This is a genomic window from Microbispora bryophytorum, from assembly GCF_006874465.1.
GTDB classification, from domain to species: Bacteria; Actinomycetota; Actinomycetes; order Streptosporangiales; family Streptosporangiaceae; genus Microbispora; species Microbispora bryophytorum.
Window position 1 is genome coordinate 1 of record NZ_VIRL01000032.1, and the last position, 54,801, is coordinate 54,801.

General features: G+C 72.2%; 53 protein-coding genes and 2 pseudogenes. 27 read left to right on the forward strand and 28 right to left on the reverse strand.

All coding sequences use genetic code 11. The annotated features are described in order from the left end of the window. The 6 genes and pseudogenes from FLX07_RS37275 to FLX07_RS34145 all read right to left on the reverse strand — a co-directional run. Positions 1 to 358 (reverse strand): annotated as a pseudogene (locus FLX07_RS37275) (hypothetical protein); the annotation flags it as partial. Between the two features lie 773 nt (positions 359 to 1,131). Next, entirely contained in the window at positions 1,132 to 2,157 is a 1,026-nt protein-coding gene (locus FLX07_RS34125) for a LacI family DNA-binding transcriptional regulator (RefSeq protein WP_142575817.1), read from the reverse strand. Between the two features lie 266 nt (positions 2,158 to 2,423). Next, positions 2,424 to 4,190: an RICIN domain-containing protein gene (locus tag FLX07_RS34130; RefSeq protein ID WP_208762537.1), complete on the reverse strand. Its 1,767-nt coding sequence runs from the start codon at positions 4,188 to 4,190 to the stop codon at positions 2,424 to 2,426. Between the two features lie 419 nt (positions 4,191 to 4,609). Then, the gene (locus FLX07_RS34135) at positions 4,610 to 5,269 is read right to left on the reverse strand and encodes a response regulator (protein WP_142575818.1); all 660 of its coding nucleotides are present in this window, start codon (positions 5,267 to 5,269) and stop codon (positions 4,610 to 4,612) included. Further along, complete coding sequence (locus FLX07_RS34140) at positions 5,266 to 6,420, reverse strand: sensor histidine kinase (RefSeq protein ID WP_142575819.1); 1,155 nt, start codon at positions 6,418 to 6,420, stop codon at positions 5,266 to 5,268. Before FLX07_RS34140 ends, FLX07_RS34135 begins: the two co-directional genes overlap by 4 nt. Then, complete coding sequence (locus FLX07_RS34145) at positions 6,417 to 7,250, reverse strand: CPBP family intramembrane glutamic endopeptidase (RefSeq protein WP_142575820.1); 834 nt, start codon at positions 7,248 to 7,250, stop codon at positions 6,417 to 6,419. Before FLX07_RS34145 ends, FLX07_RS34140 begins: the two co-directional genes overlap by 4 nt. A 394-nt stretch (positions 7,251 to 7,644) precedes the next feature. Here FLX07_RS34145 and FLX07_RS34150 point away from each other — a divergent pair, with 394 nt between their 5' ends. Beyond that, complete coding sequence (locus tag FLX07_RS34150) at positions 7,645 to 11,130, forward strand: AfsR/SARP family transcriptional regulator (RefSeq protein ID WP_142575821.1); 3,486 nt, start codon at positions 7,645 to 7,647, stop codon at positions 11,128 to 11,130. Here FLX07_RS34150 and FLX07_RS34155 read toward each other — a convergent pair. After that, positions 11,079 to 11,531, reverse strand: coding sequence for a S26 family signal peptidase (locus FLX07_RS34155; RefSeq protein ID WP_142575822.1), 453 nt, complete (start codon positions 11,529 to 11,531; stop codon positions 11,079 to 11,081). The genes FLX07_RS34150 and FLX07_RS34155 overlap by 52 nt on opposite strands. A 218-nt stretch (positions 11,532 to 11,749) precedes the next feature. Between FLX07_RS34155 and FLX07_RS36765 the strand changes: the two genes are divergently transcribed. From FLX07_RS36765 to FLX07_RS34190, 8 genes are all read left to right on the forward strand, one after another. Beyond that, positions 11,750 to 11,959: a hypothetical protein gene (locus tag FLX07_RS36765; protein WP_167748496.1), complete on the forward strand. Its 210-nt coding sequence runs from the start codon at positions 11,750 to 11,752 to the stop codon at positions 11,957 to 11,959. Between the two features lie 30 nt (positions 11,960 to 11,989). After that, positions 11,990 to 12,505: a MauE/DoxX family redox-associated membrane protein gene (locus FLX07_RS36770; RefSeq protein WP_167748497.1), complete on the forward strand. Its 516-nt coding sequence runs from the start codon at positions 11,990 to 11,992 to the stop codon at positions 12,503 to 12,505. Between the two features lie 19 nt (positions 12,506 to 12,524). Next, positions 12,525 to 13,067, forward strand: coding sequence for a TlpA family protein disulfide reductase (locus tag FLX07_RS34165; protein ID WP_142575824.1), 543 nt, complete (start codon positions 12,525 to 12,527; stop codon positions 13,065 to 13,067). A 5-nt stretch (positions 13,068 to 13,072) separates the two neighbouring features. Then, a complete protein-coding gene (locus FLX07_RS34170) occupies positions 13,073 to 14,983 on the forward strand; it encodes an ABC transporter ATP-binding protein (protein WP_229689926.1) in 1,911 nt (636 codons plus the stop codon). 205 nt (positions 14,984 to 15,188) lie between these two features. Next, entirely contained in the window at positions 15,189 to 15,782 is a 594-nt protein-coding gene (locus FLX07_RS34175; protein ID WP_142575876.1) for a TetR/AcrR family transcriptional regulator, read from the forward strand. Beyond that, on the forward strand, positions 15,779 to 16,618 hold the full coding sequence (locus FLX07_RS34180) for an alpha/beta fold hydrolase (protein WP_142575825.1): 840 nt from the start codon (positions 15,779 to 15,781) through the stop codon (positions 16,616 to 16,618). Before FLX07_RS34175 ends, FLX07_RS34180 begins: the two co-directional genes overlap by 4 nt. Positions 16,619 to 16,731: 113 nt before the next feature. Continuing rightward, positions 16,732 to 17,070 carry a YciI family protein gene (locus tag FLX07_RS34185; protein WP_167748498.1) on the forward strand — a complete coding sequence of 113 codons (339 nt, stop codon included), beginning with the start codon at positions 16,732 to 16,734 and terminating at the stop codon, positions 17,068 to 17,070. Continuing rightward, on the forward strand, positions 17,067 to 18,296 hold the full coding sequence (locus FLX07_RS34190) for an RNA polymerase sigma factor (RefSeq protein ID WP_142575826.1): 1,230 nt from the start codon (positions 17,067 to 17,069) through the stop codon (positions 18,294 to 18,296). Before FLX07_RS34185 ends, FLX07_RS34190 begins: the two co-directional genes overlap by 4 nt. Positions 18,297 to 18,436: 140 nt before the next feature. On the opposite strand, the gene FLX07_RS34195 is transcribed toward FLX07_RS34190, so the two are convergent. Together FLX07_RS34195 and FLX07_RS34200 are read right to left on the reverse strand one after the other, a co-directional pair. After that, entirely contained in the window at positions 18,437 to 19,408 is a 972-nt protein-coding gene (locus FLX07_RS34195; protein ID WP_142575827.1) for a hypothetical protein, read from the reverse strand. A 42-nt stretch (positions 19,409 to 19,450) separates the two neighbouring features. Beyond that, a complete protein-coding gene (locus tag FLX07_RS34200) occupies positions 19,451 to 20,443 on the reverse strand; it encodes a hypothetical protein (RefSeq protein ID WP_142575828.1) in 993 nt (330 codons plus the stop codon). Between the two features lie 132 nt (positions 20,444 to 20,575). On the opposite strand from FLX07_RS34200, the gene FLX07_RS38620 reads away from it, so the two are divergent. Further along, entirely contained in the window at positions 20,576 to 21,745 is a 1,170-nt protein-coding gene (locus FLX07_RS38620) for a histidine kinase (protein WP_142575829.1), read from the forward strand. Continuing rightward, positions 21,733 to 22,395 (forward strand): response regulator transcription factor, encoded by a 663-nt coding sequence (locus FLX07_RS34210; protein WP_142575830.1) that lies wholly within the window; start codon positions 21,733 to 21,735, stop codon positions 22,393 to 22,395. The genes FLX07_RS38620 and FLX07_RS34210 overlap by 13 nt, the downstream gene beginning before the upstream one ends. Before the next feature lie 60 nt (positions 22,396 to 22,455). On the opposite strand, the gene FLX07_RS34215 is transcribed toward FLX07_RS34210, so the two are convergent. The 3 genes and pseudogenes from FLX07_RS34215 to FLX07_RS34225 all read right to left on the reverse strand — a co-directional run. Continuing rightward, positions 22,456 to 22,755 (reverse strand): TolB-like translocation protein, encoded by a 300-nt coding sequence (locus tag FLX07_RS34215; RefSeq protein WP_142575831.1) that lies wholly within the window; start codon positions 22,753 to 22,755, stop codon positions 22,456 to 22,458. Between the two features lie 107 nt (positions 22,756 to 22,862). Beyond that, positions 22,863 to 23,132: a hypothetical protein gene (locus FLX07_RS34220; protein ID WP_208762538.1), complete on the reverse strand. Its 270-nt coding sequence runs from the start codon at positions 23,130 to 23,132 to the stop codon at positions 22,863 to 22,865. Between the two features lie 4 nt (positions 23,133 to 23,136). Continuing rightward, positions 23,137 to 23,766 (reverse strand): annotated as a pseudogene (locus tag FLX07_RS34225) (alkaline phosphatase family protein); the annotation flags it as partial. 563 nt (positions 23,767 to 24,329) lie between these two features. Here FLX07_RS34225 and FLX07_RS34230 point away from each other — a divergent pair. Next, the gene (locus FLX07_RS34230) at positions 24,330 to 24,950 is read left to right on the forward strand and encodes a hypothetical protein (RefSeq protein WP_142575832.1); all 621 of its coding nucleotides are present in this window, start codon (positions 24,330 to 24,332) and stop codon (positions 24,948 to 24,950) included. Between the two features lie 81 nt (positions 24,951 to 25,031). Here the strand turns inward: FLX07_RS34230 and FLX07_RS34235 are convergent, their stop codons facing one another. The 6 genes from FLX07_RS34235 to FLX07_RS34260 form a co-directional block, all read right to left on the reverse strand. Continuing rightward, a complete protein-coding gene (locus FLX07_RS34235) occupies positions 25,032 to 25,706 on the reverse strand; it encodes a DNA alkylation repair protein (protein ID WP_223854040.1) in 675 nt (224 codons plus the stop codon). Between the two features lie 277 nt (positions 25,707 to 25,983). Then, positions 25,984 to 26,316 carry a YnfA family protein gene (locus FLX07_RS34240; protein WP_142575833.1) on the reverse strand — a complete coding sequence of 111 codons (333 nt, stop codon included), beginning with the start codon at positions 26,314 to 26,316 and terminating at the stop codon, positions 25,984 to 25,986. Between the two features lie 92 nt (positions 26,317 to 26,408). Continuing rightward, positions 26,409 to 26,864 (reverse strand): MerR family transcriptional regulator, encoded by a 456-nt coding sequence (locus tag FLX07_RS34245; protein WP_142575834.1) that lies wholly within the window; start codon positions 26,862 to 26,864, stop codon positions 26,409 to 26,411. Next, a complete protein-coding gene (locus tag FLX07_RS34250; protein ID WP_208762539.1) occupies positions 26,861 to 27,322 on the reverse strand; it encodes a hypothetical protein in 462 nt (153 codons plus the stop codon). Before FLX07_RS34250 ends, FLX07_RS34245 begins: the two co-directional genes overlap by 4 nt. 104 nt (positions 27,323 to 27,426) lie before the next feature. Then, positions 27,427 to 28,128 carry a cation efflux transmembrane domain-containing protein gene (locus FLX07_RS34255; protein ID WP_142575835.1) on the reverse strand — a complete coding sequence of 234 codons (702 nt, stop codon included), beginning with the start codon at positions 28,126 to 28,128 and terminating at the stop codon, positions 27,427 to 27,429. Next, positions 28,128 to 28,463 carry an ArsR/SmtB family transcription factor gene (locus FLX07_RS34260; protein WP_142575836.1) on the reverse strand — a complete coding sequence of 112 codons (336 nt, stop codon included), beginning with the start codon at positions 28,461 to 28,463 and terminating at the stop codon, positions 28,128 to 28,130. Before FLX07_RS34260 ends, FLX07_RS34255 begins: the two co-directional genes overlap by 1 nt. A 331-nt stretch (positions 28,464 to 28,794) precedes the next feature. Between FLX07_RS34260 and FLX07_RS34265 the strand changes: the two genes are divergently transcribed. The 6 genes from FLX07_RS34265 to FLX07_RS34290 all read left to right on the forward strand — a co-directional run bounded on the left by FLX07_RS34265 (position 28,795) and on the right by FLX07_RS34290 (position 33,387). Further along, complete coding sequence (locus FLX07_RS34265; RefSeq protein ID WP_142575837.1) at positions 28,795 to 29,106, forward strand: heavy-metal-associated domain-containing protein; 312 nt, start codon at positions 28,795 to 28,797, stop codon at positions 29,104 to 29,106. 138 nt (positions 29,107 to 29,244) lie between these two features. After that, positions 29,245 to 29,607 (forward strand): MFS transporter, encoded by a 363-nt coding sequence (locus tag FLX07_RS34270; RefSeq protein ID WP_223854039.1) that lies wholly within the window; start codon positions 29,245 to 29,247, stop codon positions 29,605 to 29,607. Between the two features lie 55 nt (positions 29,608 to 29,662). After that, complete coding sequence (locus FLX07_RS34275; RefSeq protein WP_142575838.1) at positions 29,663 to 29,944, forward strand: metal-sensitive transcriptional regulator; 282 nt, start codon at positions 29,663 to 29,665, stop codon at positions 29,942 to 29,944. A 25-nt stretch (positions 29,945 to 29,969) separates the two neighbouring features. Beyond that, on the forward strand, positions 29,970 to 30,182 hold the full coding sequence (locus tag FLX07_RS34280; RefSeq protein ID WP_142575839.1) for a heavy-metal-associated domain-containing protein: 213 nt from the start codon (positions 29,970 to 29,972) through the stop codon (positions 30,180 to 30,182). Beyond that, positions 30,179 to 31,120 (forward strand): hypothetical protein, encoded by a 942-nt coding sequence (locus FLX07_RS34285; RefSeq protein ID WP_142575840.1) that lies wholly within the window; start codon positions 30,179 to 30,181, stop codon positions 31,118 to 31,120. Before FLX07_RS34280 ends, FLX07_RS34285 begins: the two co-directional genes overlap by 4 nt. 29 nt (positions 31,121 to 31,149) lie before the next feature. Continuing rightward, positions 31,150 to 33,387 (forward strand): heavy metal translocating P-type ATPase, encoded by a 2,238-nt coding sequence (locus FLX07_RS34290; protein ID WP_142575841.1) that lies wholly within the window; start codon positions 31,150 to 31,152, stop codon positions 33,385 to 33,387. A gap of 133 nt (positions 33,388 to 33,520) precedes the next feature. On the opposite strand, the gene FLX07_RS34295 is transcribed toward FLX07_RS34290, so the two are convergent. The 5 genes from FLX07_RS34295 to FLX07_RS34315 all read right to left on the reverse strand — a co-directional run bounded on the left by FLX07_RS34295 (position 33,521) and on the right by FLX07_RS34315 (position 38,072). Continuing rightward, the gene (locus FLX07_RS34295) at positions 33,521 to 34,321 is read right to left on the reverse strand and encodes a crotonase/enoyl-CoA hydratase family protein (protein WP_142575842.1); all 801 of its coding nucleotides are present in this window, start codon (positions 34,319 to 34,321) and stop codon (positions 33,521 to 33,523) included. Positions 34,322 to 34,503: 182 nt separating this feature from the next. After that, positions 34,504 to 34,965, reverse strand: a complete 462-nt coding sequence (locus tag FLX07_RS34300) for a cupin domain-containing protein (RefSeq protein WP_142575843.1) — start codon at positions 34,963 to 34,965, stop codon at positions 34,504 to 34,506. Positions 34,966 to 35,065: 100 nt separating this feature from the next. Then, positions 35,066 to 35,680, reverse strand: coding sequence for a trimeric intracellular cation channel family protein (locus FLX07_RS34305; protein WP_142575844.1), 615 nt, complete (start codon positions 35,678 to 35,680; stop codon positions 35,066 to 35,068). A 291-nt stretch (positions 35,681 to 35,971) separates the two neighbouring features. After that, a complete protein-coding gene (gene gap / locus FLX07_RS34310) occupies positions 35,972 to 36,970 on the reverse strand; it encodes a type I glyceraldehyde-3-phosphate dehydrogenase (protein WP_142575845.1) in 999 nt (332 codons plus the stop codon). A gap of 154 nt (positions 36,971 to 37,124) precedes the next feature. Beyond that, positions 37,125 to 38,072, reverse strand: a complete 948-nt coding sequence (locus tag FLX07_RS34315; RefSeq protein ID WP_142575846.1) for a GlxA family transcriptional regulator — start codon at positions 38,070 to 38,072, stop codon at positions 37,125 to 37,127. A gap of 336 nt (positions 38,073 to 38,408) precedes the next feature. On the opposite strand from FLX07_RS34315, the gene FLX07_RS34320 reads away from it, so the two are divergent. From FLX07_RS34320 to FLX07_RS34345, 6 genes are all read left to right on the forward strand, one after another. Continuing rightward, the gene (locus FLX07_RS34320) at positions 38,409 to 39,599 is read left to right on the forward strand and encodes an LLM class flavin-dependent oxidoreductase (protein WP_142575847.1); all 1,191 of its coding nucleotides are present in this window, start codon (positions 38,409 to 38,411) and stop codon (positions 39,597 to 39,599) included. Positions 39,600 to 39,637: 38 nt separating this feature from the next. Next, positions 39,638 to 40,936, forward strand: a complete 1,299-nt coding sequence (locus FLX07_RS34325) for an MsnO8 family LLM class oxidoreductase (RefSeq protein ID WP_409347506.1) — start codon at positions 39,638 to 39,640, stop codon at positions 40,934 to 40,936. 128 nt (positions 40,937 to 41,064) lie between these two features. Next, positions 41,065 to 42,675, forward strand: coding sequence for an ABC transporter substrate-binding protein (locus tag FLX07_RS34330; protein ID WP_142575849.1), 1,611 nt, complete (start codon positions 41,065 to 41,067; stop codon positions 42,673 to 42,675). Next, complete coding sequence (locus tag FLX07_RS34335; RefSeq protein WP_142575850.1) at positions 42,672 to 43,712, forward strand: ABC transporter permease; 1,041 nt, start codon at positions 42,672 to 42,674, stop codon at positions 43,710 to 43,712. Before FLX07_RS34330 ends, FLX07_RS34335 begins: the two co-directional genes overlap by 4 nt. Next, a complete protein-coding gene (locus FLX07_RS34340) occupies positions 43,712 to 44,551 on the forward strand; it encodes an ABC transporter permease (RefSeq protein ID WP_142575852.1) in 840 nt (279 codons plus the stop codon). Before FLX07_RS34335 ends, FLX07_RS34340 begins: the two co-directional genes overlap by 1 nt. Then, entirely contained in the window at positions 44,548 to 46,224 is a 1,677-nt protein-coding gene (locus tag FLX07_RS34345) for a dipeptide ABC transporter ATP-binding protein (RefSeq protein ID WP_142575854.1), read from the forward strand. Before FLX07_RS34340 ends, FLX07_RS34345 begins: the two co-directional genes overlap by 4 nt. Positions 46,225 to 46,362: 138 nt before the next feature. Here the strand turns inward: FLX07_RS34345 and FLX07_RS34350 are convergent, their stop codons facing one another. The 4 genes from FLX07_RS34350 to FLX07_RS34365 all read right to left on the reverse strand — a co-directional run bounded on the left by FLX07_RS34350 (position 46,363) and on the right by FLX07_RS34365 (position 50,575). Continuing rightward, on the reverse strand, positions 46,363 to 46,950 hold the full coding sequence (locus FLX07_RS34350) for a TetR/AcrR family transcriptional regulator (protein WP_142575855.1): 588 nt from the start codon (positions 46,948 to 46,950) through the stop codon (positions 46,363 to 46,365). 271 nt (positions 46,951 to 47,221) lie between these two features. After that, positions 47,222 to 48,436, reverse strand: a complete 1,215-nt coding sequence (locus tag FLX07_RS34355) for an LLM class flavin-dependent oxidoreductase (protein ID WP_142575858.1) — start codon at positions 48,434 to 48,436, stop codon at positions 47,222 to 47,224. After that, complete coding sequence (locus FLX07_RS34360; protein WP_142575860.1) at positions 48,433 to 49,785, reverse strand: NtaA/DmoA family FMN-dependent monooxygenase; 1,353 nt, start codon at positions 49,783 to 49,785, stop codon at positions 48,433 to 48,435. The genes FLX07_RS34355 and FLX07_RS34360 overlap by 4 nt, the downstream gene beginning before the upstream one ends. Before the next feature lie 91 nt (positions 49,786 to 49,876). Beyond that, on the reverse strand, positions 49,877 to 50,575 hold the full coding sequence (locus tag FLX07_RS34365; RefSeq protein WP_142575862.1) for a GNAT family N-acetyltransferase: 699 nt from the start codon (positions 50,573 to 50,575) through the stop codon (positions 49,877 to 49,879). A gap of 324 nt (positions 50,576 to 50,899) precedes the next feature. Between FLX07_RS34365 and FLX07_RS34370 the strand changes: the two genes are divergently transcribed. The 3 genes from FLX07_RS34370 to FLX07_RS34380 are packed head-to-tail and all read left to right on the forward strand — an operon-like array spanning position 50,900 to position 53,613. Beyond that, a complete protein-coding gene (locus FLX07_RS34370; protein ID WP_142575864.1) occupies positions 50,900 to 51,868 on the forward strand; it encodes an amino acid ABC transporter permease in 969 nt (322 codons plus the stop codon). Further along, positions 51,865 to 52,629 (forward strand): amino acid ABC transporter ATP-binding protein, encoded by a 765-nt coding sequence (locus tag FLX07_RS34375; protein ID WP_142575866.1) that lies wholly within the window; start codon positions 51,865 to 51,867, stop codon positions 52,627 to 52,629. Before FLX07_RS34370 ends, FLX07_RS34375 begins: the two co-directional genes overlap by 4 nt. Before the next feature lie 18 nt (positions 52,630 to 52,647). After that, positions 52,648 to 53,613, forward strand: a complete 966-nt coding sequence (locus FLX07_RS34380) for an ABC transporter substrate-binding protein (protein WP_142575868.1) — start codon at positions 52,648 to 52,650, stop codon at positions 53,611 to 53,613. A 17-nt stretch (positions 53,614 to 53,630) separates the two neighbouring features. On the opposite strand, the gene FLX07_RS34385 is transcribed toward FLX07_RS34380, so the two are convergent. Continuing rightward, entirely contained in the window at positions 53,631 to 54,623 is a 993-nt protein-coding gene (locus FLX07_RS34385) for an Acg family FMN-binding oxidoreductase (RefSeq protein WP_142575870.1), read from the reverse strand. Positions 54,624 to 54,801: the final 178 nt, after the last annotated feature.

Here is a 54,801-nt window from a genome sequence, read left to right on the forward strand (position 1 = left end):
ATCCGACGAAGTCGGTCGTGTAGCGGCCCGCGGCCAGGCGCTGCCACAGCCCGATCCGGTAGCCGCCGGGCACCTGCGTGCCCTCGGTGATCGAGTCGCCCAGCGGCATCACCCGCACCCCGCCGTTCGACTCCGCGAAGGCGACGCCCGTGCCCACCAGCGTGCCCGTCACCGCCACCAGCACGGCCAGCAGCGCCGCGGTCGACCAACGTCTCCACGTGCGCAGGCTCAGCCCTCCGTGCGCCGGAAGGCGATCCGGCCGGTTCGGCCTATGGAGAGACTCCGGGCCGCTTCCGCCGAGCCGGCTGCGAGGGGTGACCGCGGCGCCGACCAGGCGTGAAAGGGATTCGATCTTCATGTGTACTCCTGGGAGAGTGCGGGACGGACCCTCGGCTGTTATCGCTCACATCGAGTGGTGGGCGAGGTCCGTCGGAGACCTGTCCGTGTCTTGAGGGAGAGACGGCTTGAGGGGGAGACGGCCGTCGGCTGCGTGGTCCGGGCTCGGCCTGTGCCGCGGAGGCCGGACCCCGATCCGAAGATCCTGGATCCGGGCAGATTCGTGTTAGCGCTAACATTTGTGTTTACAGGGCAGCTCTCTCTCTGCGATTGACGTAGGTGGTGGTGCGGCGGAGCAAATACGACGGCCGACGCCGCGTCAAGGCTCCTGCCTCTGCCCGCCCGGCCCCCGGGTCTGCCGGGGCGTCTCATCTGCCGCGACGAGGAGGGAGCTCGATCGTTGCGGGGCGTGGGGGTGAAACTTTCACGACAGGCGTCCGCCGGTGAAGAGCCGCCGGAGCCGCTCTGCCGGGGCGGCGAAACGTCAGCCGAAGGATCGGAAGAAACACCAGCTCAGGGCCGGAGTCGCCGGGAGGATCAGGGAAACGGCCCGCTCTCGGCCCGGGCACGTTTCGTGGCGGTCATCCGACCGGCGACCTGGAGGTCGTCTCCGGCCAGGAGGGTCGTCTCCGGCCCGGGGCCCGAGGGCCGGGGCCGGGGCAGGAGACGGTCGCGGTGGCGGGGCTGGTGGCGGTGGCGGGGCGAACGGGGGCCGTGGCGGTGGCGAGGCAGGCGGGAGGCGGGACGGCAGGGGCCGCCGGGATGGCGTGGCGGGCTCGGGAACGCGTACAGCCGTCAGGAACGGTCATCCCTGGCACGGGCGGGTCCGGTCGTGCCGCGCAGCGAGATGGGCGGCGCGACCAGGAGATGGCCGTGCGGGGTGGTGGGATCGGCGATCAGCCGGATGAGCATCTCGACGGCGCGGGCGCCGAGCTCGTCCGCCGGGACGTCGGCGGCCGTGAGCGGGGGGTGCAGGTTCTCCGCCCAGTGGCGCGCGGAGACGCCGGCGATGGAGAAGTCGCGCGGCACGACCAGGCCCGCCTGGGCGAGCGCGTGGTACATCCCGGGGGTGGCGGCCTCGTTGAGGGTGGCGATCGCGGTCAGGTCGGGGCGTTCGTCGAGGAGCCGCTCGACGCAGGAGACCCCCGATTGGGCGTCGTCGGCGCAGCACGTCTGCACGCCGTCGAGACGACGCTCCGCCATCGCGCGGGTGAAACCGGCCTGGGCGCGGTGGCCTGGGCCGTACCCGGCCGCCACCAGCTCTTCCGAGCGGTTGATCAGCGCGATGTGGCGATGGCCGAGGTCGGCCAGGTGATGCACACAGTTGGCGATCAGCTTCTCGTAGTCGATGTCCACCCAGGACATCTCCTCCGGGCGGCTGGTGCGGCCGATGCCGACGAAGGGCAGCCCGGCCTGCCGCAGGCGGGTGACCCGGTCGTCCTCAAGCCGTATCTCCATGACGATGACGCCGTCCACGCGTCTGCCGCCGACCACGCGCTCGAAGGATCGGTCGTGCTCGCCCCCGGACGGCGACAGCAGGACGTCCAGGTCGGCGTGTGCGGCGGCGTCGACGACGCTGGCCACGAAGCCGAGCTGCATGTCGGTCAGGCGCCGGCTGGCGGGAGGGATGACCAGGCCGATGGTGTGGGTCCGGCCCTCCTTGAGCGCCTTGGCGGCGGCGTTGGGCCGGTAGCCCAGTTCGTCGATGACCGCTTGGATGCGCCGGCGGGTCTCCTCCGACACGGGACGCTTGCCGCTCAGCGCGTACGAGACGGTGCTGCGCGCCACGCCCGACCGCTTGGCAATCTCCCCGATGTTCACCGGCGCTCCTCACCTGGTCCGACCGATATGCACATCGTAAGTCGAATCGAGCGCATGGAATGACGATCGCGACGCATGCGACGGTCCGCGCGACCCCGGTGACGTGCACGGTCGGTGGGATTCGGTCCCCGCGAACCGGTTCGACTCGCGGCGGAGAGGACCGCACCCCCGGTGCCCGTGTGGCCGGACGCCGGTCGGACGTGTGACGCACGTCCGACCGGCGTGGCGGTCATGGGCGAAGCGAACCGGCGTCGGCGGTCACCCGGTCAGCTCCGGGTCCATTTCTGACTGGTCGTGCCGGTGCAGGCCCACAGCTGGACCTTCGTGCCGTTCGCGGTGCCGAAGTTGCTCGCCTCCAGGCACAGGCCGGACTGCACGCCGGTGACGGTGCCGTCGGCGTTGACGTTCCACTGCTGGTTGGCCTGACCGTTGCAGTCCCAGATGATCGCCCGGGTGCCGTTCGCGGTTCCGGCGGCCTCGGCGTCGAGGCACTTGGTGCCGTACACCTGCAGCTGCCGGGAAGAGGTGTAGGTCCACTGCTGGTTGTTCTGGCCGTTGCAGTCCCACAGGCTGAGTTGCGTGCCGTTCGTCTGCGACACGTTCGGCACGTCGAGGCAGCGGCCGGCGTTGACGTTGCGGAACGCCGACGCCGACCCTCCGCCGCTCCCGGGCGGCAGGAGTGTGATGGTGAAGGTGTCGTCGACCGCGGTGTGCGGAAGGTTGACCGTGGTGCCGTTGCCGGACAGGGTCGCCACGGTGTCCTGGACGGTGACCGGTCCCTGGACCGCGCCGCCGCCGTTGTAGGGGATGCGCTCGACGAGGACGCGGACCTGGTTGTTCTGCACGATGCCGCTGGTGGTGTCCAGGCGCTGCAGGTTGACGGCGACGTTGCCGGTGGTGCGGCCGCCGCCGACCAGGATCTTCGCGTTCCCGCTCGCCTTGGTGGCGAAGGCGTCGTAGTTGGAGCTGGGGGTGACGGAGGCGATCTGTCCGGTCTGCGAGCCGTAGAACCGGTAGACCCACCATTCGCCCTTGGGCTGGTACTGGCTGGAGGAGTTGTGGACGAGGAGGTTGCCCAGGTCGTTGTGCAGGTTGTTCCCGCCCGCCCAGTTGGCGCGCAGGCCGTCGGCCCCGGCCCGCTCCAGCCGCGCGATGTACCAGGCGCCGTCGGCGGGGTTCTGCTCGTTGGAGGCGCCGTACTCGTTGATCTGGTAGGGGCGGGGGTGGGCGATGCCGCGTGAGTTCAGCGTGGTGTCGGCGGTCGCGACGTTGGCCACCGGGTCGCCGGGCAGGGAGTGCCAGCTGACGATGTCGGGCACGACGTTGTTCGCCTTGACGTAGTCGAGGTACTGCGTCCACCAGCCGCCGGTGGACGGCACGCCCGCGAAGCTGGGGCCCACGATCAGTTGGGAGGGGAACGCGGCGCGGATGCGCTGGTAGGCGCGTTTCCACATCTCGAAGTACTGCGACTGGGGGCGGTTCCAGAACAGGGTGATGTTGGGCTCGTTCCACAGATCCCACTGGACCGGGGCGCCGGTGGCCTGGACGTCGGCGATCAGGCGGGTGAGGAAGTTGTCGTAGTCGGTCCAGTTGCCGTTGTCGCCCGGGAAGCGCGAGATCGGGTAGCCGTCCGCGCCCCACAGGTCATGGACGAGCAGGATGAACTCGCCGCCCAGCGACCGGGTGCGCAGCAGCTGGGCGCGGGTGGCGTTCCACCGGCGGTCGTACTTGCCCGACACCCAGCCGCCCGGGGAGTCGAGTTGCGCGCCGCCCGCGCGCATGTACCGGAACTTCACGTCGGTGAAGTAGTTGTCCGGGGGCCCGGCCGCGTTCTCGGTCATGCCGTAGATCCATCCCGACGCCCGGTAGGTCGGGGAACCGCCCGCGGCTGAGAAGTTGACGGAGATGGACTCGTCGGCGGCCTGGGCCGGTGCGGCGGTCGCGACGACGGACGCGGCGACGAGCGCCGCGGCGGAGAAGAAGGCGGCCAGACCGCGGCGGCGACTTCGCCGCCAACTCAAGGTGGTGTTCACTCGTGACTCCTTCGACGGGGGGGTGGGGGGTCCCGGGACGAGCCGTGGCGCTGTCCTGGAACCTGGGGTGTTGCCGTCTGTCGGTCGGGTGAAGCAAAGGGCGGTCTCGAAGCAGGCGACGCATCGAATCGATTCGCAGACAGGGTAAATTTAGGCGGCAAGGCGTGTCAATCACATGTGTCCCGTGGATGAAGAACACGTGTCTAACGCCTAAATCTGTGGAGATTCTTCGGGTTGGGCACCGAACATCCAGCTCACGGTCTTGTTCTCGAATCGGTTCGCCAGCAGAGGTGCCGGTGAGGAGCCGGTCGCAGGACTGGCAGGCGGGGGAGCCCGGGACGGCGAGGTCGCCGAGCGCGGGCACACGCCCACACTCTTGCCCTGGCCGTACCGTGCCGACAGGCGCTCTCACCCGCGCATCAGGTCACCAGGCCCCTGCGGTAGGCGTAGACGACGGCCTGCACGCGGTCACGCAGGCCGAGCTTGGTGAGGATGCGCGACACGTACGTCTTGACGGTCTCATGGCTGATGACCAGCATCGCGGCGATCTCGCTGTTGGACCGGCCGTCGGCGATGAGGCGCAGCACCTCCAGTTCGCGCGGGGTCAGCGCGACGTCGTCCGGCGTGCCCTCGGCGGGACGGATCCGCGCGGCGTACCTGCCGACGAGCTGCCGCGTCACCTCGGGTGCCAGCAGCGCGGCACCCGTCGCGACGGTGCGGATGCCGTGCAGCAGCTGCGCCGGTGGGGCGTCCTTGAGCAGGAACCCGCTCGCCCCCGCACGCAGCGCCTCGTACACGTACTCGTCCAGGTTGAACGTCGTCACCACGAGCACCTTGACGGGATGCTCCACCCCGGCGCCGGCCAGCAGGCGGGTCGCCTCGATGCCGTCGAGCACCGGCATGCGCACGTCCATCACCACGACGTCCGGGTTCAGCCGGCGCGCGAGGTCGACGGCGGCGCGACCGTCCCCGCACTCGCCCACCACCTCGAGGTCGGGCTGCGCATCGATGATCGTCGCGAACCCGGTGCGGATCAGCGCCTGGTCGTCGCAGACCAGGACCCGGACCGGCGCGGTCACGACGGGTTCCCCGCGGGGATGCGTGCCCGCACGACGAAGCCGCCGCCCGTCCGCCGGTCGGCGCTGAACTCGCCGCCCAGGGCGTCGACCCGCTCACGCAGCCCGGCGAGGCCCCGCCCGCTCCCGCCGGGCGAGCCGGCCCGCGAGCCGGAACCGTCGGTGCTGACCACCACGAGGATCTCCTTCTCGCCATAGCGCACACGGACGTCCGTGCGGCTGCCGTGGGCGTGTTTGAGGGCGTTCGTCAGGGATTCCTGCACGACCCTGTAGGCGACGAATTCGGCGCTGCCGGCCGATTCCGCCGGCCTGCCCTCCTCGGCGAACTCCACCGGCTGCCCGGCCCGGCGCGTCTGCTCCACGAGCGTGTGAAGCTCGACGGCGGACGGCATCCCGACGTCGGAGTCATGGTCGGGGTTGAGCAGGTCGAGCAGGTGCCGCAGGTCGGAGATGGCCCGCCGGCCGGTGTCGGTGACGGCGCTCAGAGCCGCGTCGAGTCGGTCGGGCGCGGCGGTCAGGTAGCGTGCCGCCTCGGCCTGCACGACCATCGCCGTCACATGATGGGTCACCACGTCGTGGAGCTCGCGGGCGATGCGGGTGCGTTCGGCGGCGCGGGTGGCCTCGGCGACGCGGCGGCGGCCCTCGGCCTCGGCGGCCCGGCCGGAGCGCAGCCAGGCCCCGGCGCTCCACGCGAGGACCAGCGCCAGGTAGAACGTCACATACCCCACCGGGCCCTCGGCCGAGCCGGTCCGGTCGAGCGCGACCGCCAGCGGCACGTACGCCAAGGAGAGCAGGACCATCGTGACGCGCCGGTGACGCTCCAGATGGACGCCCGTGCTGATGAGCGCGATGGGCAGCGCGGTGCCCGCCGCCGTGTGGTAGGCGCGGAGCTGGTCGAGGGCGAAGCCGAGCGACACCAGGGCGATGCAGACGGCGGGCCACCGCCGGCGGACGACCAGCGGGAGACATTCGAGGGCGATCACCAGGACGGCCGTCGCGTCGAAGGGGCGGGCCGGCAGGTCGCCGAGCTGCGTCCCGTAGTCGTGTAACGCCGGCAGGAGCGACGTGACGGCCAGCAGCAGCGCGAGCGGTAGATCCCGGACCGTGACGTCGGACCGTCTCCACAGATCCGGGAGCCGCCGGAAGTCGATCACTGGGAGAGCGTAGCGGCCGCGCCGGTCCGGGCACGGCGCCGGCGGGGGACCAGGGTGCCGCGCCGGTGGGCCAGCCACAGGAAGACGATCGTCAGCAACGCGCCGAACAGGACCGCGTACGGGCTCGCCTCCGGCCCGAAGTCGCCGCCGGTGAGCAGGGCCGGGCCTGACGTCACACCGTTCAGCAGGCCTTCCTGCACGCCGTTGCCGGAGACTTCGGTGCCGAAGACGCCGGCGGCGGCGAAGTTCCAGCCGAAGTGCAGGCCGATCGGCAGCCACAGGGTGCGGGTGGCGGCGTAGGCGGCGGCGAGCATGCCGCCGGCCTCGATGGCGATGGCGATCGCGCCCCACAGGTTGGCGTGCTGGTTGGTCAGGTGCATCAGGCCGAACAGCAGCCCGGTCAGCGTCAGCGCGATCCACGTGCCGGTCCATTCCTCGACGATCCGGAACAGGACGCCGCGGAAGAGCAGCTCCTCGGTCACGGCGGCGGCGGCCATGAAGCCGAGCAGCCCGACCGCGCCCGTCACCGAGCCGAGGCCGTCGACCCGGTAGCCGCCGCTGAAGGCGATGTTCACGATGACAGCCGCGAACATCCCGGCACCGATCAGCATCCCCCGGCCGAGGGCGGGGACGGCGCCTTTCCGGGCCACCTCCACCGGTGCGCGACGCTCGGACCACCGCACCACCCGGGCGTACACGAACACCGCGAGGACGGCCGTCGCGACCCCGATGACCAGGGTGAGGAACGCGTTTCCCCGCACCGCGCCCGTGATCGCGCCACCGGCGAAGGCGACCACCGCGACGGCCACGAGCTGCTTCAACAGTCGCATGACGACTCCTTGGGGAGATGCCGCGGCCGGAGCGCCGCGGCTACGCCGAGAACGCTAGGGATCCGGCGATCCGGAATCGTCACCGCGCGGTGGACATTCGCGGGTAGCTCGCACGGGGGACGGCTGCCGGATTCGTCCGCGGTCATCCTCGGCGGCCTGGTCCGGGCCGTGCACCGGCCGCCTCCGGCGCGAACGGCTCCCGGGCCCGCGCCACCAGGGCCTATACGACGCATATACCGGCGTCTCCGATGCTCGGCCGCGCCCGCAGACGTACGCGAAGAGAAGGTGACCATGCGACGGAGGCCGCCGGGGGAGGGCATGGCCGGGGATGAGGCGGCGGGCGCCCCGGCCGATCGAAGGCTCGCGCCGGTGACCGGCCTCGCGAGGGGTGACGGTGTTCGAGTTCGACGTTCTCGGGCCGCTGCGGGCGAGCCGCGACGGGGTGCCCGTTCCGCTGGGCGCGGCGATGCTGCGCCGCCTGCTGGCGGCCCTGCTGTGCACGCCGGGCAGGCCGGTGGCGGTGGCGGCGCTGATCGAGGCCCTGTGGGGGAGCACGCCGCCCCGCAGCGCGCACAAGACCCTGCAGATATACGTGCTGCGGTTGCGGCGGGCGCTGGGCGAGCGCGACCGCGTCGTCCACTGCGCCGGTGGTTACGCCGTCACCGTGCTGCCGCCGGAGCTCGACGTGCTGCGGTTCCGGGAGCTCACGGCGGCAGGGCGGGCCGCCGGGAGGACCGCGGACCTGGCGAAGGCGGGCATGCTGTTCGAGCGTGCGCTCGGCCTGTGGCGGGGCCCCGCCTACGCCGACGTCGGGGACGTGGCGATGGTGGCCGACGAGGCCCGGCGGCTGGAGGAGGAACGGCTGCTGACCTGTGAGGAGCTGGCTGTCGTCGACCTGGCCCGGGGCCGCCACGCGGAGCTGGTCACCGGCCTGACCGAGATGGCCGAGCTGCATCCGTACCGGGAGCGGCTGCACGCGTGCCTGATGCTGGCCCTCAGCCGGGCCGGGCGCCAGGCCGAGGCGTTGCGGGTCTACCAGCGGACGCGGACCGTGCTCGGCGAGGAACTCGGCGTGGAACCCGGCCGGTTGCTGCGACGGGTGCACGAGGCGATCCTGCGGGATGAGGCGACCGGTCCGTTCGCCGGCGAGATCCTCGGGCCGGAGACGGCCTGCGCGGACGAGCGCGCCGCGTACCTCGAAGCCCGGAGCACCGTGGAAGAAACCACGGGAGGTACGGCCGGGGACGATGCCGGGGGAGACGCGGAGGGAGACGCGGAGGGAGACGCGGAGGGAGACGCGGAGGGCCGGGCGGACGCGGCCTGGATCGGTGAGGGGTGGATTGGTAACGGGCGGACGGGTAACGGGCGGACGGGTGAGGGGCGGACGGGGCCCGCGACGACCGTGCCGTGTCAGCTGCCACCGGACATAACGGACTTCGCCGGACACCGGGACACGGCGGAGTCACTGCGGCTGTGGCTCACCAGCGCGGACGGACACACCGCCGCGACCCCGATCGTGACGCTGTACGGCGGTGCGGGCACCGGCAAGACGACGCTCGCGGTCCACGTCGCCCACCGCCTGCGGGAGACGTTCACCGACGGCCTGCTCTACATCGACCTGCGCGGGACCCGCCCTCGGCCGGTCGACCCGGCCGAGGCGCTGGCGCGGTTTTTGATCGCCCTCGGGGTGGACGCGCGGGCGGTGCCGGACGAAGCCGAGGAGCGCGGGACGCTGTTGCGCACCGTGCTGGCCGATCGTCGCGTGCTGGTCGTGCTGGACGACGCCGCGGGCGAGGAGCAGGTCAGGCCGCTCCTGCCGGGTGGTGCGGGCTGCGCCGTGCTGGTGACGAGCAGGCGCGGGGTCGCCGGGTTGAGCGCCCGATCCGTACGCGTCGGCCCGCTCGACCCGGCGTGCGCGGCGGAGCTGCTCGGGCGGATCGCCGGGCCGGTTCGGGTGGCGGCGCGGCCCACGGTCGCCGCCGAGATCGTCCGGCTCTGCGGTCACCTGCCCCTGGCGATACGGATCGCCGGGGCGAAACTGGCGCTGCGCGAGCACTGGCGACTCGACCACCTCGCGGATCGCCTGCGGGCGGAGCGGCGGCGCCTGGACGAGCTCGCCCTCGGAGACCTGTCGGTCCGGGCGGGGCTGGCCGCCGACTACGACAGTCTCGGCGAGACCACCCGGCGGGCGCTGCGGATGCTCGGCCTGCTCGACGTCCCCTCCTTCGCCGCCTGGATGCTCGCGGCGGCCCTCGACGTGACGGTGCGCGAAGCCGAGACGTACGCCGAGCTGCTCGTCGACGCCCAGCTCCTGAGCTGCGAGGGCAGCGACGGCAACGGGCGGTTCCGCTACCGCCTCCCCGAGTTGGCCCGGCTCTACGCGCGGGAACGCGCCGAGCTGGAGGAGACCGCCGGCGAGCGGGACAGGGCCGTCACGCGCGTTCTCGGCGCGTTGCTCGCACTGGCGGAGACGGCGGACAGCGGACTGCCGGAGCAGAGGGCCTCCGTCATCCGCGGCGCGGCCCCCCGCTGGTACGCCGACCCCGCCACCACCAGGGCCCTGGTCGGTGATCCGACGGCCTGGTTCGACAGCGAGCGGCAGACGCTTCTGGTGGGGGTGGCGCAGGCCTGCCGGCTCGGTCTGGTCGAGGCGGCCTGGGAACTGTCGGCCCGCGCGGCCGGCTACTACGCCTTCCGCGGCCACTACCGAGACTGGGCGTCCTCGCACGAGCTGGCGCTGCGGGCGTGCGCACTGGGCGGCGACCAGTGGGGCGAGGCGGTGCTGACGCTCGGCCTCGGCCACCTGTTCATGGTCGGCGTGGGGCCGCGGCGCGGCGTCGCGCCGGACGCGATCGAGGCGGCGCTCGCGGCGTTCGGCGCGGCGGGGGACCGGCACGGCGCGCTCGACCTGCTGTGCCTGCGGGCGTTCGCACTGTGCCGCGAAGGCGACCCCGATCAGGCCCGCGCGGTGGCGGACGAGGCCATGGCCGTGGCCGAGGAGATCGGTGACGAGGCCGCTCTGAGCCGCCTCTGGTACGTCCGCGCCGTCATCGATCGGGAGCAGGGGCTCCACGAGGACGCGCTCGCCTGCGCGGACCGGGCGCTCCGCCTGGCGATCGGCGGGAACAGTCTCGTGGCCAGGACCCTCGCCCTGCGGGAGATGGCCGCCGCCTGCCGCGACCATGCCACGGGCAGGCGCGTCTCCCGTCACCTCTGGGAGGGCCTGCAGATCTGCCGGCGGCGCGGGGACCGGTTGTCGGAGGCGTATCTGTTGCTCGCCCTCGGCGATCTGCGCCTTCGGCTCGGGCGCCGGAACGCGGCTTCGGGCGTGGCTTCGGGCGTGGCTTCGGGCGTGGCCTTGGACGTGGCTTCGGACGTGGCGAAGCAGATCGAGCGGGCACTGGCCGTGTTCGAGGAGTTCGCGGTCCCGTCCGGACGGGCCGCAGGGCTCCGCGTCCTGGGCGAGTCGCAGCGTCTCGGCGGCCGGGCCGACCAGGCGGTGCGCACGCTCGGCGACGCGGTGCGCGTGGCGCGCGGGCTGCAGGACCTGCACGAGCAGGCGCTCGCGCTGAAGGCCCTCGGCCGGGCCCAGCGTGACCGCGGCGACCAGGCGGCGGCCACCCGGTCCTGGACGGCGGCCCACCGGCTGTTCCAGCGGCTCGGCAACACCACCGAGGCCGCCGCGACGGCAGCGGCGGGCATGGACCGGGCGGCGGGCATGGACGGGGCGGCGGGCATGGAGCGGGCGGCCGGCGTGGACGGGGCAGCGGGCGTGGACGGGGCGGCGGGCATGGAGCGGGCGGCGGGCGTGGACGGGGCCCCGCCCGATCAGGACAACCTGCGGATGACGACGCCCAGCACCTCGCTCACCGGCAGGTAGCCCCAGTGCCGCGAGTCCCGGCTGGTCGGGCCGTCGCCGAGGACCACCAGCCGGCCGGCCGGGACCACGTCGCCCGGCGCGGCGTGTACGCCCGGCGCGACCTGGTCGGGCACCCTGTCGCCCGGCATCGCGGCGACCCGCTTGATCAGCCACTCCGTACGGCGCAGTCCGGACGTGCGTCCCGAAGAGGCAGCGCCGCCCGGCTGCAGGCGCCGGAAGACCACCACCTGGCCGCGCCGCGGCACCGCCCGCCCGCCGCGTCGTATGAGCACCCGATCTCCCGGCTGGTACGTCGGAACCATGCTCGTCCCGGCCACCCGTACCACGACGAAGCGTCGCCGGGCGGCGACCGCCCCGGCGACCGCGGCCAGCGACAGCAGCGCAATCACGACGTGTTGCATGATCAACCTTTCGGCCTGGTGAGGCGATCGCGATTGTGCCGGGCCCGGCCTGCGCGACGGTTGCGCGGCGCCTGCGGTGTGCTCACGGCGTCGCGGCGCGTTCGGGCAACCGGCGCGCATCCGGCACGCACCCGGCGCGCAACCGCGGCGAAGGCCGCGCGGAGCATCCTCACAGGGCGGGCGGCCTACCACGCCCGAACCCAGCAAAGGGAGAAACGATGATCCGGACGCTGAACCGCCTGGGAGACCGGCTGCTCGAAAAGCTCCTCCCCGGCGCCGAAGCCCAGGCCGACAACTGTTTCGAATACTGGCCGACTGGTGGCTGCAACCGCTACAAGGACTGCTACCCCAACCCGACCGGCTTCCTCTGCATCACCTACTGGCGGAGCAGTTGCGGCGGCGCCTGGCAGAACATCGGCTACTGCTGACACCGGCCGGCACGTCCAATGGTCTACGCCGTGCTGACCGTCCGGCTCGTGCTGACGGGGGTCTTCCTGGTCTCCGTCCTCACGAAGCTGCGCACGCGGCGGGCCTTCGGCGAATTCACCACGGCGGTGCGGCGGCTCGGCGGCCTCCCCACGGGTCTCGGGACGCCCGCCGCCGTGGTGGTCGTCGCCGTCGAGGCCGGGACCGTCGTCATGCTGGCGGCGCCCGGCCTCGACGGCGACGGCAGGGCAGGTCTCCTGCTCGCCGGGGGCCTGCTCCTCGGGTTCGCCGCGGTCCTGGTGACGGCGCTGCGGCGCGGAACGACCGCCGCCTGCCGATGCTTCGGCGCGTCCGATGAGCCGGTCAACCGCCGGCACGTGGCGCGCAACGCCGTTCTCGCCGCGTGCGCGGTGGCCGGGGCCGCCGCGACGTCCGCCGCGGGCGGCACACCCGTCGCGCCGCCCGCCGCCGTCCTCTGCCTGGTCGGGGCCTCGGTCGCCGTCGGCGCCGTCGTGCTCCTCGACGACCTGCTCCACCTCCTCCGTTGACCCCTCGAAGGGAACGCCCATGGCCGTCCTGGTCGCCGCCGTCGTCCTGCTCGGCGGGCTCGTCCTGGTGAATCTGCTCCTTACCGGCGCGGTCATCAGAAGACTCCGGAAAATCACCAAGGATTCCCTCGCCGGGGCAGTGCCCGGAAACCCCGGGCTCGCCGTGGGCGCCGAGGTCCCGGCCTTCTCCGCGCTCACGGTCTCCGACACGAAGGTCACCGCGGACGACTTCGCGGGCGAGCGCACCCTCGTCGGGTTCTTCAGCACCGACTGCCCGCACTGCCTGCCGAAGGCGCCCGTCTTCGTCACGACCGCCCGTGACGCCGCCGCCGACGGCGTACGAGTCCTGGCGGTGGTGGTGGAGGGCGAGAGGAGACCCGCCGAGTTGCTCGCCGCCCTGACCGGTGACGTGAGCGTCGTCGTGGAGGGCGAGGGCGGCGCGATGGCGGAGGCGTTCGAGATCAGGGCCTTCCCGTCGTTCTTCCTAATCGGCCCGGACGGGACCGTCGCCGGGAGCAGCCTGAAGCCGGAGCTTCCGACGGCCGCGCCGTCCCCGGTCTGACCGGCGTGAGGTCACGACTCGGGCCGCTGCGGCTCACCCTGGCGCTCGTCTGGCGGGCCGGACCGGTTCTCGCTCTGTCCCAGCTCGCCATGGCGGTTCTGACCGGCGCATCCCCCGTCGCGATCACGTGGCTCACCAAACTGCTGATCGATCGCCTGACCGCCGGATCGGGCCCCTCGACGACACCGCTCGCCGCCGCGATGGCCGTGCTCGGCGCCCTGACCGCGCTGCTGCCCCACCTGTCCGGGTGGGTCCAGCGGGAGCAGCAGCGCCGCATCGCGTGGCGCACCGGTGACGAACTGTTCACCGCGGTGTGCCGGATGCAGGGGCTGACCAGGCTGGAGAACCCGGATTTCCACAATCGGCTCCAACTGGCCCAGCAGTCCGCCCAGACCGCCCCGCAACTCGTCACCGAGTCGGCGCTCGGAGCGGCGCGCGGCGGCATCACCATCGCCGGGCTCCTGGGCGCGCTCGCCACGCTCAGCCCGCTCCTCGCCGCCGTCGTGGCCGCGGCCGCCGTGCCCGAGCTGATCGTCCAGCTCAGGCTCGGCCGCCGCCGGGCGTTTCTCCGCCTGGAGATGGCCCCCGCGGAACGCCGCCGGATGTTCTATCAGACGCTGATGCTCGACCATCAGGCCGCCAAGGAGATCCGGCTGTTCGGCATCGGAGGCTTCCTGCGGGGGCGCATGCTGGGCGAACTGGCCGCCGAGCAGCGGGCGGAGCGCCGGATGGACCTGACGGCCGTCCGCCACAACGGGGCGCTCACCGCCCTCAGCACGGTCATCGCGGGCGCCGCGCTGATCGTGCTGGTCTCCCGGATAGCGGGGGGCCAGGCCGGCATCGGCGACCTGGCCGTCCTCACCGCCGCCCTCGCCGGCACCCAGGCCTCCCTGTCCGGCGTGGTGATCCAGCTAGCTCACCTGAACGAGGCACTCGTCCTGGCCGGCCACTACGCCCACGTCGTCACCATCGGACCCGACCTGCCGGAACCCGCCACCGGCGGCGACACGCCGCCGCTGCGGCACGGCATCGAACTGCGCGACGTGTGGTTCCGGTACGACCCCGGCCATCCGTACGTGCTGCGCGGCCTGAACCTGACCATCCCCCACGGGCGGAGCGTGGCCCTGGTCGGCCTGAACGGCGCGGGCAAGAGCACCGTCGTCAAGCTCCTGTGCCGCCTCTACGACCCCGAGCGCGGCAGCGTCCGCTGGGACGGCGCCGACCTGCGCGAGCTGCGCGTCGACGATCTGCGCCGCCGGATCGGAGCCGTGTTCCAGGACTACGTGGCCTACGACCTCACCGCGGCCGAGAACGTCGCGGTCGGCGACGTCGGCTCCCTCGACCGGCCGGAGCGGATCCGCGAGGCGGCCCGCCGGGCGGACGTCCACGACACGCTGGCGAGCCTTCCCCGCGGCTACGACACCATGCTGTCGCGGTTCTTCGCCGCCGAGCAGGGCGAGGACTCCGGCCGGGGCGTGCTCCTGTCCGGGGGGCAGTGGCAGCGCGTCGCCCTCGCCCGCGCCCTCCTCCGCGCGGACACCGCCGACCTGCTCATCCTCGACGAGCCCAGCTCGGGACTCGACCCCGAGGCCGAACACGCCGTCCACCAGCGGCTCCGCGACCACCGCGGCGGCCGTACGAGCCTCCTCATCTCGCACCGTCTCAACACGGTGCGCGGGGCGGACCACATCGTCGTCCTCGCCGACGGGCAGGTGGCCGAACAGGGCACCCATGACGAACTGATGGCGCTCGACGGCGAGTACGCCCGCCTGTTCACCCGCCAGGCGGCCGACTTCCAGCTGAGCCGGGCCGCCGATCGTGGGGGTACCGGCCTGGGGGGCGCCGGTCTCGGGGGCACCGGTCTCGGGGGCGCCGGTCTCGGGGGTGCCGTCGTCGGTTCGCCGGCGGAGGCGTGAGCGACCCTGCGCACAGCGGGCGCGTCGGGAGGACGACCGGCCCCGGCCGCCCCTGGCGCCCTGCCGTCCGCGTCGTCACCGCGGTAACCGCTTGCGCTCCTCGCCCGGCCTGAGGCATCCTTGGACCCCAAGGAAGAGCCTAGGGGTTCTAGGAACGCTCCTAGGAATGGTCACAGTGCTTCAGACGGAGAAGGGCGGTATGCCCATGGCGCGGGCCGGGTTGACCGCGGATCGGGTGACGCTCGCCGGCGCCGAGCTGGCGGACGAGGTCGGGCTCGAACACGTGACCATGTCGGCGGTGGCGCGACGACTCGGAGTGAAGGACGCCAGCCTGTACGCGCACGTCCGCAGCCTGGAGGACCTGCGCGGGCGGATCGCGCTGCTGGCGGCCGACGAGAAGACCGTGCGCATCGCGGAGGCGACCGCCGGGCGGGCCGGAAGGGACGCGCTGGTGGCGTACGCCAACGCCTGGCGGCAGTACGCCCACGACCATCCGGGCCGATACACCGCGACGCAGATCCCGATTCAGATCGACCCCGAGCTCGTGGCCCGGGCCGCCGGGCCACGGCGTGCCGTCGAGCTGACCTACAGCATGCTGCGCGCCTACGCGCTGCGGGAACCCGACCTGACCGACGCGGTCCGGCTGATGCGCAGCACGCTCCACGGCTTCACCAGCCTGGAGGCCGCGGGCGGGTTCGCGCACGCCCGCCCGGCGGAGGACACCTGGGTCCGCTGTCTCGACGCCCTGCACACCCTCCTTGAGCACTGGCCCACGCATGGTGAAGGAGAACCGACATGACCAGCCCGGCCATCGGCCACCTGCGGGTGGACGGCGCCACCCTGCGCTACGAGGTGCGCGGAAAGGGCCCGCTCCTGCTGCTGATCCCCGGCGGTACGGGCGGCGCGGCGTCCTTCGACGGCGTCGCCGACGCCCTGGCCGCCGACTACACGGTGGCGTCCTACGACCCGCGCGGCCTGTCCCGCAGCCCGCTGGACGACCCGGAAGCCCCACAACGGGTCGAACAGCATGCCGACGACGCGTTCCGGCTGCTTGAGCTGCTGTCCCCGGACGCGCCCGCGCGCGTGGCCGGCTGCAGCTCGGGCGCGATCGTCGCGCTGCACCTGCTCACCGCCCGTCCCGAGCGGATCGAACGCGTCGTGGCGCACGAGCCGCCGCTGGTGGAGGTGCTGCCGGACGCCGCCGAGCATCGGGCGCTGCTCGCTCGCGTTCAGGACACGTTCCGCCGGGAGGGGCTGATGCCCGCGGCGGCCGTGTTCGCGGCCGGCATGCGGCGGCCCGGCGCCGATCCTGCCGATGCCAAGGCGGTCACCGAACTCCCCCCGCAGGCGGCGGCACGGGTGGAGCGGACGATGGCCGACATGCCCTACTTCCTCGGGCGCATCGTGCCGAGCTTCATGGCCTACACGCCGGACGTGGATCGCCTGGAGGCCCTGTCGGACCGGCTCGTGCTCGCCGCCGGAGCGGACTCACAGGGCGAACTGCCCTACCGTCCCGCCGCCTTCCTGGCCGAGCGGTTCGGTGTGGAGCTGGTCCACTTCCCCGGCGGGCACACGGGGCTCAGCACGCACCCCGCCGAGTTCGGCGAGCTGCTCCGCAAGGTGCTGAGCGCCTGATCCGGCCGCGCCGGCAAAGTCGGGCCGCCCGGGTGTTTGTGAGGCGGGTGTCGTGTGAGGCGGGTGCTCATTCGTCTTCCTGTTGAACGCCGATCGAAGGAAGAGAGTCAACCGTGAAGTACGTGCTGATGTTCGTCGAGACGGAGGAATTCGCCAAGCGGCTGGAGGCGATGGACGGCCTGGAGCGCGAGGCCGCCTACGAGGCGGTGGTCCGCTGGTTCGCCGAGAACTCCGGCAGGATCACGCATCACATGCATCTGGCGCCCGCGCACACCGCGACCACCGTACGTCTCGGCGGCGGCGAGCCCATCGTCACCGACGGGCCGTTCGTCGAGGGCAAGGAGGTGGTCAGCGGCTACGCCGAGGTGGAGGTGGCCGATCTGGACGAGGCGCTGAAGATGGCCAGGTCCTGGCCGGCGTGCCCGATCGTGGAGATCCGCCCGGTCGCATGAGCGAACCGGACGGAGACCGGGGGAGCCGTGAGGTGCTGGCCCGCGTGGTGCGTGAGCACGCGGGCCGCCTCGCGGCGTGCCTGGTGTCGCTGCTGGGCGACTTCTCCGCCGCCGAGGACCTGGTGCAGGACGCCGTGGAGACCGCGCTGCGCCGCTGGCCGGTCGAGGGCGTGCCGGACCGGCCGGACGCCTGGCTGTTCACCGTGGCCCGCCGCCGCGGCCTCGACGTGCTGCGGCGGGAGACGAACTACCGTGCCAAGCTGGCCCGGCTGCGATGGCCCCAGCCGGGGGAAGGCGACGACCGGCTGCGGCTGGTCTTCACGTGCTGCCATCCGGCGCTGTCGCGACAGGCCCGGATCGCGTTGACCCTGCGGGTGGTGTGCGGGCTGAGCACCGCGCAGATCGCCGCCGCCTTCGTCGTGCCGGAGACCACGGTGGCCCAGCGGCTCACCCGCGCCAAACGAAAGATCGCCGAAGCGGGCATCCCCTACCGGATTCCGGCCGCCGAGGAGCTGCCCGAGCGGCTGGAGGCCGTGCTCGCGGTCGTCTACCTGCTGTTCAACGAGGGCTATCTGTCCAGCGCCGGCGATCGGGCCGAGGCGCGCGACCTTGCCGATGACGCCGAGTGGCTGGCCGGGCTCCTGGCCGTCCTCATGCCGAGTGAGCCGGAGGTGGCCGGGCTGCTCGCGTTGATCCGGCTCCATCGGGCGCGCGGCGCGGCCCGATTCGACTCTCATGGGCGTCTGGTGCCGCTCGCCGAGCAGGACCGCGGCCGGTGGGACCATGCCACGATCGCCGACGCGACCGCGTTGCTGACGCGCACCGCCAGGGCCCATCGCCGGCCGGGCCCCTACCAGTTGCAGGCCGCGATCGTGGCCTGTCACGCCGAGGCCGCCGACTTCGAGCACACCGACTGGGCGCAGATCCTCGTGTTGTACGACATGCTCCTGGCCGTGGCGTCCTCGCCGGTCGCCCGGCTGCACCGGGCCGTCGCCCTGCGCTATGTCAAGGGGCCCGTGGCGGCGCTGGCGGAGCTGGCCGGCCTGGAGGAGGCCCTGTCCCGCTACCCGCTCCTGCACGCGACCCGAGCAGAACTGCTGCGCGCGCTGGGCGACACGAGCCAGGCGCGGCTGTGTGACGAGCGGGCGCTGGGCCTGACCGCCAATCCGGCCCAGCAGGCCCTGCTCCACCAGCGGCTGGACCCGGCTCATGGGGAGTGGCCATAGCGCCACCCGGCACCGCAACCCACGGCTGGTGTCATTGATCTACTATGTAAAGGCCCTCGCCGCGAACAGACCGGCAGGTCTTCGATGCCCACCACGTGGCCCACGGCCCTGTCGCCGGGGCGGCCTGGCCGCCTGCCGCCTCACCTGCGGCGCGCGGGAGCGCTCAGCACGTCGCTGAGGTCGTCGACCTCCAGCCCCCGCCCCGGCGTCGCCCTGGGCGCGGTGATCGCCATCGGCCTGTCCCAGCTCCGGTACTGCGTGGCCAGGTGTGCCCGGAGAATGCGGTCCTCTCCGAGTCCCGGGACCTTCGGCCGGGGGTGCGCGTAGAAGCGCCAGCCGACCCGGTAGGGCCACCCGCGGTCGTCGTACATGTACGTCCATGTCACCTCGGACGTGCCGAGGTGCGAGGTTCCCGCGGCCTCGCGGAAGCTGGGGGACACGCGGTAGAGCTCCTTGAGCGTGATCGTCCCGGTCAGGGTGTAGATCCGCTGCCTGCGTCCGGTGGTGCGGTCCTTGGCCCAGGGTGCGACGCTCTTGCGGCTCTTGGTGGACAGCAGCGTGCGCAGCGTGGCCGGCTCCAGGACGTTGATGAACTGGTCGCCGTACGCGGCGGCGGCGCCGCTCGCGCGGCCGGTGCGCGTCCAGGCCTTCGCTCGCGGCGCGAGCTGGTACTGCCAGCCGCCCACGCTGACCGTGCGCAGCGTCCCCACCGTGCGGAGCACGCCGGCGAAGTAGGGATCCTTGGCCGCCTCGTCCACCACCAGCTGCTTGTTGCCGATGCTCAGTCGCCGGACGTGTTCCGAGGCGATGACGCCGGCGCGCCCCAGCTTGACCCTGCCGGTGCCGCGCAGCTCCATGCCGCTCCCGATGTACGTGCGCCTGCCGTTGCTCAGCCGCACCTGTCGCGTCAGATCCGTGGAGGCGCTCCCGTAGAACTCGGTCGTCGCGCCGGCGCCGCGGGCGAGCAGGGACTGCAGGCCCGCCATCGGATCGGGTTCGGCCGCCCGGACGTGAGCGGTGGCGGGGGCGGCGGTCACCAGGGCCAGGGCGACGATGAGGGGGTGCATGCCGTACATCCAGGGGGTGAGCGGGCCGATCTTGGGTGTGGGCAATCTAGCGTGCTTTCGCCTTCTCCACGTGGTCCACGTCGTGTCTCATCGGAAGCGGGCGAGGCCGGTGACGCGGCGGCCCAGCATCGCCAGCAGGCACACCATCACCACGCCGACGGCCGCCAGGCCGGCGCGGTCGGCCGCCGTGTCGGTGTTGGAGATCAGGGCGAAGGCGGTATGGGCGATCAGGGCGCCGGAGGCCAGGGCGAGGCTGTGCCGGTCCGTCCACAGGCCGTCGGCAGTCCAGCGGCGCAGGAGCCATGCGACGGCGACCGCCAGAACGGCGGCGGCCGACATGGGCACGATCACCCACCCGCCGTGGGTGAAGGCGGGCTGGGTCGCGCCGCCGAAGGGGAACAGCAAGGCCAGGTAGCCGAAGGAGGCGACGGCGCCGAACACCCCGGCCGCCGCGGGCGCGGGCGGGCTGATCGAGGGCATGCCCGGGCGGACCTTCAGCCGCAGCCCCGCCGCCGTCAGCAGGACCACGGCGGCCGCACAGCCCGCCAGGATCGCCGGCGGCGCCTCGTACCCGGGGTCGATACTCGTCACCACCGTGACCCGCAGCAGCAGCGCGCCGAGGACGAAGACCGCCCCCGCCAGCCAGGTGCCGAGTCTGCCCAGGTAGGGCCGGTCGCGCAGGGACGGGACGATCAGGTCGGTGAGCAGGATCGGGATCGCGGCGCTGAAGACCGCGTGGTAGGGAATCTGCAGCTCGGCGTAGGCGCTGTTCAGGCCCAGGACGCGGGGCGCCCACCCGGCGGCGCCGTAGATCGTGGGGCTGCTCAGCGCCTGCAGCGCCAGGCCCTCCTCGACGATGCCGTAGGCGGCGCCGAGCAGCAGCACCCCGATCCAGCCCGTCCCGGCCCGCCGTACCAGCTCGCGCACCAGGACGACGCCCGCGCCGTATATCGGGATCCACAGCAGCAGGAGCCAGGCCATGCGCAGTGGCGGGTTGCCGAGGGTGAACTCGGCCACGAGCGGTGCGATCACCGCGAGGAGCAGTGCGGCCCGGCGGCCGCCCGTCTTGTCTGAGGTCATGCGGCCAGCGTGTTCCGCGCACACCACCCACGTCTGCCGCCCCGGGTCCTGCCCGTGGCAACCCAGGTGACAACCCGGCGTCGACTTTGGTTGCTGCCGCCGGCGGGCCCGCCGTCACTACGCTGGGCGTCCGTGACGGCAGACGTACGGCCGGGTCCGGCGAGGACCCGGCGGGACCGGGCGATCCGGGTGGGAGGCGTCGCCTGCGCGCTGGCCGCGGCGGCGGTCGTCGTGCGCGACGACCTCGGCGCGGCCTCCGGCTGGTGGCCGGCCGTGGACGTGGCCGGCGGCGCGGCGGCGTGCGGGGCGCTGTGGCTGTCGCGCCGGTGGCCGGCCACCATGGCGCTCGTGGCCGTGGCGCTGGCGGTGCCCGCGGCCTCGGCGGCGGTCGCGGCGGGCATCGCCACGCTCATGACCGCCCTCTACCGGCGCTCGGTCGTCGCGATCGGCGTCGGCGCGGCCTGGGTGGCCGCGACGCTGGCCCGGTTCTGGTTGCGGCCGCCGGGGCTGGCGCCGTACCCGGTGTGGGCGCTGGTCGCGGTGCTGTTCGGGGTGGCGCTGACCGGATGGGGGATGCTGGCGCGGGCCCGCCGCCAACTGGTGCTGTCGCTGGCGGAGCGGGTCCGCAGGGCCGAGGAGGAGCAGCGGCGGCGGGTCGAGCAGGCCCGCCACGCCGAACGCCTGGCCATCGCCCGCGAGATGCACGACGTGCTGGCGCACCGGCTGTCGCTGCTGGCGCTGCACGCCGGGGCGCTGGAGTTCAACGCGCGGGCCGACCCCGAGGAGGTGGTCGAGGCGGCCGCGGTGGTGCGCTCCAGTGCGCACCACGCACTCCAGGAGCTGCGCCAGGTCATCTCGGTGCTCCGCGAGGCGCCCGTCCTTTCCGAGCTGGACCTGCGCAGTCTCGTCGAGGAGGTACGGCGGGCGGGTATGGAGGTCGAGATGCGTGACGGCGGTGTGCGCCTGCCCGAGCTGCCGGGCGCGACGGCGCGGGCGGCCTACCGGATCGTCCAGGAGGGGCTCACCAACGCCAGGAAGCACGCGCCGGGTATGCCGGTGACCGTCCGCCTGGACGGCGGGCCGGACCGGGGGCTCGCGATCGAGGTGCGCAATCCCGTGGTGCGTGCTCCCCGGGGGGAGGGCGCCGGCCTGGCCGGGATGCGGGAGCGGGCCGAGCTGGCGGGCGGCCGGGTGGAGCAGGCCGGGGTGGAGGAGGGCAGGGTGGAGGAGGGCAGGGTGGAGCAGGCCGGGATTGGGGAAGGCGAGTTCCGCCTGGCGGTCTGGCTACCATGGCCGGTGTGAGCGCCATCCGCGTGCTGGTCGTGGACGACGACCCGCTCGTCAGGGCGGGTCTGACACTGATGCTCAGGGGCGCCGACGAGCTCGTCGTGGTGGGCGGCGTGGCCGACGGCGCCGACGTCGGAGCCGCGGTCGACGCGCATGCGCCCGATGTGGTGCTCATGGACATCCGCATGCCGGGCCTGAACGGGATCGACGCCACCCGGCTGCTGCGGCGCCGGCCCGACCCTCCCCACATCATCATGCTCACCACGTTCGACGCCGACGAGCACGTCTTCGGCGCGCTGCGCGCCGGGGCCAGCGGTTTCCTGCTCAAGGACACCCCGCCGGAGGGCATCGTGGACGCGGTCCTCCGGGTCGCGGCGGGCGAGCCGATCCTGTCGCCCGGCGTGACCCGGCGCCTGATCGCCCACCTGGCTCCGGAGGCGGAGGACCGCCGACGCGACGACGCACGCAGGCTGCTGTCCAGGCTCAGCGACCGCGAGCGTGAGGTCGCCGCCGCGGTCGGCCGGGGCAGGTCCAACGCGGACATCGCCGCCGAGCTCCATATGAGCGTCGGCACGGTCAAGAGCTACATCTCCCGCATCCTCACGAAGACCAACCTGGACAATCGCGTCCAACTCGCCCTCATCGCCCACGACAGTCCGCTCTAGCCGGGCCCGTTCCCCGCACGCGGTCGACCTTCGGCGGGAAGTTCCCGGAGCGGCGGTCGTTCACTGGACGAGGACGGGCACGAGCACAGCGGAGGGCAGGCGGCGCGGGGCTCCTGAGTCGCCCGCCGCGCCGTCCAGATGCCGGCGCCGAAGTCGCCCGGCAGGGCGTAAGGGCGTAAGGGCGTGCGGGCCGAGCCACACCGCCTGGTCGTCGACGCCGCGCCGTTCGGCGACCGGGGTCTCCCGCATGGTCCGAAGGTCGAGAACGTACAGCCGCCACGGCGCGTCCTCGGGCAGGCCGGCCGCCCGCTTCTTGAAGGCGATGCGGGTGCCGTCCGGGGAGAGCGACGGGCACTCCACGTTCTGCCGGACCGTGATCAGGGTGCGGGCCGCGACGTCGCCGCGTGCCAGCCACGTGCGGCCGCCGGTCGCGAGCGTGACCCAGAAGTGGCCGTCGTCGGCGAAGGTCAGCCCCCGCCGGCGGCGAGGTGGCCTCCGGCCAGCCGCACCAGGGCGCCGACTCCGTTGTAGACGCCGTCCAGCACGCCGAAGCCGAGCGAGGATAGCCCCAGCCCGGAGACGAGATAGAGCGGCAGCACGGCGGTGATCATCTCCGCCGACACGTCCGTGATCAGGCTCACCGCGCCCAGGGCCAGCACGGTTCCCGGAACCGCGGCCCACCGCCGTCTCCGCTGCGGGACGAGGGTGGGCGCGTCGCGACTGTCCGCGAGGTACACGCGGTCAGTTCCAGATGCCGGAGATCGCCGACGCCGACGCCGCGTTGCCCGCGTGGCCGGTGCCGTACATGTCCTCGATGGTGCGCAACATGTTGTAGTGGTTGTAGGTGGTGCCGGAGGACGACCCCGACCGTACCGGCTGGCCGTACAGCACGGTGGCGATGCGGTTGCCGCTGAGCCGGTTGTCCTCGTCGAAGGTGACCACGAGAAGGCTGTTGTGGGTCTTGGCCCAGGTCGCGTACGCGTCGAGGTTGTTCTTCAGCCAGGTGTCCCCGGTGGACACCGAGCAGTCGTGCATGTCGCTGCACAGGTTCGGGACGACGAACGACACCTTCGGCAGCTTGGTGAAGTCGGTGGGGAACTGCGCGAACGTGTACGCGGTGGACGCCGGCACCTTGGAGAACCCGAACCAGGGGTTGTGCTTGCGGGCGTACTTGCCGCTGCTGCAGGTGGTCGAGCCCTGGCTGGGCAGCGACTCGTTGTAGCTGGCCCAGCTCTTGCCCGCGGCGATCAGTTCCGACGCCAGGTTGGGCGCCGAGCTGAAGCCGGGCGTGTAGCAGGAGTCGTCGGTGACGCCCTGCGTCGATCCGGAGAACATGGCGAAGTAGTTGGGCTGGCTGGGATGGGTCTCGGCGTAAAGGCGGTCAGGTTGGCCCCGCCGCTCTTCAGGGAGTTGATGTAGGGAGCGCTAGAGGTGCCGACGACTTGGGAGTAGGCGTGGTTTTCGAAGACCACGACCACCGTGTGGTCCGGCGTGGGCAACGTGGCCGCCTGGGCGCTGAAGCCTCCGGCGGCCCACAGGCCTAGGGAGGCCGCGGACAGTGTGAAGGCGGTGGCGAGGGCGGTGATCCGGCGGGCCGGCATGGCGGTCCTCCAGAGGGGGGTGTCTGGGAGGACCAGCTCAGGCTAGGAACACCCCGTGACGCTGACCGCACGCCTGACGTGAAGGTTGGCCGAACGGCGAGTGAAGCCCTTTGTCGCCCGATTTCCGGGAATGCCTGCCGGGTCAGACCTGCACGCAGGTGGCAGCCGCGAAGCGAGGCACGGTGTACAACCGGGCGCGGTCGTGCAATCGAGGGTGAGCATCTCGCTGCCTATCCGTCGGGGCCGGCGATCTCGACGACGTGCAGGGGGTGCCCAGAGGCGGTCAGATCGATTCCCCAGCTGGAAAACGAAGATCGTTCTAGGCTGGGCGCCGTGCCTACGCTCAGGGTGATCCTCGCGCTGCTCGTCCTCTATACCTTCACCCTGGGCCCCGCGTCCCCCGTGTCGGGCCGGTTGGTCGTGGAACGCGCGACGTCCGAGGCCGTCGAGGTGTTCACCGTGGACTTGACCGACTTCTTCAAGGAGCCCTACGACTCGCGAATCGAGCCGTTCAACTACGCCCTGGACGCAGCCATGCAACGGGTGGAGGGGCACCCGAAGGACCTCGCCCCGCCGTATCTGCTGAAGCGGCCATACCGGCTGGTCTTTCCGTACATCACCGAACGTGGGCGGGCGCTGGCCGCCATACCGCTGAACGGTGTCGCGTGGCCCGACCACGTGCGGACCCCCTTCACGATCATCCCGGTCGTACGGCAGGTGCGGCACAGCCGGGCGGAGCTCGACACCGTGTTGGACACCGTGTTGGACGCCATGACGTCACCGGCCGACGACCCGAGGATTTTAAGCGGCCACATCGACGCCGAGCGGGACCGGGTCGTAATCGAGGTGACCGACGTCGACCCGCGGCTGCGTCGTCGGCTGGCACAGGAGTACGGCTCCGACCTGGTCGCCGTCCAGTGGAGCCCGGGCGGCACTCGATCGCACCTCGTCTGACGACGACGTCAACGGGCCTCGGGATCGTAGCGGGTGCCCCGTTCCGGGGGAGTCGCGGCACGGGCGTGAGCGCGAACCTTCCTACTTGTCATGCTGTCGGCGCACCATCTCGGTGATCCAGACGGGTGCGAACGGAGACGTGCAGCCTGGTGGAGTCGGGTAGTCCTTGAGCACCTCCAGGCGCTCACCGATGTCGATCGCACGGGCGCGGTGCTCGGCGTGCTCGATCCCGATCTGGGCCAGGCAGTGGTTCATCGCCCACTGCAGGCGATCCGGGGCGTCTTTCATCTCCGCCTCGATGACGTCGAGCAGCCCTGCGAGGTCGAGGCCCTCGGGCTTCTTCGTCACGCGTTCGGCGGTCAGCGCCCAGCCGGCACTCGCGACCACCGGATCGGAATCGGCGGACCAGGCCAGGCGCAGCTCTTCCGAGTGCGGGTTCTTCTTCACCACGTAGTTCACGAGCCAGTCGTGCACCTTGGGCGTGCGCGCCTCGCGCAGCATGACGTCCAACGCGTCACGCTCGAACGCCTTCGGACGGCAGATCAGGATCGCCAGCAGTCTCGCCGCGGTGTCATCGGTCTCCCACAGCCGGCACGCGAGTTCCTGCTGCGTCTGCAGCCGCTTCGCGAGCGCGCGCAGCTTGCCGAGGTTCACACCGTGATCGTCACCGTGCTTCTCGTTCACCGCGCGTGCCTTCGGGTCCTCGAGCTCGGCTAGCTCGGCCATCACCTCGACCACCATCACCTCGACCACCATCGTCTCGGTCAGCGTCGTCCCGGTCACGTCAGCCTCCTGTCCGTCACGTGCGGGATTCAGCCTACGAGCACTCGTCTGTTCAGCTCAGTCTTCTCAAAATCGGCCATGCCGCCACCCTGGCAGCATCTCCGTGACGAGATGGACTGGATGCGGGGACGTGATCGTCCTGCACTTACCCGGTGGCACCGACTTTGCTGCCTGCGCCGGTCGCCGGCCCGCCTTGAGCACGACGGGTTCGAGTCGAGGCCGCGGACGTCGATCAACCCACCTTGCTCGGTCAGCCACGTGGCGCGTACATGATGACCAGCACGCCGGCCAGGCAGACGAGCGCGCCGATGACGTCCCAGCGGTCGGGCCGGAACCCGTCGACGACCATGCCCCAGACCAGGGACCCGGCGACGAAGATGCCGCCGTAGGCGGCCAGGATGCGGCCGAAGTTCGCGTCGGGCTGGAACGTGGCGACCAGCCCGTACAGGCCCAGCGCGATCACGCCGCCGCCGATCCACAGCAGGCCACGCTGCTCGCGTACGCCTTGCCAGACCAGCCATGCTCCGCCGATCTCGGCGAGGGCGGCCAGGACGAAGAGCAGCAGGGAGCGGATGACCGTCATGGCCGGTAGTACAGCGCATGGCAGCGGTCGATTCGTCTCCGGGCGCCCTTCGCGCCGCGGTTCGGGCGCTCAGCGATGGTCGGGGTGGGTGCTCACGACGGCCGGTCCTCCGCCGGGGTGCGGCCGGTGGCCAGGCCGGCGTACGGCAGCGGGCAGTCGGGACAGGTGCAGTTCGTCAGGCTGTCGCAGCCCGCGGTGACCACCTGGGTGAGCGCGGTGCGGATGGTGGTGAGGTCGGCGATGCGCGCGTCCACCTCGGCGATCTTGGCCTGGGCGCGGGCACGCAGGTCGGGAGTGGGATGACCGCGCCTGCCGGTGTCGATCAGCTCGGCGACCTCGTCCAGGGTGAAGCCGAGCCGCTGGGCGGCCTTGATGACGGTCAGCAGGGTGACCGTCTCCGGCGGGTAGGCGCGGTGCCCGCCGGGACTGCGCGCCGGTTCGGCGATCAGTCCGCGACGCTCGTAGTAACGCAATGTCTGCGGGTTGACCCCGGCCCGCCTGGCCACCTGCCCGCTGCGCAGGTGGGGGCCGTCGGGATCCTGCCTCACACCGATCCTCGCGATGCGGCAGGAGCCGATGCGGCAGACCCCAGTTCGGCAGGACCCGGTTCGGCAGGACCCGGTTCGGCAGGACCCGGTTCGGCAGATCCCAGATCGCCAGGACCCGGTGCGGCCGACACGGCGCGTGCCTGGAGCGCGTCCAGCACCTCGATCCGCTCCGGCGGCACCGCCACCTCCAGTGTCAGGCCGCCGTCCGCGATGGTCAGGGTGAAGGCGAAGAAGGAGCAGCAGCCGTTCTCCCGCGCGGTCAGCTCGGCCGCCCGGGCGGCGTACTCCGGGCTGAAGACGAGCTCCAGCCGCAGCCGCTCGCGTCCGGGGCGCCGCACGGCCTGAACCGCGTCGGCGAACAAGGCGTCGAACTCGGCCACCCGAAGCGGCTGCTCCGCAGTGGGCAGGGTGCACGCTGCGGGAGCCCATCCCTGGTCAAGGGCGATGTCCTGTGTCACATCTCTGACGGTAAGCCTGTACTCCGGTACCGGATGCAACCCCTTTGCGCGTGGGTGCGCACCGACAAGTGTGGGGCGTACGCGAGATGACGCCGGGTCGCCGATCACCGGGAGTCGTCCCGGGCAGGGGAGCAGCACGGGTCGCCGCACTGGCCGGACGAGGGGGACGGCGTGCGGGCGGGAGCGGCGCAGCAGGCGTCCCCGCGCCAGGCTTCGCGGCCTTCCTTGACCGCGACGGCGGCGATGACCAGGGCGGCGATCGGGTCGGCCCAGGACCAGCCGAAGGCGCTGTTGAGGGCGAGCCCGGCGAGCAGCACCGCCGACAGGTAGGTGCACAGCAGGGTCTGCTTGGAGTCGGCGACCGCCGAGGCGGAGCCGAGTTCGCGGCCGGCGCGACGCTGGGCGTACGACAGCACCGGCATGATCACCAGTGAGAGGGCGGCCAGGACCAGGCCGGGAGTGGAGTGCTCGGCCTCGCCGGCGCCCAGGAGGGTGCGCGCGGCGTCGACGGTGACGTAGGCGGCCAGCGCGAAGAAGGAGATCGCGATGATCCTCAGCGCGGTCTTCTCCCGTGCCTGGTGGTCGGTAGCGGAGAACTGCCAGGCCACCGCGGTGGCGGAGGCGACCTCTACGACGGAGTCCAGGCCGAATCCGACCAGTGCGGCCGAGGAGGCGAGGGTGCCGGCGGTGATGGCGACGACGGCCTCGATCACGTTGTAGGTGATGGTGGCGGCCACCAGCAGCCGGATGCGCCGCCGGAGCGCTTCGCGGCGGGCCGGGGTAGGGCCGAGGGAGATCGCGGTCATCAGCAACACCCCTTCTCATCCGCGTCCACGCAGGTGCGGTCGGCGGCCACCGCGATCACCGCGGTGCGCAGGTCGTCCAGCGCGTGGCCGAGCCGCTCGTCGGCCAGTTCGTAGCGGGTGCGCCGCCCGACGGGCACGGCGACGACCAGGCCGCAGTCGCGCAGGCAGGCCAGGTGGTTGCTCAGGCGGGTGCGGGAGATGCCCAGCAGGTCGGCCAGGTCGGCCGGATGCGCCGGAGCCTCGCGAAGCGCGATCAGGATGCGGCATCGGATCGGGTCGGCCAGGGCACGGCCGAACCGGGCAAGTACGTCGATGTCGGACGCGATGGTGACCATTGCCCTGACGATACAGGAAATCCTGAATTCAGTCAGCTCTGAATCATCGGATGTGTCCTGAGTAGCGCGAGCCGCCGGACGGCGCGACAGACGTCGTGCACGAGACATGCGGACGAGGTGGCTGAGCCGGCCGAGTGGACCGCGTGGCTGAGTTCGTCCCCGGTGAGAGGAGGCGACGACGCGCGCCGCTCCGTCGCCCGGGCTGCCGGTGAGTGAGTGATGCCCGCCTGAAGCAGGTTCGCGCACTCCTCCACATTTACACCCCATGGGGGTATGCTATGGTCTCTCGCGACGGGTACCCCCCAGGGGTAAATACATAAGGAGGACGGGTATGTGCACGGCATGCGCGTGCGGCACGGAGTCGGCCCAGACCACGGCGACCGCTGAGGCGAGTGCGGCGGACGGCCAGGTCGGCAAGGGCGGCCAGGTCGGCCAGGTGGGCAGGGTCTATTCGGTGAGCGGGATGACCTGCGGCCACTGCGTCTCGTCGGTGTCCGGGGAGATCGGCAAGGTCGGCGGCGTGACCGGGGTGGCCGTCGACCTGCCGACCGGCGCGGTCACCGTCAGCGGCGCGGGATTCAGCGACGAGGAGGTCCGGGCCGCGGTGGAACAGGCCGGCTACCAGATGGCGGCCCGGTCCTAGCGGATCGACCCCCGAAGAAAGCGGTGGGCGTGCACTGGCATGCACGCCCACCTGCGGGGCCGGTCCGATTCGGCATCACACCCAACCCTCCAGCGCATCCTCCCATCGCCGGCGGATGTGAAGAACAGGAGTGCGGCAATGAACGCCGTCAATCCGCGCAGGTGGCGGGCACTGATCGTGCTCGCCGCGGCACAGTTCATGGTCATCATGGACACCTCGATCATCGGTGTCGCCTTACCCGACATGCAGCGCGACCTGGGTTTCTCCCCGGACGCGCTGCAGTGGGTCTTCAACGCCTACGTCATCGCCTTCGGCGGCCTGATGTTGCTCGGAGGTCGTCTGTCCGACCTGTTCGGCGCCCGGAGGATCTTCACCGTCGTTGCTGCTCATGCGCAAACGCGCGTCGTCGGCGCCTGTCGCCGCGGACGCCCAGGCAGCGCAGGTCCAGGTCACTCCGAGCGGGCCCATCCCCGGGTGAGGCGGGCCCGCGAAATACCCTAGGGGGGTAAGGTGTTAGATACAGAGAGGACGGAACTCAGCAGAGCAGGGCGGGGAGATGGCCGGATACACGGGGACCAAGAAAGACCACCTCAGGCGGCTGCGCCGGATCGAGGGGCAGGTCCGCGGACTGCAGCGGATGGTCGACGAGGACAAGTACTGCATCGACATCCTCACCCAGGTCTCGGCCGCCAACAGAGCGCTCCAGGCGTTCGCCCTGCAACTGCTGGACGAGCACATGGCGCACTGCGTGGCCGAGGCCGTCGCCAAGGGCGGCACCGAAGCCGACGTAAAGATCAAGGAAGCCTCCGAGGCCGTCGCCCGTCTCGTCCGTTCCTGATCGGCTATCACAAAGGAGAAGCGTCATGACCACCGCCACCTACACCGTCACCGGTATGACCTGCGGACACTGCGTCAGCTCGGTGAAGGAGGAGATCGGCGAGGTCCCCGGCGTCACCGGCGTCGAGGTGGATCTCGCCACCGGGATCGTCACCGTCGAAAGCGACAGCCCCCTCGACACGGCCACGATCAGGGCCGCCGTCGAGGAGGCCGGATATGAAGTGGTGGACAAGCAATGAACACGCCGGCCCGCCTGGGCACATATGTCCTCGGTCTCGCCGTGGTCTTCGCAGGGGCGTTCGGCGTCGGCGGCGCCGTGGGCGCGACGGGACCGGCGCCCGCGAACAACAGCCATGGAGATCACGCGACCCCTCCACCGGCCGCGCGGAAGACGGAACACGTGCCGGGAGGACTCCAGGTGTCCCAGAGTGGCTACACCCTCACGCCGCAGACCACGATCGTCACCCCCGGGACTCAGACCGAGTTCCGGTTCACCGTGGACGGCCCCGACGGCCGCCCGGTGACCGCCTACGAGACCCAGCACGACAAGAAGCTGCACCTCATCGTGGTCAGCCGGGATGGAGTCGTCTTCCGGCACCTGCACCCCGAGCTGTCGGGCGACGGGATCTGGTCGGTGCCGCTGACGCTGCCCGACGCCGGCGCCTATCGGGTGTTCGCCGACTTCGTCCCCCAGGGCGGGGAAGGCCTGACCCTCGGCGCGGACCTGTACGCTCCCGGCGACTACGCACCCCGGGCCCTGCCGGCGCCCAGCCGTACGACTACGGTCGAGGGATACACCGTCCGGCTCGACGGCACCCTCACACCGGGTGCGGCGAGCAGGCTCACCGCCGAGATCACCAGGGACGGCAAGCCCGTGACCGACCTGCAGCCCTACCTCGGGGCGTACGGACATCTGGTCGCGCTGCGCGTGGGCGACCTCGCCTACCTGCATGTGCACCCCGACGGCGCTCCGGGTGACGGCGTCACCCCCGCAGGCCCCGGCATCACCTTCTACGCCGAGGTTCCCAGCCCCGGCGACTACCGGCTCTTCCTCGACTTCCAGCACGACGGAACCGTGCACACCGCCGCCTTCACCGTACGGGCGGAGCGACCCTCAGGGGCAATCCCCACCGCCACGGCGGACCACGGATCCGAACACGCCCACTCCGGCCACTGACAGCGAGTATGACGCGGAAAGGAGGAGCGATGGCCTCCATAACCGGTGACCGGCCGTCCGGCGCGGTCGAGCTTTCGATAGGCGGCATGACCTGCGCGTCGTGCGCCAACCGGATCGAGCGCAAGCTCAACAAGCTGGACGGTGTCACGGCCACGGTGAACTACGCCACGGAGAAGGCCAAGGTCACCTTCCCCGCTGATGTGGATCCACTCCTGCTGGTGGCGGAGGTGGAGAAGGCCGGATACACGGCCAGGCTGCCCGAGCCGCCCGCACCCGAGCAGGCGGCTGAGGAACCGGGAGACGAGCTCGCTCCCCTGCGGACCCGCCTGCTGGTGTCGGTGGTGCTCGCGGTGCCGGTGATCGCGCTGGCGATGATCCCCGCCGTGCAGTTCACCTACTGGCAGTGGCTGTCGCTGACGCTCGCCGCCCCCGTCGTGGTCTACGGCGGCCTGCCGTTCCACAAGGCCGCCTGGACCAACCTGCGCCACGGCGCCGCCACGATGGACACCCTCGTCTCGCTCGGCACGATCGCCGCGCTGGGCTGGTCGCTGTGGGCGCTGTTCCTGGGTGATGCGGGCGTGCCCGGGATGACCCACGGGTTCGACCTGACCATCACCCGCAGCGACGGCTCGGGCAACATCTACCTGGAGGCCGCCGCCGGGGTGACCGCGTTCATCCTCGCCGGACGCTACTTCGAGGCGAGGTCCAAGCGGCGGGCCGGAGCGGCGCTACGCGCCCTGCTTGAACTGGGCGCCAAGGATGTGGCCGTGCTGCGCGACGGCCGCGAGGTGCGCATCCCCGTCGACGAGCTGAAGGCCGGAGACCACTTCGTCGTACGGCCCGGCGAGAAGATCGCCACGGACGGCATCGTCGAGGAAGGCGCCTCGGCCGTCGACGCCTCGATGCTCACCGGCGAGTCGGTCCCGGTCGAGGTCCGGCCGGGCGATTCGGTCACCGGGGCGACGGTCAACGCCGGCGGGCGGCTGGTGGTGCGGGCCACCCGGGTCGGGTCCGACACCCAGCTCGCCCAGATGGCCCGCCTGGTGGAAGACGCCCAGACCGGTAAGGCGCAGGTGCAGCGCCTGGCCGACCGCATCTCCGGGATCTTCGTCCCGATCGTCATCGCCCTGGCCGTGGCGACGCTGGGATACTGGCTCGGCACCGGTGAAGGGGCCGGGGCGGCCTTCACCGCCGCGGTCGCCGTGCTGATCATCGCCTGCCCGTGCGCGCTGGGCCTGGCCACGCCGACCGCGCTGCTGGTCGGCACCGGCCGGGGCGCCCAGCTCGGCATCCTGATCAAGGGCCCGGAGGTGCTGGAGTCGACCCGCGCGATCGACACGATCGTGCTGGACAAGACCGGCACCGTCACCGAAGGAAGGATGACCCTCGTCGAGGTCCACCTGGCCGACGGGCAGGACCGTGACGAGGTGCTCCGCCTGGCCGGGGCCCTGGAACACGCCTCCGAACACCCCATCGCCCAGGCCGTCGCCCGGGGCGCCGCCGAACGCGTCGGCGACCTGCCTGCCCCGGAGGACTTCGCCAACGTCGAGGGCCTGGGGGTGCAGGGCATCGTGGACGGCCACGCCGTGCTGGTCGGCCGGCCCCGCCTGCTGGAGGACTGGTCTCAGCACCTGCCCGCCGGCCTCGCGCGGGCGCTGGAGCAGGCGCAGGCCGCCGGCCGTACGGCGGTGGCGGTCGGCTGGGACGGCCAGGCCCGCGCGGTGCTGGTGGTGGCCGACGTCGTCAAGCCCACCAGCGCCCAGGCCATCGCCGATCTGCGGGCGCTGGGGTTGACGCCGGTGCTGCTGACCGGTGACAACCGGGCGGTCGCCCAGGCGGTCGCCGCCCAGGTGGGCATCGATGAGGTGATCGCCGACGTGCTGCCGGCCGGCAAGGTCGATGTGGTCAAGCGGTTGCAGGCCGACGGCAAGACCGTGGCGATGGTCGGCGACGGGGTCAACGACGCCGCGGCGCTGGCCCAGGCCGATCTCGGGCTGGCCATGGGCACGGGCACCGACGTGGCGATCGAGGCGGCCGATCTGACGCTGGTGCGGGGTGATCTGCGGGTGGCGGCCGACGCGATCCGGCTGTCGCGGCGCACGCTGCGCACGATCAAGGGCAACCTGTTCTGGGCGTTCGCCTACAACGTCGCGGCCCTGCCGCTGGCCGCCGCGGGACTGCTCAACCCCATGATCGCCGGAGCGGCGATGGCCTTCTCCAGCGTCTTCGTCGTCAGCAACAGCCTCAGACTGCGCCGCTTCCGTTAGGTCGTGTCTGACAATCATGGCCTTGTCAGACACTCCTTAGCGCAGCGCGTGCGAAGGGTCTCCGGCAACGTGTCCGGCGGCCCTTCCGGCGGCCCTTCTGGAACCTGCCGGCCACGCGAGTGGACCGCCGCGCCTACGCCGGCTCGGGGCCGGAGGGACGAGCGGGAAAGACCCCGTGGCGGCCGGCGCCGGCGGCGAAGCGGGCGGCGCCGGCCACGCCCTCGCGCTCCACGATCGGAACGCCCGCCGCCCCCTCGGCGCGCAACGCCTCGGCCAGGGGCAGGTCCAGCGCGGCGTAGGTGGAGGCCCGGTCGGTCAGGACGCATTCGAAGGGGAACGCCGCGATCTGCCCGGCCAGCTCACGGGCCGCCTCGACCGCCCGGCCCGGCTCGACGACCCGGTTGGCCAAGCCGATCGCGAGGGCTTCGTCGGCCCCCACCGGGCGGCCGGTGAGGATCAGGTCGAGGGCGCGGCCCAGGCCCACGATCCGCGGCAGCCGGACCGTGCCGCCGTCGATGAGCGGCACCCCCCAGCGACGGCAGAACACCCCGAGCACCGCGTCGGACTCGACGACCCGCAGGTCGGCCAGCAGCGCCAGCTCAAGGCCACCCGCGACCGCGTATCCGCCGATCGCGGCGATCAGCGGCTTGCCCAGTCGCATCCGGGTCGGCCCCATCGGACCGCTGCCGCCTCCGTCGGGATCCAGTTCGTTGCGCCGCTCGGGGTCCCCGGCCGCGGTCAGACCGGCGCCCGCGCAGAAGGTGCCGCCGCTGCCGGCCAGGATCGCCACCCGCTGGTCCTGGTCGGCCTCGAACTCCGCGAACGCCGCCCGCAGTTCCCCGGCCATGACCCGGTCGACGGCGTTGCGCCGATCGGGCCGGTCCATCCAGATCGTGGTGATCGGTCCCTCGACCTCCACCCGCACGTCACCCATCGCTACTCCCGTCACGTCACGGCCTGCGCGGCCCAGCAGTGGAAACGAGACCACGGTAGAACGCGAGACGGGAGCTCAGGGCCCGGCGCAGCGGGTGCGGGGGGCGGACACCGTCGAGCGCGGGCAGACGTCGTCGACGAGGGCGACCGAGGAGAGGACAGCGCCCTGTGGTCAGGCCGAGGTCAGGCCGACGTCCGGACCGGGCCGGTCCACTTGAGCTCGGGCAGGTTGACCACGATCGCCTCCTGGGAGCTCCGCGCGATGACGACGACGGCCTCCAGGTCGGGGTCAGGGTTCTCCTCTCGATGCGGCACGAACGGCGGCACGAATATGTAGTCGCCCGGTTTCGTGTCGATGCGCACCTCGTGCGGCACGTCGGCGTCGACGTCGAGGAACACGAACGACGGTGTGCCGCTGACCACGTAGATCGCGGTCTCGGAGTCACCGTGGTGGTGGTTGGCGGAGACGGTCGCCGGCGCCACCTGGGTCTGGCCCATCCACAGCCGTGTCGCACCGACGGTGGCGCCGCTGATGGCGGCCTGGCGTCGCATGCCGCCCGTCTGCGCCGTGTCGGATGTCAGGCCGGCCGGTGCCACGTGGTGCAGCCTCCGGTGGAACGGATCCTCGGGAAGGATGATGCTCACCGTCTGTCCTCCTATGTCGGCAGGCGCCCCTGCATGCACTCGGGGCACGGGCGTGGCGCCGGTCGTCTTCCGTTGCCGCCGTCGCCCCCGCCCGAGCCGCTCACTCCCTCTCGCCGACGCCCCTGGCCAGGGGCGCACGCCAGCGGTACCGCATGGCGAGCATACGGAACGCGAAGGCGAGCACCGCCGAGGACAGAGTGGCGACGAACCCCTGCACCCCCAGCGTGAACAGCAGGGCCATCGACGCCGAGCCGAGCATCGCCGGCACGGCGTAGAGCTCCCGGTCGTAGAGCAGGGTCGGCCTCTCACCGGACAGGACGTCTCTGATGACGCCGCCGCCGACCGCCGTGCAGACCCCGAGGAACACGGCGTGCATCGGCGCGAGGCCGTAGTGCAGCGCCTTGGAGGTCCCGACGGCGCAGAACAGGCCGAGGCCTGCCGCGTCGAAGACCAGCACCCCGGGCATCGCCCGCTCGACCTGGGGATGCCAGAAGAACGCGATGACGGCGGCCACGATCGGCACGAGGAGATATGCCGTGTCCCGCAGCGCGGCGGGCTGCACACCGATGAACAGGTCGCGCACGATGCCGCCGCCGACGGCCGTGAAGAACGCGAGCACCGCGATGCCGACCGCGTCGAGCCGTTTGCGTACGCCCGCCAGCGCGCCGGACAGGGCGAACACGAAGGTTCCGGCGAGGTCGAGCACGGGGGTCACAAGTGCACAGTCTCCCACAAACCGGGCGAATCACTGCGTCAAGATCAGAAAGCCGAGGACCCGAGGCGCCCGCCGGGAAGGCCGGAACCCGTGCGGGCGGCGACCGCGCCGCTGACGAGCGCGGCGGACACGGAGATGCCGCTCCGCGCGATCCCCGGGGGCCGGCCCCGATCCTGCCGCGGTTCTGCCGCGGTCCGGTTCCGGTACCGGTTCTGCTGTGGTCCGGCCCCGGTTTCTGCCGCGGTTCTGCCGTTGTCCGGCCCCGGTCGGTCGTGCGCGTTCCGACGAAGCTCAGTCGCGGGCGAGCAGCTCCAGCGTGTCGACGACGCGGTTGGAGAAACCCCACTCGTTGTCGTACCAGGCCACCACCTTGACGTGCCTGCCCTCGACGCGGGTGAGGGCGGCGTCGAAGATCGCCGACGCCGGCTGGCCGGTGATGTCGCTGGAGACCAGCGGCTCGTCGGCGTACTCGAGGATGCCCTTGAGCCTGCCGTCCGCGGCGGCGCGGTAGGCCGCGAGCACCTCGTCGCGGGTGACCTCGCGGGAGACGGCCGTGTTCAGCTCCACGATCGACCCCACCGGGACCGGCACGCGGATCGAGTCGCCCGACAGCTTGCCGTCGAGGTTCGGCAGCACCAGGCCGATGGCCTTGGCGGCCCCCGTGGTGGTGGGCACGATGTTGACGCCGGCCGCGCGGGCGCGGCGCAGGTCGCGGTGGGGGCCGTCCTGCAGGTTCTGCTCCTGCGTGTAGGCGTGCACCGTGGTCATGAAGCCGTGCTCGATGCCGGCCAGGTCGTCCAGCACGGACGCCAGCGGAGCCAGCGCGTTCGTGGTGCACGAGGCGTTCGAGACGATCACGTGCCGGGCGGGGTCGTAGACCTCGGTGTTCACGCCGTAGGCGAGCGTGACGTCGGCGCCGTCGGAGGGGGCGCTCACCAGCACGCGCCTGGCGCCCGCGTCGATGTGGGCGCGAGCGGCACGCGCCGCGGTGAAGCGGCCGGTGGCCTCCAGCACGATGCCGACGCCGAGCTCGGCCCAGGGCAGCTTGGCGGGCTCGCGTTCGGCGAGCACCGTGATGCGGCGGCCGTCGACCACGAGGTCGGTGCCGTCGACCTCGACGGAGCGGCCGAGGCGGCCGAGCGCGCTGTCGTACCTGAGCAGGTGCGCGAGGGTCTCCGGGGCGGTGAGGTCGTTGACGGCGACCACTTCGAGGTCGCTGTCACGTTCGAGCAGAGCGCGGAGGGTGTTGCGTCCGATGCGGCCGAATCCGTTGACGGCGATGCGAGTCATGGGCGTTCCTTTCGTTCGCGCTCCATGATCGGCTTTCGGATGCCGGGCCGACAGTGGCCTGAACGACAGCGCACGCAAGGATCCAGCCAGAAGTTTCGCCACCGATCGCAAGGATCTCGCCATGTCCTCCTCGCACGCGCCAGGGCCGCGAGCCTCAGGCCGAGAAGGTGTGGCGATACTCGGTGGGAGAGGTGCCGAGGATGCGCTGGAAGTGCAGGCGCAGGTTGGCGCCGGTGCCGAGCCCCACCCGGTCGGCGATCTGCTCCACGCCCAGGTCGGTGCGTTCGAGCAGCTCGCGTGCCAGGTCCACGCGTGCCCTGAGCACCCACTGCATCGGCGTGTAGCCGGTGTCCTCCGCGAACCGCCGGGAGAAGGTGCGCGCCGACACCCGCGCGTGGCGGGCGAGGGTCTCCAGGGTCAGCCGTTCGGACAGGTGCGCCAGGGCCCACTCGCGGGTGTTCGCGAACAGGTCGCCGAGCGGCTCGGGGACGCTGCGGGGAACGTACTGCGCCTGACCCCCGCTGCGATAGGGGGCGGCCACCAGCCGTCTCGCCACATGGTTGGACAGCCCGACGCCGTGGTCGCGCCGCACCAGGTGCAGGCACAGGTCGATGCCGGACGCCGCGCCCGCCGACGTCAGCACGTCGCCTTCATCCACGAACAGCACGTTCTCGTCCACCCGCACGAGCGGGTGCTTGCCGGCGAGGGCCTTCGTGTAGTGCCAGTGGGTCGTCGCCCGCTTTCCGTCGAGCAGGCCCGTCGCCGCCAGCGCGAACGCCCCCGTCGAGATGGCCGCGAGCCGGGTTCCGCGCTCGTGGGCGGTCATGAGCGCGCCGACGACCGCGACCGGTGGTTCCGTGGTCGCCGGCTCCCGATAACCGGGGATGAACACGGTGTCGGCCTGCTCCAAGGCGCCGAGGCCCTCGGCCACGTGATAGGAGAGGCCGTCGCCGCCGGTCACCAGTCCGGGCGCGGCGCCGCAGACCCGCACCTCGTACGGCATGCTCGGCCGGTTGGAGAACACCTGCGCGGGGATGCCGACGTCGAGCGGCTTCGCGCCCTCCAGCACGAGCACGGCGATGCGGTGGTTCTTCCGGCTCATCGGCCTCCTCCGGCTCTCCCTCGGTCCGGCGGCCATTTCCTCACGCCGTGACCGCCACGGCACCTGTCGCAAGCATCCTGCCATCGGCCCGCACCCTGACGTCAGACAGGCGTGGTCAGGCAGCCGTGGTCAGGCAGCCGTGGTCGGGCAGGCGTGGTCGGGCAGGCGTGACACAGGCGCGGCGGCAGGACGTGGGGACGGCCAGACGTGGCGACGGGGCGGGGACGGCGGGGCGCGGTGGCGGGCGGATTTCTTCGCGGCCGTTGACATAGCCTGCTTTTCCTACATAGTTAGTAGGTAAAGCGTAAAGCCCCTCTTCGAGAGGTATGCGACCACGTGAAATTCCTCGCCATCACCCTCATCGCGCACGGGCCCGACCCGCTGACCGGCGAGACCAGGTCCACCACCGAGCGGTTCCGCGATGTGGTGGACACCGCCGTACTCGCCGAGGAGCTGGGCTTCGACGGCTTCGGAGTGGGGGAGCGGCACGAGCGGCCCTTCATCTCCTCCTCGCCGCCGGTCGTGCTCAGCCACATCGCCGCCCGGACCTCCCGCATCCGGCTGTTCACCGCCGTTACCACGCTCAGCCTGCTCGACCCGGTACGGGCGTACGAGGACTACGCGACGCTCGACCACCTGTCGGGCGGACGCCTCGAGTTGATCATCGGCAAGGGGAACGGGTCGGCCCAGGCGCGGCTCTTCCACGTCACCTCGGAGGACCAGTGGGACCGCAACCGGGAGGCGTACGAACTGTTCCGCAGGCTCTGGCGGGAGGACAGGGTCACCTGGGAGGGCCGGTTCCGGCCGTCCCTCACCGACGCGGAGACGTGGCCGCGCCCGTTGCAGCGGCCGATCCGGGTCTGGCACGGCAGCGCCACCAGCAAGGAGTCGGTGGAGCTGGCCGCCCACTACGGTGACCCGCTGTTCTCGGCGAACGTCACCAACCCCATCGAGCCGTACGCCGAGCTGGTCGACCACTACCGCGAACGGTGGGCACACCACGGGCACGACCCCGCCGACGCGCTGGTGGGCGCGGGCAGCGCCGGCTTCTACGCGGCGCGCACCTCGCAGGAGGCGATCGCGACCTACCGCCCGATCTACGACGCCCGCGTCGCGCTGTTCCGCCGATCGGGCGTGGAACCGGTCTTCCACTCGCTGGAGGACGCCATCGAGCGCGGCTCGATCCTCGTCGGCAGCCCCCAGCAGATCATCGACAAGGTTCTCCGCTACCACGAGCGGCTGGGCCACGAGGTCATGCACATCAGTGCGGACGCCGACGGTCTGACCCGGGCGCAGCACCGGGCGGCGCTGGAGCTGTTCCAGAGCGCCGTCGCCCCCGTGCTGCGCAAGGAGATCCCGAGCCGGCCGTTCCCCGCCGTGCCGGTGGTTCCGCAGAGCGCCGGCGCGACCCGGCAGGAAGGCGCAGTTACCCGCAGGAGCACCGTGACTCATCAGAACACCGCCGTGACCAACCAGAGCGCCGGGACCCGTCAGAGCACCGTCACGAGCACCGGAGCCCCGGCATGAGCGTCCCCGAGCCGACAGCACAGTCCACAGCGCAGCCAGTGAGCACAGCGCGGCCGGTCAGCACAGCGCGGTCGGTCAGCACAGCGCGGCCGGTCAGGCGGCCGGTTCCCCTGTCGATTCTCGACCTGTCCCCGATCCCGTCCGGCAGCGGAGCGGGAGACGCGTTGCGCAACAGCATCGACCTCGCGCGCCACGCCGAGCGTCTCGGGTACCTCCGCTACTGGGTGGCCGAGCACCACTTCGCGGCCGGTGTCGCGAGCTCGGCCCCGGCGGTGCTCATCGGCCTCATCGCGGCCGCGACGAACCACATCAGGGTGGGTTCGGGCGCGGTGCAGCTCGGCCACCAGACGCCTGTCGCGGTGGTCGAGCAGTTCGGCCTCGTCGACGCGCTCCACCCCGGCCGGATCGACCTCGGGCTCGGCCGTTCCGGGCAGCGCAGGGCGGAGATCGTGGCTGAGGCTCCCCAGGCTCCTCAATCCGCGCAGGCGCCCCAAGCCGCGCAGGTTCCTCACGCCGCGCGGGCTCCGCAGGCCGCCCGGGCCGCGGCGCCCAGCGAGTCCCGCGTGGTGGACGGGCTGCTGATCCCGCCCGCGTTCTCCTTCGCCGAGCTGGCCCGCTCTCCGCAGCTCGCCCTCCAGGCCGCGCTGCTGCAGCAGCCGGGCGCGCGCACCCCCGACTTCGCCGAGCAGGTCGACGAGGTCGTCGCCTTCCTGGAGGGCACCTACCGGTCGCCCGGCGGAATCGCGGTGCATGTCGTGCCGGGTGAGGGCGCCGAGGTGGAGCTGTGGATCCTCGGCAGCAGCGGCGGACAGAGCGCGAAGGTGGCGGGGGAGCGCGGGCTTCCGTTCGCCGCCAACTATCACGTCAGCCCGGCGTCGGTGCTGGAGGCCGTGGAGGCCTACCGGGAGGCGTTCACCCCCTCCAAGGTGCTGTCCGAGCCGTACGTCGTCGTCTCCGCGGACGTGGTCGTGGCCGAGGACGACGCGACGGCCAGGGAGCTGGCCAAACCGTACGGCCTCTGGGTGCGCGCCATCCGTACGGGCCAGGGGGCGATCCCCTACCCGACGCCGGGTGAGGCGGACGCGCACGTCTGGAGCGAGGCGGACAGGGAACTGGTGGCCGACCGCGTGGACACCCAGTTCGCGGGCTCGCCGGAGACGGTCGAGGAGCGGCTCCGCGTGCTCCAGCGGGTCACGGGCGCCGACGAACTGCTGATCACCACGATCACGCACGGGCACGCCGACCGGGTGCGCTCCTACGAGCTGCTCGCGGAGGCGTGGCACGGAGAAGACACGCTCCGCGCGTCGCGAACTCACCCGTCCGGGCGGCCCGCGTGAGCGCGGCGGCGAGGGAGCGCGGTCGCGCCGCCGCCGGTACGCCGGGCCACGAGCCGCCTGGACGCAAGCCTCCGGTACCCGCCGCCGGAGACCGGGGCACTGCACGCGGGCACGGCAGGAGGATCACTGTGGAGGTCGTCAGGGGCGCGCTGCCCCTCATTCTCGTCGCGGCGCTGGCCGCGTGCGGGTCCCAGACGCCCGCCGCACAGTCAGGTGGCACCTCTCTCACGTGGGCCGTCGAGACCGAGCCCATCACGTTCAACCCTCATCTGTGGGCGCAGAACAAGGCCAGGCTGCTGGTGTTCAACCAGTTCGACGCGCTCCTCGCGTACGGCGAGGACGGGTCGTTCGTCCCCTGGCTCGCCCGGTCGTGGAAGGTCTCGGACGACGGGCGCACCTATACCCTGGAGTTGCGCGACGACGTCACCTTCCAGGACGGTACGAAGTTCGACGCGGCGGCGGTGAAGGCGAACCTGGACAAGCTGCGCGAGCCCGGTTACAACCCGGCGGTCGCCGCCATCCAGTTGCACGCCCTCGACAAGGCCGAGGTGCTCTCGCCCACCACCCTGAAGATCACCTTGAAGGAGCCCGACGGGCTGTTCCTCGACTTCCTCGCCTCGCCGTACGCCGGGCAGGTGTCCCCGAAGTCCCTCAGGGAGGCCAAGGACCTCAAGGCCGGCGGTCCGGACGTGGTCGGGACCGGCCCGTTCGTCCTCGACCGCTACGTGCGGGGCCAGGAGGCCCACTATCGGCGCAACCCCCGCTACGACTGGGCGCCGCAGGGCAGCGCCCACCAGGGACCCGCGTACCTGTCGGAGGTCACCTATCGCTTCCTGCCGCAGGCGGCCGTCCGCGTCGGCGCGCTCACCTCCGGGCAGGTCCAGGTCGTCGAGGGCGTCCCGGCCACCGACATCCAGTCGGTCAAGGGCGACCCCGCGCTGTCCTTCCAGTCGGCGCTCAACTCCGGCACATCGTTCTCCTACTACTTCAACACCTCCCACCCGCCCTTCGACGACAGGCGCGTGCGGCAGGCGTTCCGGGAGGCCGTGGACGTCGACGCCGTGCTGGCGTCCGTCTACCAGGGCACCGCCAAGCGGGCCTGGAGCGTCGTCGCCGACACCAGCCCCTTCTACGACCCGTCGCTGGAGGGGACGTACGGCGGGGACGTCGCCGAGGCGAACGCGCTGCTCGACGCGGCGGGCTGGACCGGGCGCGACGCCGAGGGCTATCGGACCAAAGGCGGCAAGCGGCTGACGGTCCGCTCGGTGGCGTCGGCGCCGTTCGTCCGCGACCGCAGGGACGTCCTAGCCCAGGCGATCCAGGCACAGGTCAAGCAGACGGCGGGCATCGAGTTCCAGGTGAGGATCGTGGATCAGGGCACGGCGCAGAAGGCGTACGACGGAGACGAGTACGAGATCTTCGAGAACTCGCGCGGCGACTCCGACGCCGGGGCCGCGCTCAACCTCATCCTGCCGAAGGGCGGGGCCATCAACCGCAGTCACTACGAGGACGCCGAGCTGGACGACCGGCTCGCCAAGGCGTCGGCGAGCTCCGACCCCTCCGAACGCAAGGCGCTGTACGCCGAGGTCCAGCGGAAGGTGGTGACCGCGGAGGCGGTCGTCTTCCCCGTCTACGTGCCGTCCGACCAGATCGCGGCGAGCAGGAACGTGCAGGGCCTCGGCTTCGACCCCGTCTCCGGCACGCCGCGCGGCGCCTACGACGTGCGGATCGCCGCATGACGGCGGCGCCGCCGGCCCGGCGGCCCACGACGACGGCGCCCGCCGAGCCGCCCGCCGAGCCGCTCGCGACCCGGCCCCCGGCGCCGCGGCGACTCCCGGGGCTGCGCGTGCCCGCCTGGCTGGGCACGCCGGTGCGCAGGATCGTCTCGGCCGTGGCCGTGCTGTGGGCGGCCGCCACCACCGCGTACGCGGCCCTGCTGCTGGCGCCCGGGGACACCATCGACATCCTCATTGGCGACGGCGCCGACACACCGGAGATCCGCGCGCAGATCGTGGCCGAGTGGGGGCTGGACCGGCCCGAAGCCGTGCGTTACCTGAGTTACCTCGGCCGCCTGCTGCACGGCGACCTCGGCCGTTCCTACCAGTTGCAGCGCGACGTCGGCGAGGTGCTGGCCGGTCAGGTGGGCCCGACGGTGCGGCTGACCCTGGCGGCCGCCGCGGTCGGCGTGGTGCTGGCGCTCGTCGTGGCGGTGGCGACGGCGGGCAGGTCGGTCTGGCCGCGCCGGATCGTCTCCGCGGCCGAGCTGGTGGCGGTGTCGGTGCCCCAGTTCGTGATCGGCATCGTGCTGCTGTTCGTGTTCTCCTTCTCGCTCGGCTGGTTTCCCGTCTCGGGCGCGGCCGACCCGGAGGCGCTCGTCCTCCCCGCGCTGGCGCTCGGCCTGCCCGTCGCCGGCGTGCTCGGACAGGTGCTCAGGGAGGGCCTGGAACGCGCGCTCGAGCAGCCGTTCGCGGTGACGGCACGCTCACGCGGCCTCGGCGAGCGTGCCGTGGTGGCCCGGCACGCGCTGCGGCACGCCCTCCTTCCCGCCGTCACCCTCACCGGCTGGTTCACCGGCGTCCTGCTCGGCGGGGCCGTCATCACCGAGGCACTCTTCGGCCGGCCGGGGCTCGGCCGGGTGACCATGCAGGCCGTCAGCGCCAAGGACATGCCGGTCGTGATGGCCGTCGTCATCCTGTCGGCGGCGGTGTACGTGACGATCAGCGCCCTGCTCGACCTCGCCTACCGGCTCATCGACCCCCGGCTCAGGAGCGCGTGATGGCCGTCGCAGCACCCGTCCCGAGACCGGGCGTCCGGACGCGTCCCGGTCTCGTCCTCGCCCTGCTCGTCCTGGCCGTCCTGGTCGTCGCCGTGGCGGCGCCCGGCCTGGTCACCCGGGTCGACCCGCTCGCGGCCGACCCGCTGCGGGCGCTGGCCCCACCCGGCGCGGGCCATCCACTGGGCACCGACCACCTCGGCAGGGACGTGTTCGCCCGCGTTGTGTACGGCGCCCGCCACTCGCTCGGCATCGGGGTCCTCGCCACGGCGCTCGCGGTGGGCGCGGGCTCGCTGCTCGGCCTGGCCGCCGGGCTGGCGGCCCGCCTGGCCGGTGAGGCGCTGGCCCGCCTGTTCGACGTGCTGTCGACCTTTCCCGAGCTGCTGCTCGCGCTCCTCGTGATAGCGATCACGGGCCCCGGCACGTGGAACGTCGTCGCCGCCATCGGGATCGCGCAGATCCCCACGTACGCGCGGGTCGTCCGGGCGCAGACGTTCGTCGTGCGCCGTTCCGGCTACGTCGAGCAGGCGGTGACCTTCGGGCACTCGCGGGCGCGCGTCGTGGCCCGGCACGTGCTGCCCAACGTCGTCGGGCCCGTCCCCGTGCTGGCCACGATGGGGCTCGGCCAGGCCGTCATCGCCACATCCGGCCTCAGTTTCCTCGGCATGGGCCCCCAGCCGCCCGCCCCGGAGTGGGGCACCATGCTCGCCGAGTCGCGCGACTACCTGCGTGTGGCTTCGTGGGTGGCCTTCTCTCCGGGAGTGGCCCTCACCCTGTCGGTCGTGTGCCTGACGGTGGCCGGGCGGCACCTTCAGCGGCGTTTCGAGGGAAGGACACCATGACGGAGCTCGCGATCACCCGTGCCGGCGCCGCATCCGGCCCCGCCGCCGCACGCGTACCCGCTGCTGTGCCTGGCCCCGCTGCCGCTCCGCCGCTCGTCGCGGTGGAGGACCTGCGGGTCTCCTTCCCCGCGTCCGGTGTCGAGGCCGTACGCGGGCTGTCGCTGTCGATCTCGCCGGGGGAGTGCGTCGCCCTGGTAGGGGAGTCGGGGTCGGGCAAGAGCGTCACGGCCCGCGCGCTCATCGGCCTGGCGGGCCCGGGTGCGAAGGTGCGGGCGTCGCTCTTCCACGTTGGCGGTGGGGACGCCCTGACCTTCGGCCCGCGCGAGTGGCGCCGCGTGCGCGGCCGGTTCGCCGGGCTCGTCCTGCAGGACGCCCTGGTCTCGCTCGACCCGCTGCGCACCGTGGGGGCCGAGATCGCCGAAGTGCTGGCCGAGCATGACGTGGTGCCCCGCCGGGCCCGCCCTGAGCGCGTACGGGCACTGCTGGAGGCCGTGGGCGTCCCGGACCCCGAGACGCGCGTGCGGCAGCATCCGCACCAGCTTTCCGGTGGGCTGCGGCAGCGGGCCCTGATCGCCTCCGCGATCGCCGCGGAGCCCGAGTTGATCATCGCCGACGAGCCCACGACCGCCCTCGACGTGACCGTGCAGGCCCAGATCCTTCGGCTGCTCGCGGACCGGAAAGCGGCCGGGACGGCACTGCTGGTGATCAGCCACGACCTCGCCGTGGTGGCCGCGGTCGCCGACCGCGTCCTGGTCATGAAGGAGGGCCTGGTGGTCGAGGAGGGGCCGGCACGCGAGGTGCTGACGGCTCCACGGCACGACTACACCCGGGCTCTGCTGGCCGCCGTGCCTTCCGCGTCCGCCGTGCCGCGCCGGCCGGATCGCTCCCCGGTGGCCGCTCCGCGTGGTCCCGTGCTCGCCGCCATGGGGCTGTCGGTCGCGTACGGCTCGCGCAGGGCCGTGAACGACGTCTCCTTCCGCCTGCACGCGGGGGAGACACTCGGCGTGGTCGGCGAGTCGGGGTCGGGCAAGACGACGCTCGCGCGGCTGGCCCTCGGCCTGCTCGCGCCGGACGCCGGTGAGGTGATTCTGCGGGGAGGCCCCTGGAGCGGCCTGCCCGAGCGACGGCGGCGCCCCCTCCGCCCGGCCGTCCAGGTGATCGCGCAGAATCCGCTCGACTCCTTCGACCCGCGTCACACGGTGGGCCGCCTGGTCGCCGATCCGCTCTCCGCGCTGCCGAGGCGGCGGCGCCGGGAGCGCGCCGTCGAACTGCTGGGCCGGGTCGGGCTGCCGCCCGAACTGCTCGGCCGGCGTCCGCGCGAGCTGTCGGGCGGCCAGCGGCAGCGCGTGGCCATCGCCCGCGCGCTCGCGTCCCGGCCCGAGGTGCTGATCTGCGACGAGCCCGTCTCCGCGCTCGACGTGTCGATCCAGGCACAGGTGCTCGACCTGCTGGCCGAGATCCAGGCCGAGGACGGGACGGCGCTGCTGTTCATCTCCCACGACCTGGGCGTCGTGCGCCGGCTGAGCGATCGGGTCCTGGTGATGAAGGACGGCAGTGTGGTGGAGGAGGGGGACGCCGGCGAGGTCTTTCATCATCCCCGGCACCCCTACACCCGGGAGTTGCTCGCGGCAGTGCCCCGGCTCCCCGAGCGAGCGGCCGGCGGCGACCGGTGACGACCTGAGGACACCCCGGCTTGACGGCGCGGCGAGGGTCGGGGTGTGGCGAGGGGAGCGGGGCGACGGGCGGCGCGGAGGGTCGGTGCGCGAGAGGAGGGGGCGGCGGGCGGCGTACGAGGGTTGGTGCGGCGAGGGTCAGTCTTCAGGGATCGTGATGCCCTCCAGCACCAGCCGCAGGAATCGCGGGCTGCCGTCTCTGCCGGAGGCGGCCTGCTCGCGCACCCAGGCCGCGCCGTTGAGGAGGTCGAACAGCTCCTCGGGCGTGAGGTCGGGCCGCACCCTGCCGGCCGCCTGGGCGGCGCGCAGCAGGTCGGCGCCGCCGCGGCGCATCGCGGCGCACATGGCGTGGGAGGGGGTGCCCTCGTCGTACATGCTCCGGGCGAGGATGCCGACCAGGCCGCGGAAGGTGCTGAAGTGCACGACGGCCTCGCGCATCCACTCGATCAGCGAGTCGAGCGGATCCGGTCCGCCGGCCAGCCGTTCGGCGTGGGCGACGAGGCTCTCCAGGCCGTCGCGGGTGGCGGCCTCCACGAGTGAGGCACGGGTGGGGAAGTGCCGATACAGGGTGCCGATGGCGACGCCCGCCTGGCTCGCGACATCCTCCAGCGAGGTGTCGGCGCCCGAGGTCTCGAACGCCTTGCGCGCCGCGGCGAGGATGGCGTCGTAGTTGCGCCGGCCGTCCGCGCGCTTCGGGCGCTGGGCGATGTAGGGCTTCGCGTCCATCGGTACCTCCCGCTTAACTTCCTGAGGCTACCTCATCTTGAATCTTGACCATCAACCTGAGGAGTCCTCAGGAAATTCCGTCGCCTGACCTGAGGATGCCTCTCGGCATCTGGCGGACCGTGGAACTCCGCGGTTCGTCGGGGCCGCCGCCCTGGTCGCCGTGGCGGCGTCCTGGTATCGCCCCCGAGCGCGGGCCTGACGTCGGCCGCCCAGGCGATCCCGCGTGAGGGGCGAGCGGTCCGCGCCGGCTCGCCCCCCCCCCCCCGCGGATTCATGCCGCGTAGCGGCTGGCGGGACGGGCCAGGCCGAGCCGTCCGCGCAGGTCCACCGTCTCGTACGCCGTCCGGAACGCGCCCGCGTTCTGCAGGGCGGGCACGAGGGCCCTGGTGATCGCCACCAGGTCGTGAGGGAGCTGTCCCGGCCGGAGCCGGAATCCCTCCAACCCCGCCTCCCGCCACTCCAGCAGCAGCCCGGCGAGCTCCTCGGGGGTGCCGGTGAAGACGTGGGCGTCCCAATCGAGTTCGGCACCGTCGAGTTCGGCGCTCTTGAGTTCGGCGCCGTCGAGGTCGTCCAGCCGGGCCTTCCGGCCGTACGCGTCGCGGGAGTCGAGGAAGACCACCAGGTCGGCGAAGATCCGCAACGGCGGCTCGGTGCGTCCGACGGCCGCCTCCGCCGCCCGGACGCTCTCCACGATCGCGGCGGCGTCCTCCCGGTCGCGTGGCGTGACGTACACGACGTCGCTAGACCGGGCCGCGAACTCGTACGACAGCGTGTCGTGGGCCAGGGAGGTGACCGGCGGCTGGCCCTGCGGGGAGCGCGGCGTGATCGAAGGACCCTTCACGCTGAACCACTCGCCGCGGAAGTCGATGTGGTGGAGCTTGTCGCGGTCGACGAACCGGCCGGTCGCGACGTCGCGGATCTCGGCGTCGTCCTCCCAGCTGTCCCACAGGCGGCGGACCACCTCGACCGCGTCGGCGGCCTCGGCGAACAGGCCCAGCACGTGCTCGCCGAAGACGGGATCCCGGTCGCCGGAGTAGTCCTGCGGCGGGAACGGCGGGCGGCGGCCGAAGTGGGCCACGTGGTCGGGGTGGCCGGAGATCTGAGGTCGCCAGCCGGCCCTGCCGCGGCTGACGTGGTCGAGCGAGGCGATGCCGATCGCGACGTGGAAGGGCTCGGTGTGGGTCGTGCCGGTGGTCGGCACGAGGCCGATCCGTGAGGTCAGCGGGGCGACGCGTGACGCGATCAGCACCGCGTCGAGCCGCCCGCGCACCTGGTCGAGTCGCCCGTCGGGCTCGTTGAGGCGGGAGGACTGGAGCCCGAGCGCGTCTTCGAAGGTGACGAAGTCGAGCAGGCCGCGCTCGGCTTCCGCGACGAGTCCGGCCCAGTAGCCGGGGGTGAACAGGCGGTCGGGCCGCGCGCCTTCGGCCCGCCACGCGGCCGGGTGCCAGCCCGCGCCGTCCAGCGCGACGGCGAGATGCAGGGTCATGAGGTCTCCTCGATGCCGTCCTGGGTGCGGGGGGCGAGGCCGAGGTGGTCGCGGAGGGTGGGCCCGGTGTAGTCGGCCCGGAACACGCCCTTCTCCTGAAGCAGGGGGACGACCTTGTCGACCAGGTCGTCCAGCCCGCCGGGAGTCAGATGGGGCACGAAGATGAAGCCGTCGGCCGCGTCGGCCTGCACGAAGTGATCGATCTCGTCGGCGACCGAACGCGGCGTGCCGATGAAGGTCTGCGGCGCGGAGACCTCGATGGCGAGCTCGCGGATCGACAGGTTCTTCTCCTCGGCGAGGGCGCGCCACTTGGCCACCAGCTCGCCACGGTCGCGGCGAAACGCCGCGTGGCCCTTGGACACCCCCTCGTCGAGGTCCGGCTCGACGTCGGGCAGCGGGCCGTCCGGGTCGTATCCCGAAAGGTCGCGGCCCCACACGGCCTCCAGGAAGTAGATCGCCGTCTGCGGGCCGACCTGCGCGCGGCGGATCTCGACGGCCCGTTCCGCGGCCTCGGCCTCGGTGTCGCCGAGCACGTACGTCACCGCGGGAAGGATCTTCAGCTCCTCCGGCCGCCGGCCGTAGGCGGCGAGCCTGCGCTTGACGTCACGGTAGAAGGCGCGGCCCTCCTCCAGCTTGCTGTGCCTGCTGAAGATCACGTCAGCCGACGAGGCGGCGAACTCGCGGCCCTCGTCCGAGTCTCCGGCCTGGATGATCACGGGGTGGCCCTGCGGGCCGCGCGGCACGTTGAACAGTCCCGAAATGTCGAAGTGCCGTCCCCGGTGCCGGAAGGGGGTGACGCCGCCGGGCCGCAGGAACCGCCCCGCCTCCGGATCCGCGGCCACCGCGTCCGACGCCCACGAGTCCCACAACTCCCTGGCGGTCTGCAGGAACTCCTTGGCCCGGGTGTACCGGTCGGCCTCGGCCAGGAAGCCGCCCCGGCGGAAGTTCTCCCCGGTGAAGGCGTCGAAGCTGGTCACCACGTTCCACGCGGCCCGGCCGCCGCTCAGGTGGTCGAGCGTGGCCAGCCGCCGCGCCACCTCGTACGGTTCGTTGAAGGTGGAGTTCACCGTCGCGGCGAGCCCCAGGTGGGTGGTGACGGCGGCCAGGGCGGACAGGACCGTGAGCGACTCCGGGCGTCCCATGACGTCCAGGTCGTGGATGCGTCCCTTCGCCTCGCGCAGCCGCAGTCCTTCCGCCAGGAAGAAGAAGTCGAACTTCCCGCGTTCGGCCGTCTGGGCGAGGTGGCGGAACGAGTCGAAGTCGATCTGACTGCCCGACGCGGGGTCGGACCAGACCGTGGTGTTGTTCACGCCGGGGAAGTGCGCGGCGAGATGGATCTGCTTGGTCACGGGGGACTCCTGACGTCTCGGCCGGCGTGCAGCTAAACCAACTAATATAGTAGGTATATGGGGTTTTGTCGTCAATCAATCGGCCTCGTGCTCATGCGACCGGCACGTCGGCAGGCGCCCGGAGGGTGGCGAACGTGGTCCGCCGGCGGAGGCGGAAGCCGAGCTTCTCGTACACCCGGATCGCCGCGGTGTTGTTCGCGGCGGCGTGCAGGAACGGGGTCTCGCCGCGGGCGCGGATGGCGGCGGCGACGGCCGGCACCAGCCGTGACGCCAGCCCCTGGCGGCGGAAGGCCGGGTCGGTGCAGACCGCGCTGATCTCCGTCCAGCCGGGTGGGTGCAGCCGCTCCCCGGCCATCGCGACCAGCGCGCCGCCGCGGCGGATGCCCAGGTAGACGCCCATCTCGATGGTGCGCGGCCGGAACGGTCCCGGCTGCGCGCGTGCGACGAGGTCCAGCATCTCCGGCACGTCCGACGCCCGCAGGCGGACCGCCTCGTCGTCGGGCGCGGGGACCACGTCGTCGCCGACCAGTTGCACGCCCCCGCCGTGCGCGACCACCTCCCACCCGTCCGGCGCCGCGGCGGCCTCGCCGGTGACCGGGATCGTCGCGCCGGGCCCCGCGAGCGCGGCGAGGTCGCTCCAGTCCGCCGGTCGGGGGTCGTCGGGCAGCGCGAAGAACGGCGAGACGTCATCCGGGTAGCGCAACGCGCCGCCGTGCCGTTCGGCGAAGCGCGCGTGCGGGCCGGTCAGCGACGCCCACACGGGATTGTCCAGGAGGTGCCGGTCGCTCATCGCGGCTCTCCTCGGGACGCGTCGTGGCCGGTGCTCACACTCGCCTCCATGGTCATCTCGTCGCGGGGCGCGGCCGTCGGCGCCGCCAGACGCGGGGAACACGGATTCCTTCGGCATCGGGCCTCCTGTCACTCGTCCTCATCCGGGAGGCATCCTAGGCAATTACCTACTAAACAAGTAGGTCTTGACGGTATTGCGTACCTGTGCCGAAGATGGAGGCACGTCGGACGTCCGCGATCAGCGCGGTCGCCGGGAGGGTTGATCCATGACTGCCGAGCTCTTCGCGCTCAATCACGACCACTCACCGCACGCCACGGAGGCACGATGACCGCGCCCGCCGTGCTGGAGGAGGCGGCGGCGGAGACCGCCGGCTCGCTGACCGTGCTCAAGGCGCGTCACCCGGGACGCTGGATCGCCGGCGCCGCGGTGGCGGTGCTGCTGGCGATGGCGGTCAACGCGCTGGTCACCAATCCGGCCTGGGACTGGCCGGTCGTCGGCGCATACCTGTTCCATCCCTCGGTGGTGCACGCGGTGCTGTTCACCGTGGAGCTGACCGCGCTCGGCATCGTGCTGGGTTTCCTGCTGGGCACCGCGCTCGCGCTGATGCGGCTGTCCCGCGTCCCGCTGCTCGCGTCGGCGGCCTGGGGCTACGTGTGGCTGTTCCGCTCGGTGCCGCTCATCCTGCAGCTGCTGTTCTGGTACAACCTCGCCGCCCTGTACAAGCAGATCTCGTTCGGGGTGCCGTTCGGGCCCGCGTTCTTCTCCGTCGACTCGATGGACCTGATCGGGCCGGTGACGGCCGCCGCGCTCGGCCTGGCGCTGCACCAGGCGGCGTACGCCGCGGAGATCGTCCGCGGAGGCCTCCTGTCGGTGGACCCGGGCCAGCTGGAGGCGGCCGCCGCGCTCGGCATCCCGCGGGCCAGGCAGATCTTCCGGATCCAGCTTCCCCAGGCCATGCGGTCGATCGTCCCGGCGGCGGGCAACGAGATCATCGGCCTGGTCAAGGGCACCTCGGTCGTCTACATCATGGCGTTGCCCGAGCTGTTCTACCAGGTTCAGGTGATCTACAACCGCAACGGCCGGGTGATCGCGATGCTGCTGGTGGCCGCGATCTGGTATCTCGTCCTCACCACGGTGCTGTCGGCCGCGCAGCACTACGTGGAACGCCGGTTCGGCCGGGGCCTCGCGCAGGCCCTGCCGCCCACGCCGCTGCAGCGGGTGCGCCGGATCCTCTCCGTACGGCGGGCCGCCCGGCGGCAGCGCCCGGCCTGGGGCGGAGGCGAGCGGCGATGAGCACTCCCATGGTCGACGTGCGCGGCGTGCACAAGAGCTACGGCCCTCTGGAGGTCCTGCGCGGGGTGGACCTGCAGGTCCAGCCCGGCGAGGTGACGGTGATCATCGGTCCGTCCGGGTCGGGCAAGTCGACGCTCCTGCGCAGCATCAACCACCTGGAGAAGATCGACCGCGGGTACGTCGCCATCGACGGCGAGTTCGTCGGCTACCGGCGGTCCGGAGACCGGCTGTACGAGCTGCGGGAACGCGAGATCCTGCGCCGGCGCACCCAGATCGGCTTCGTCTTCCAGAACTTCAACCTGTTCCCCCATCTCACCGTCCGGGAGAACGTGACCGAGGCCCCGATCTCGGCGCAGGGCCGCCCACGCGGCCAGGCCGAGGCGCTGGCGACCGAGCTGCTGGCGCAGGTGGGCCTGTCCGACAAGGCCGAGGCCTATCCGCGGCAGCTGTCCGGGGGACAGCGGCAACGCGTCGCGATCGCCCGGGCCCTGGCCCTGCGGCCCAAGGTCGTGCTGTTCGACGAGCCCACCTCGGCACTCGACCCCGAGCTGGTGGGCGAGGTGCTGGAAGTGATGAAGGCGCTCGCCCGCAACGGCACCACCATGATCGTCGTGACCCACGAGATCGGCTTCGCCCGCGAGGTCGCCGACACCGTGGTCTTCATGGACGCCGGTCAGATCGTGGAGCACGGACCGCCCCGGCAGGTGCTCGACCGGCCGAGGCACGACCGTACGCGCGCCTTCCTCAGCAAGGTGCTCTGAACCCTGAAGGACGATCGCATGTCACCATCCCGATTATCCGTGCTCGGCGTGTCCGCTCTGCTGCTGACGGCCGCCTGCGGCACGGCTCCCTACGACGGCGACGCGGCCGCTGCCGCGGCCCCGCCCGGCGTCTTGAAGATCAACACGAGTCCGGAGCAGAACCGGATCCGGGCCGCGAAGGTGGAGGCGATCGCCGCCGAGGTGCCCGCCGCGATCCGGGCCAAGGGGGAGTTCCTGATCGGCACCTCCACCTTCGAGCCACCGCTGTCGTTCGTCGCCGACGACGACGTCACCCCGATCGGGGTGGAGGAGGACATCGCCTCACTCGTGGCCGACGTTCTCGGCCTGAAGGTGCGCATCGAGGCCACCTCGTGGGGGAACCTGTTCCTCGCGGTGCGGTCCGGCAAGTACACGGCCGGCTTCTCCAACATCACCGTCACCGAGGAGCGCAAGGACGTCTACGACTTCGCCACCTACCGGCTCGACCAGGTGGCATGGGAGGTGCCGAAGGACAGCACGATCACCTCGATCGCCGAGCCGGCCGACGTGGCCGGGCTCAGCGTGGCCGTGGGCTCCGGCACCAACCAGGAGAAGATCCTGCTGGGCTGGGACAGGCAGAACCGCGCCGCCGGGCGGAAACCCGCTCAGATCCAGTACTACAAGCAGGCGGCCGACACCTATCTGGCGCTCAGGTCCGGCCGGATCCAGGCGTACTTCGCACCCAACCCCACCTCCGCCTACCACGCCGCGGTGAGCGGCGACACGAAGATCGTCGGCACCTACTCCGGCGCCGGGCCCACGCTCCAGGGGCTCATCGCCGCGATGACGCGGAAGGGAAACGGCCTGGCCAAGCCGATCGCCGACGCCCTCAACGCCCTCATCGAGGACGGCACGTACGCCAAGGTCCTCACCCGCTGGGGCCTGTCCGGCGAGGCCGTCCCCGAATCCGTGGTCAACCCGCCCGGTTTGCCCCGCGAGCAGTAGGCCATCTCGGCGCCGGCTCACACCGCGCAGCCTTCGCGGGGCCGGGCCGGAGGGGTTCCCCTCAGCTCAGCGGCGGGGCGGCGGGGTGCGCGGGGGACCGCCGGGCCGTACCCCAGCCGGATGATCATCTGGATGTGCCCGCGCCGGTGGTGGGGATCGCTGCGTCGGCGCATGTCGCGGAGGTCGAGCGGCTGGTTGAGGAACGAGGCCGAGACGCCGTGGACGGTCGCGGTCAGCAGCAGGCGCTGCAGGGCCTGGCCGGCGCGCAGCCAGTCGGCGGGGCCGTCGCCCGAGGTGGTGAGCACCGCCAGCCGGGGATTCGACTCGAAACGGACCCCCCGGCGCTCCCCGCGCGTCCCGAAGTCGCGGACGGGCGCAGGGTCGTCTGCGCAGCCGGGCCCCCGCACGTAGGACGGCAGGCCGTCGCGGCGGTTTCCGCTCATCGTCCACGCCCGCAGCTCGGCCTGGTAGTCGCGGTCCTTGCCGAGCTCGTCGTCGGCGACGGCGATGTGTTCCAGCAGGTCCGCCGTGGCGTGCCGCTCCAGCGTGACCAGGCGCGTCCCCTCGCAGGACGCCGCGTGGCGCAGGTCGGCCAGCACGTGCGGGGGAACCGGCCGCTCGCCGAAGGGCTCCCGGTTGGTCCGGCGCACGCCGATGCGGTCGTACAGTTCGCGGGTTCGCCCGGAAGCCGGTCCGTACGGCGACACGCGGACGGCGGCCAGGAGCAGCGGCTCCTCCGCGGTGTTGGGCAGGAGCCAGATCAGCGGCCGGTGACCGGCCGTCCGCACGGCGAGCCGGAGGTTGAACAGAGCGGCGCCACAGCTGACGTGCAGTGAACGCCCCCGGGGGTCGCTGACGCGCAGCCGCCGGTCGGGGTCGGCCAGCAGTTCGGCGAACTCCCCGCGGACCGCTGCGAGCCGCCAGGGCTGCGTGTTGAGCACCGAGGGCGCCTGCCCGGCGGCGGTGAGCAGCCGGTGAAAAGCGCGTTCTGTGGCGAAGGGAGAGTGCACGGCGCACCTTCTTCAGGGAGGGTCTTCTGCCTTCAAGGAGGGTCTTCGGAAGGGTTACTTGAGGATCGGGTAGCGGCGGACGAGTGGGGTGGCGGCCCATTGGGTGCCGAGTCCGAGGGTGGTGCCGGCGCCGGTGAGGGCGAGTCCGATCAGGGCGATGGCGTAGACGATGTGTTCG

Excerpts from the sequence above, each read along its gene's own strand:
- FLX07_RS34145 (WP_142575820.1), bottom strand. The coding sequence starts at position 7,250 with ATGCGACTGTTGAAGCAGCTCGTGGCCGTCGCGGTGGTCGCCTTCGCC.
- FLX07_RS34155 (WP_142575822.1), bottom strand. The coding sequence starts at position 11,531 with ATGCAACACGTCGTGATTGCGCTGCTGTCGCTGGCCGCGGTCGCCGGG.
- FLX07_RS36765 (WP_167748496.1), top strand. The coding sequence starts at position 11,750 with ATGATCCGGACGCTGAACCGCCTGGGAGACCGGCTGCTCGAAAAGCTC.
- FLX07_RS34165 (WP_142575824.1), top strand. The coding sequence starts at position 12,525 with ATGGCCGTCCTGGTCGCCGCCGTCGTCCTGCTCGGCGGGCTCGTCCTG.
- FLX07_RS34175 (WP_142575876.1), top strand. The coding sequence starts at position 15,189 with ATGGCGCGGGCCGGGTTGACCGCGGATCGGGTGACGCTCGCCGGCGCC.
- FLX07_RS34180 (WP_142575825.1), top strand. The coding sequence starts at position 15,779 with ATGACCAGCCCGGCCATCGGCCACCTGCGGGTGGACGGCGCCACCCTG.
- FLX07_RS34190 (WP_142575826.1), top strand. The coding sequence starts at position 17,067 with ATGAGCGAACCGGACGGAGACCGGGGGAGCCGTGAGGTGCTGGCCCGC.
- FLX07_RS34200 (WP_142575828.1), bottom strand. The coding sequence starts at position 20,443 with ATGACCTCAGACAAGACGGGCGGCCGCCGGGCCGCACTGCTCCTCGCG.
- FLX07_RS34210 (WP_142575830.1), top strand. The coding sequence starts at position 21,733 with ATGGCCGGTGTGAGCGCCATCCGCGTGCTGGTCGTGGACGACGACCCG.
- FLX07_RS34235 (WP_223854040.1), bottom strand. The coding sequence starts at position 25,706 with ATGGTGGTCGAGGTGATGGTGGTCGAGGTGATGGCCGAGCTAGCCGAG.
- FLX07_RS34240 (WP_142575833.1), bottom strand. The coding sequence starts at position 26,316 with ATGACGGTCATCCGCTCCCTGCTGCTCTTCGTCCTGGCCGCCCTCGCC.
- FLX07_RS34255 (WP_142575835.1), bottom strand. The coding sequence starts at position 28,128 with ATGACCGCGATCTCCCTCGGCCCTACCCCGGCCCGCCGCGAAGCGCTC.
- FLX07_RS34260 (WP_142575836.1), bottom strand. The coding sequence starts at position 28,463 with ATGGTCACCATCGCGTCCGACATCGACGTACTTGCCCGGTTCGGCCGT.
- FLX07_RS34265 (WP_142575837.1), top strand. The coding sequence starts at position 28,795 with ATGTGCACGGCATGCGCGTGCGGCACGGAGTCGGCCCAGACCACGGCG.
- FLX07_RS34270 (WP_223854039.1), top strand. The coding sequence starts at position 29,245 with ATGAACGCCGTCAATCCGCGCAGGTGGCGGGCACTGATCGTGCTCGCC.
- FLX07_RS34275 (WP_142575838.1), top strand. The coding sequence starts at position 29,663 with ATGGCCGGATACACGGGGACCAAGAAAGACCACCTCAGGCGGCTGCGC.
- FLX07_RS34280 (WP_142575839.1), top strand. The coding sequence starts at position 29,970 with ATGACCACCGCCACCTACACCGTCACCGGTATGACCTGCGGACACTGC.
- FLX07_RS34285 (WP_142575840.1), top strand. The coding sequence starts at position 30,179 with ATGAACACGCCGGCCCGCCTGGGCACATATGTCCTCGGTCTCGCCGTG.
- FLX07_RS34290 (WP_142575841.1), top strand. The coding sequence starts at position 31,150 with ATGGCCTCCATAACCGGTGACCGGCCGTCCGGCGCGGTCGAGCTTTCG.
- FLX07_RS34295 (WP_142575842.1), bottom strand. The coding sequence starts at position 34,321 with ATGGGTGACGTGCGGGTGGAGGTCGAGGGACCGATCACCACGATCTGG.
- gap (WP_142575845.1), bottom strand. The coding sequence starts at position 36,970 with ATGACTCGCATCGCCGTCAACGGATTCGGCCGCATCGGACGCAACACC.
- FLX07_RS34315 (WP_142575846.1), bottom strand. The coding sequence starts at position 38,072 with ATGAGCCGGAAGAACCACCGCATCGCCGTGCTCGTGCTGGAGGGCGCG.
- FLX07_RS34335 (WP_142575850.1), top strand. The coding sequence starts at position 42,672 with ATGACGGCGGCGCCGCCGGCCCGGCGGCCCACGACGACGGCGCCCGCC.
- FLX07_RS34340 (WP_142575852.1), top strand. The coding sequence starts at position 43,712 with ATGGCCGTCGCAGCACCCGTCCCGAGACCGGGCGTCCGGACGCGTCCC.
- FLX07_RS34345 (WP_142575854.1), top strand. The coding sequence starts at position 44,548 with ATGACGGAGCTCGCGATCACCCGTGCCGGCGCCGCATCCGGCCCCGCC.
- FLX07_RS34350 (WP_142575855.1), bottom strand. The coding sequence starts at position 46,950 with ATGGACGCGAAGCCCTACATCGCCCAGCGCCCGAAGCGCGCGGACGGC.
- FLX07_RS34355 (WP_142575858.1), bottom strand. The coding sequence starts at position 48,436 with ATGACCCTGCATCTCGCCGTCGCGCTGGACGGCGCGGGCTGGCACCCG.
- FLX07_RS34365 (WP_142575862.1), bottom strand. The coding sequence starts at position 50,575 with ATGAGCGACCGGCACCTCCTGGACAATCCCGTGTGGGCGTCGCTGACC.
- FLX07_RS34370 (WP_142575864.1), top strand. The coding sequence starts at position 50,900 with ATGACCGCGCCCGCCGTGCTGGAGGAGGCGGCGGCGGAGACCGCCGGC.
- FLX07_RS34375 (WP_142575866.1), top strand. The coding sequence starts at position 51,865 with ATGAGCACTCCCATGGTCGACGTGCGCGGCGTGCACAAGAGCTACGGC.
- FLX07_RS34380 (WP_142575868.1), top strand. The coding sequence starts at position 52,648 with ATGTCACCATCCCGATTATCCGTGCTCGGCGTGTCCGCTCTGCTGCTG.